The following is a 57671-nucleotide window of genomic DNA, read 5'->3' on the forward strand; positions in this document are numbered from 1 at the left end:
ACGGCAATCATCGAGACCCGGATGACGGTCTTGCGCAATTTGCGTGGCGCTATCGAGCGGGGGGAATTCACCCTCGTTTATCAGCCGCAAATCTCGCTTGGCGATGGTCGGATCGCGGGTGCCGAGGCGCTTCTGCGCTGGCACAACGGCACACAGGGTATCGTCATGCCGCGTGAATTTATTCCCATCGCCGAAGCCAACGGACTGGTATCGTCGATCGACAACTGGGCCATCCGGCGTGCCTGCGCGCAATCTCGTCAGTGGAGCGGGAGCGGAGCGGGCAGGGTGGTCACCGCGGTCAACGTATCCCTCGTCCATTGGCGGCGGCGAGATGCGTTTCCCGATCTTGAGCGGACGTTGACGATGTGCGATTGCGACTTATCGTCGATCGAGCTTGAGATCAGCGAGCGGGCGTTTCCGTTAACCGGGGAGGGGGAACTGGCCGATTGCATCCGCCGGATCCGCGCTCTCGGCGTTTCCATTTCAATCGACGACTTCGGCACCGGTTACCTTAATCTGGTACGCCTGCGCCAGCTCCCGGTCGACCGCATCAAGATTGATCGCTCTCTCATCGCCGGTGTGGGCAGCGACCTCAATGCCGACGCGATCGTGCGGGCGATCATCGTCCTCGGCCATAATCTCGGCCTGCAGGTGGTCGCCGAGGGCGTGGAAACCGAGGCACAGCTCGACCTTCTCCGCGCTGAAGGCTGCGACTTCGCTCAAGGGTTCCACCTGGCTCGACCGCTGTCGGCGGAGGCGCTTTGGGAGCGGATATCGGATGAAGCCACGAACGGCTGGGTGCGCACGGCGTCCTGACCACGCGCAAGAACGTGCGCGCCGGAGCCCGATTGGAAAGGGGGGGCTACTCACGGAGCTCTGCAGACCCGGACGCGATAAAAAAAACGGGCGCCACGAGGAGCGCCCGCTGGAGAAAGGGACCCAAATGCGTCAGAGGATGAAGTCGATCGCCAGATAGTCAGCGGCAGTGGTGGCGCCGTCGATGACATAAATCTCGACGTCGGCGACCTGGTCGCCATCGACATCGCCGAGAATGCGGGTATTGGCGCCGTCGTTGATCACGCGCAGCTGCCCGGCGCCGGTGAAGGCACCGACGGAGATGAAGGCGAACGCCTGATTGCCGGCGACGAGGGTATTGGCGTCGATGGTTGACAAATCGAAGCGATCGCCGCCGCCGGCGCCAATTCCGTCGACACCATCGACCGTGTCCCGCCCCCCGACGCGTGAATCGCTGACGGCATTGAAATCGAAGATGTCGCTGCCAAGACCGCCGACGAGCAGGTCGCGGGCTTCGCTGCCCACCAGGCGGTCGTCTCCGCTGCCGCCGAACAGCGTATCCAATCCGCCACCACCGAGCAGCGTGTCGTTATCAAGCCCGCCATTGAGCGAATCGTTCTGCGAATCGCCGACCAGCAGGTCATCGTCGTCCCCACCGAGCAGCGTATCATTGCCGCCGCCGCCGCGCAGGGTGTCGTTCTCCGTCGCCACGCCGCCGACGGCGACGTCGGGGTCGCCTTCCATGAAGTCGGCGCCGTTGTTGCCGAGCATCGAATCCGCGCCCTCTCCGCCGCGGATCGTATCGTTGCCGACGCCGCCGATCATGAAGTCGTCGCCGTCGTCACCCGTCATGCTGTCGTCCGCGGCGATGCCCGCGAGTGTGTCGTCGCCGTCGTTGCCGACGAGTGAATCGAAGCCGGCGCCGCCGTTCAGGCTGTCGGCTCCATCACCGCCGAGCAGCGAATCGTTGCCGCCGCCGGCGTCGAGGGTATCGTTGCCTTCATCGCCGGTGGCGGTATCGTTGCCGGTGCCGCCAACAAGCGTATCGTTGCCGCCGTCACCGTCGATGAAGTCATTGCCCCCGCCGCCGTCGATCGAATCGCCGGCATCGAGCGAACCCGCGACGGTGAAGAAGGTGAAGCCCTTCAGGTTATCGTCGCCGTCGCCGCCGAGGATGGTGTCGGCATCGCTGCCACCGCGGATTGAATCGTTGCCGGCGTCGCCAGAGATCGAATCGTTGTCGTCGTACCCCTGGATCGAATCGTTGCCGTCGCCGCCGAAGATGGTGTCGTTTTCCGACGTGGTCGACCCGATCGGGCTGTCGTTGCCATCGCCATCGATGTTATCGGCGCCAGCGCCGCCGACCAGCCAATCGGCGCCGGTGCCGCCGTCGAGGGTATCGTCACCGAGGTCACCGTTGACCGTATCATCGCCGGTGCCGCCGAGCAGCGTGTCGTTGCCGCCATCACCGTCGATGGTGTCGTTGCCGCTGCCGCCGTCGATCGAATCGCCGGCGTCAAGCGAGCCCGCGACGGTGAAGAAGGTGAAGCCCTTCAGGTTATCGTTGCCGTCGCCGCCGAAGATGGTATCGGCATCGCTGCCGCCGCGGATTGAATCGTTGCCGGCGTCGCCGAAGATCGAATCGTCGTCGTCGTACCCTTGGATCGAATCGTTGCCGCCACCGCCACGAATGGTGTCGTTCTCGGATGTGGTGAAGCCGACCGGGCTGTCGTTGACGTCGCCGTCGATGTTATCGGCGCCCCCGCCGCCGACGATCGAGTCCGCGCCCGCGCCGGCATCGACGGTATCGTTGGCGTTTGTCGTCCCCGGAAATGTGAACGGCGGAAACGGCAAAGGACTGGTCACTACGCCTGCGGACGTGGAACCGACCAGAATTGTATCGTTACCCGATGTCCCGGTAACAGTGCTCATAATCCTACTCCCCGTTAAATCCCAGTCAAAACGGCCATCCCGTGCACGCTAACCACCAGCTGTGAAAAGAAAACATCTGGGCGCCAGCGGTCCGTATGAGGATAAAATGCCTACCGTGTATTCGGCAAGACAGGGCAGGCGCTGGTCCGTTTTGATTGCCTCCATGGAATCTTAGATCAAATTGACTTCACCAATACGTCTATATTCGAATGAATATATTTCAATTGTTTCTATGTGTGTGCGCATCAAGCTTTCTGGCCGTATACGCGATAATCTTATGGCTGCGTTTCGATGGCCTGCTTAGGAAGCAACGAACATTCAATTGAAATGTCCGTGCAACCATCACCACTCCCATTGGACTGGCAGCTCTACGCGTCGACTGCGCGCAGGAGAGAACGGTGCTGCGCGAGGAACGCGTTTGCACCCGCATCGCCGCTGGCACCGCGATCCACCATCCGAGTAGCGGTGGGGCGGGAACCTGATATTGTCCCGGCGAAAATATCCCGCTAACATGCGCCGTCGTCGCGGGCACAACCCTAACACCGCGGACGGATAACGCGGAGGGGTGCCGGAGCGGTCGATCGGGGCGGTCTCGAAAACCGTTGTGCCCCTTATAAGGGCACCGTGGGTTCGAATCCCACCCCCTCCGCCAGTCGCACTCCCCGAAACGCTCTCCGAGGCGATCCGCCAGCCGGAAAAACGCGTTGTTTCAAAGGGGTTTGCCGCCGCCCCTGAGAACCACGCCGCCCAATCGAGGCCCCGACCGTTCTCTCTTCAGGCCCCTTTCTCTGAAAGCTGGGAACTGCGCCAATTTAGTACTCAGGTTGTGACTTCAATGCTCTCAATGACTTGCGGGACTGCTGGCCGGGTACCAGTTCGACATCGCAATCGCTATGCAGTACGTGTCCCGGGAACGTTTGGCTATGGCCAGGCGGCGGGAACCTGACTGCCTGAACTGGGCCGGCGGGAGCGACTACGATGGCGTGTCCCTTATCGGCAGATCCAACAGGACAACGCCGGCGGTACAGTTCAAGTGGAAAATAGAAACTGAATGAAGGCTCATTTCGTACCAACGAACTCGCCATCGCGCCTTAGCGTAACATGGCTATTATTTATCATCATTCCAGTTCGCGGCTACCAATGCCGACGACTCGCTGGGTTCCCCCTGCCTTTTGACTTATCCGCCATGCTTTTACGGTCTGGGATGATAACAAAAATGGACGGATTTCTTCCGTATGATCTTCTCGCATCAAGAGTACGCAACCGCGGCCGATGGCCGATGTCTCGGCTAGGTCGGTGACGACGCCCCCATCACGCCAGCGCAGCGTCTGAGCTACCACGTTACCTTCTGAGTCTCGGTACGTGAATGGATCATACGTTCCTGGACGCCAATTGAGTAAGCTGGCGATTACAGGACATAACATCACGACATTGTTGCCAGTAGATCCCGCTATGTCAGGTACCGCGTAAACCACCGCACCTTCAGCCGGACCTTCATAAAGGGGCAAGACGCTTCCAATGATGATGACACGTGGCAGCTGTCCAAGCAACGATGACAAATCCGTATCGGTACCGCCGTGATCTGGTCCTGTGTACTGTTCGATAATCCGCTCGTCCTGAAAGTGGCGTCGCTTGTGAACCGCTGTGGAGGCGAGCACGACGTAGCCTTGAACTGAAGGAGTCACCGCATCTTCCAGCGCGCGCTCAATCCAAGCGGAGCAGTCTTCCGATCGGTAAAAGTCAGGTATTGCTGCGCACGGGACACCCCTTGGCCTCGGTGAAGGCGGCATAGTGCTGATCGCGGGGGCGAAGTCGCCGGCAAGACGAAGAACGGAGCGGACAGGCCCGGGATCAATGGCCTCGGCTGCTTCCAACTCGCCCACGACTCGACGCATGGCATGGAACGCGGCCGTCACGCCGAGTTTGCGAAATGTCGATCTCAGGCCGAGGCGATCAAGCCGGCCGAGCTGCCGTTGTATGGCTTCCGGCCCGAACGCGTCCTTACCGCCCGTTTGCCGCATGAGCTGCGCGGCCCTGGCGCGAAGGTTGGCCAACTCTAGATCGCTCACACGGGCTGTCAGTCTGAGCGCGTCCTCAAGGGGCCAAGTCCAGGCGAATGGATCTTCAGTCCAAAGGCCTGAGGAGAACGTGGACGCGCCTGAAGGCGGTTCAAACCTACTTGACTGAGGATTCGGCGGAAGCATTAGGGTATAGCTGGGCGGCAGCGGCCGGCGCTTGGTCGTCGACCGTCGTCCCCACGCGCTCGCCAGAGAAATGGCGGTCCGACGTACGGCGCAATCCTCACTGTCGAACATTTCAGACAACCAGGGAACAACGGCGTCGCGCAAAGGGACGCTGTCTCGGCACTCCCACGCAATCTGGACCGCTTCGAGGGCGTGGTGACCGCCCGCTCGCCAGAGCCGTGGCAGCAGTGCTCCGACGATCGCCGCACCGCCCGGTGTTTGCGTCAATTCGAGCGCAGCCGCCCGAGCCATCCGCGCCAGATCGATGCTTGTGGTGTCGACCGCTCGGTACAGTACGTCGGCGAGGGTCTGCTCGTCCCCGTCCGGCACGTCGGAAACCAGTTCCGGTTCGCCGCCGAACCTGTACTCGCGAAACCGGCTCAGTTGGTTCTGAAGCACCAGCCAAGCGTTCGCCCAGGTCGGCTGCGGTGACAGGAGTTCAAGAACTTCACAAAGTTCCGGTAGTAGGAACTCGACGGACTCACGGCCGTGCACCAGGTCGTCGACAAAGGCATCGAATGCGGCACGCCGGGCAGTTTCACCACTAATCTTGACGCTCAGTCGGTGGAACCGTTTTTTGGCGTCACCCCGCAATATGGCGCTCCAGTCGCCTCGTTCGTCTGCGAGCTGCTTCAGTTGGGCGAGATAGCACATCGCATCCTGTCGTCGCCCTGCCGCCAGCGCCGCCGTAGCAACCGCGTCGACGCTCCGTTCGTTGTTGCGCAGCGAAGCTGTGCATTCGTAGAGCGCCTTCACAGCCTCGTAGTCGCTCTCCGGAGCGACACGCTCGAAGGCCCGTGCTGCACCCCAAGAACTCTTGTCGCCAACCCCAGCGAGAGCGGAGTCTAACTCCTCAAGCGTACCCACCGCTGCGAACGGGTCATCGGAATTGCTACTAGTCTCACGAGCCAGCAGTTCGACGCTCCAGCGCGCCACGGCAGCCGCGCCGTGGTTGACCCTGCGCTTCTTCGCTGCCGTGACGACCTCCTGAAGCATGTTGTTGCGTCTGAACGGATGACTGTCGGTTTCGAGGCTAGTCACAGCGTGGCGAACTACGCTTTCCACCTGAGCAGCGGGAGCTGTGCCGATCAGCTGCGGGTAGATGCTGCGATCGTGCTCGTTCGTCCATGGTAGAGCGAGGCGTCCGAAGATGACCCCTGCCGCAGCAGTCAGATCCGGACGGCCCTTTACCACGCCGCGGACCAGTGCCGAAACGAGGCCCGGCCAACGCGCCATGTCGATCTCCTCGATGAGATCGGTGGCGACTCGCGCCCAAGCCGCTCCAGCCTGGGCCGCTTGTGCAAGAAAATCCGGTGCGACGCGACCGCCGGCGCCATCACCCTCAGTCTTTGCCATTCCAGCAAGCAGGCGCCCCAAGAATCGCAGTCGGTCGGGCCTTCCGCTCGCGTCCTCCTCGCAGGCTCTTGTCAGAAGATCTCGCCAGAGGACGTACTGCGCGTCCTTCTTCGCCGGTCGGGAATAACCCAAGCCATCTGTGTGCATGTCGGCCAAAACCGCCCGGGCTCGCTCTTCCATACCGATAGTGAAGAGCACCGAGGCGGCACGCGCCGCTTCCGCCAGCTGTTCGGATGGTGTCTGCTCGATGCCCTGACGGTCATACGCGAGGCGGAGCTCCGCGCGGGCGGCGTCGTGGTCATAATCGAAAGTCACCAGTGCGTAAGACCGCCTCACTGCGGAGCGGCCAACGCGCCTCGGCGTGCCAGCAAGCCGCTTGTCTATGCCTTCCACAAAGCGAGCGAAAATGTCTTCGCCCAGCGCGGCGGCCGTGTTGACCATCTCTGCTACGACTTCGTGGATTACCTCATCCAAGCGCCAGCGCTCGGAGTCGTGGTCCCTCGTGCCCGTGGCGTGCTCCAGAAAATCAAGCGTTTGACGGAGCTCCTGGAGCGGCTCCACACAGGGGGCACTTCCTCTTCGAGCGTCACCAAGCAGCCGGCCCAGGGTTTCGAGGCGCGATTGGTACGACGCGAACAGTTGCGATGGCGGGCTTTGGCCGGCCTTGAACGGCATGCCCAGCCAAGCGGCAATCTGGGCGTGCATGATGATCTGCCGCGACGCGCGCCAGAAGTCATCGCCACTGTAGGAGACGTCTTGCCCGGCCAAGGTCGGTGACGGAACGCCCTCCAGGTATCGCAAAGCAAGGTCGAGTCGTCCTGATCGGGCTGCAATCAGGGCCGCCTCGCTGCGCCATGCGGGTTCAAGCTCGCCAACCACCTGTAAGGCCGATTCCAAGCGTTCGGTGACAAGGCCGGTGTCATCAGCTTGGAATGCCGACCGGACGGAAAGGAATAGAAGCAGACCGCGGTGCTCGGAGCCGATCTGTAGTTTGTCCAAAAACCCGTCGGGCGAGAGGTTGGGAGTCCGTTCCAGCTCACCCCGGGCGGCAATCAGCTTCAGTTGCGTCCGGTACGCATCGATATCGATCTCCGGGCCCGACCGGTCACGGGAGGCACGAAGCCGAGCCAGTGAGGCCAGGAACTGGTCGGATGTGCGGAAGACGAGTGCTCGCTCCGCCCAGTCGCTTAACCCGTTCTCCTCTGAGTGGCGATCAAGCGGTTTTGACCCGAAGAGCTTGTCGAGCGGCTCGATCTGATGAAACAGCTTGCGGCCTTCGGCTGCGTCTCCTTTGCTGAGGAAGGCATCCACCAGTTCGTACCCCTTGCCAGCCGACAAGGAGACTTCCTCCGCCTGAAGCAGACCGAGGGCACGGTGAAGTTCGCCCAGATTCACATAAGCGTCAAAGACCGCATCGCCGAGCGCCTCGGTTCGCATATAGATCTCGTGGAGGGATAGGATTAGCTCGACGAGCAGATCCGGCCGACGAAGTGCTCCGGCCGCTTTGAACGCAAACCGGATATCGTCGCGGATGTCGCCCGGGTTGCGTCCTTCGATAAACTGGGTGCGAAACCGCTCCGGCCGGGCCAAGCTTACGACGGCGCTTTGATCGCCGGCCCGCGCCCGGTAGCGGAGCTCCATCCATCGCTGGGGGTCCCCACTGCCTGCGCATCGTGCCATGTCGGCCAGCGCGCTATAGCGCCTTCGGACAGCGGCCTCATCGACGCGGCCATGGCGCAGGCCCGTGCGGTCTCGCAAGAACAGCCGGAAACTGTTGTGAAAGATCGCCCAGGCCCCCCGGTCACTCACCAGAAGGTGGCCTGCCGCGGTCCAGGCCACGTCGGTCGCGTGCGAGCCGACAAGGGCGTCAAGGCTGACCGGAGTTATCGCTCCTTCGGCGAGCGCGACATACGCCAGCGCCTGTTGGGCCTCGGGGCTCCTCTCTAGGTCATGCCAAACCCGCTCGTAAAACGCATCGACATCCCCGCCGTAGGCCGGCCCGTTGCGGAGCCATTCCTGCCGCTCCTCAGGCGTGACGGCGTTAAGCAAGCCCTCGACTAGGTAGCGGGTGGACAGGGGATGGCCATTGGAGCGGGCATACACGTCATCGCGGTCGACGTCGTCCGGTACGCCAGCCGCGTCCGCGAGGAGAGCGACCGCCTCCCGAGAAAGCGGCGAAACCTGGACGCAACGGTCGGCCCGTTGGGCCTCATCCGGGACCGATGGAGGAATTCCCTCCAAATCTAGCCTCTGAGTCCCGAGGACGAAGACGACGCCGTCCGGTACCGAATGCGGCAAAGGTAGCACTCGTAAGAAAGAGTGCTCTGGCCGTTCCTCCCGGGGGACGTGATCGAGGCCGTCGATCACAATCAGCGTCCGGATCTGTTCTTCCTGGAATCGCTGACTTCCCTCCCTCAGCAACGCCTCGAGTTGCCCCCGAAGCTCGGCCAGTTCTGTGCCCGGCATGATGTTGATGCCGAGGTCGTGCTGCTTCAGCTGCTTAATGACATCATTCAGAAAGTCGAACGCTTCGGCACGCCCTAGTCCCTGCCCTTCGTCCGGTACGAAGGCAAGATAGCGGATGACAATGGCTCTGGGAGTCGGCAGAAGCCCTGCCGCCAACAGCGTGGACTTGCCGCTACCGGGAGGTCCGATCAAGCTCACGTAACCCGAAATCGTTCGGGATAGCGCCCGCTGCAGAGCATCCTCGGTGGGAGCATTGGACTGGTACAAGGCATCGACTGGAAAGGCGTGCCCATGCCGAAGGTGGAACGGGTCCTGCCACCCCAAGCGCGTTAGGAGTTCCGCCGCTGACCAGCGGTCACGGTCAGCGCGGTCAGCAACCAGACGGGGTAACAAGGCGGCAAGTTCCGCGAGCCGCCGATTATCAAAGTTACTGCAGTTGCCCAGGCCCAGGGCGCGCCCTTGGCCGCCGACATGGAAACGCGTGTTGCGCCAAGCCGCCTCGAATGAAGGGGCATCAAGGCCGGATGCTGCCTGAACGTCATTTACGAAGAGTCCGAAGGGGGACGTCCGCCAGTCTGTTAGTGTCCAGACCGATCGGTGCGCTTCATGCGCCCGGATGAACGCCGCCGAGGATACCGAATCTCTGGCGCCTGCAAGATTGTCGTCGGTTCGCGGATAGTCGTCACAAGCGTAGATCGTCTCGACAAGCGCGTCGGGGTGATTGGCACTGAGCTTGCGCCGGGACTCCACCATTCGCCCCAGCAGATTCTCGCCGCCCAGCAAGATTGTCCGGATGCTGAACGGCTCCGGATCGCGGCTGGTCTTGACTTGATGAGCCGTGATGCGGTCGTGAAGGCCGAGAACCACGTCGTCGAACGCGCCGGCTCCACGATCGGCCAATCCTACCCATTGCAGGTCGCCAGAGGCGAGCGCTTGGTAGATTACGCGAGCGCCAAGGTCATACTGGGGGACATAGCCTCTTTGCGCCCGTCTTTCGCCTTCACCGGGCGGGATCTTTGGCCTCCTACCAGTTGTCCGATCGTTCATCGCAAGCCGGCCTCATGCACACGAAGGCTCGATGTCGAAAGGACATTGTCACATGTGTGCGGCCGATCTTGCCCGAGAATTAGGTCTCCAAGCGTTAGCGGCCACATGCGAAGACGCGAGACCGAGAGCGATGTCGCCAACCCACAAGCAACCGCGAATCCAGGGCAGCATGAATACAAAACCCTAGGCCCCGCCCCAGACGACGGATGCGGGGGCGCTGGTTGCGAAACTCATGGATGCGCGGTCGAGGAACTGTCGCATGCAGCTGTGGGACGATGCCGAGACCGAGGTGACGCTTCACCGCCACGCTACCGCAATCCGCCACGAAGGGCCCGGCCAAATCGCCTAAATTACCGGCGAACCGGCGATCTTCGGAGTGGCGACTCGGCGTGTTTCATGCGGAGTGGGCAATCGCAAGGCTCGCGCGCTGCTCGGCCCACCCGCTCGGCATCGCCCGCGTCAGGTCCTCCAGCTGCATCCCCTTCGGCTGTCGGCCGTCGAGGACGGCTTCGACGATGTCGGGACCGAGGAGTGTCAGACGGAGCAGGCGGTTGACGAAGCTGCGGGTGACACCCTCGGCTTCGGCCAGTTCGCCGGCCGATCGATACCGGCACTCTTCCAGCATCGCCTTCCAGCGGTGCGCCCGCGCCAGCGCGCGGATCAGCGTCTCGTCCGGCCGTGGCTTTGCCGGCGCCCAGGCGTCGCCGCCATCCGGGGCGATGATCACTTTGCGCCCACCGCGGCGCTTCCAGGTCATCGGGATGCGGACGGTGACGGTCTTGCCGTCGAACTCCCAGTTCTCGCCAGCGATCGTCCGTTTGAAGGTCATGCCGCTTTCGCCTTCCGAGATCGAAGTTCCTCGACCAGCGTCTGCAGCCCGTCGGTCCGTAGCCGGACCCGCATGTCCTCGGCCGACAGGTCGATTCGCTCGACCAGCAACCGGACGATGCGCGCCTGTTCCGCCGGGAACAGCTCGTCCCACAGCGGCGCCAGTGCGGTGATGCTCTCGACGACCTGGCGCTCGGCAATCGCCTCGTCACCGTCCCGCTTCGCCGCCGCGCACGTCCGCGCGATGATCTCCGGCGTGCGCAGCAGGTGCCGCACCTGCGCGACGACCGCTTCCTCCACTTCGGCTGCCGGCACGCTGCGCACCGGGCAGTCGGCGTAGCCCTGGCGCATGGCGTCGGTGGCGACGTAGTAGCGATAGAGCTTGCCGGCCTTTCTCGTGTGCGACGGCGTCATCGCGTGCCCGCCCGGAGCGAAGATCAGGCCGCGTAGCAGCGCCGGCGTCTGCGCGCGCGTGCCGTTCGCGCGCGCGACCCGATTGTCGGCGAGAACGGCATGAACCTTGTCCCAGCTCGCGCGGTCGATGATCGCCTGGTGCTCTCCAGGGTGGCTCGTCCGCTTATGTACGGCATCGCCGAGGTAGGTGCGATTGCCGAGGATCTTGTAGATCGCGCCCTTGTCGATCGGCTTGCCCGGCCGGTGCTTGCCGTCCTGCGTCGTCCAGCATTTGGTGGTGTGGCCGGCGCGCCGCAGCTCCTGCGCCAGCGTGGTCGCCGAGCCGACCCGCAGGAAGCGGGCGAAGACGAGCCGGACGAGTTCCGCCTCCGTCTCGTTGACCACCAGCTTGCGGTCGACGACGTCGTAGCCGAGCGGCGGGATGCCGCCCATCCACATGCCGCGCGCCCGCGAGGCGGCGAACTTGTCGCGGATGCGCTCGCCGATCACCTCGCGCTCGAACTGCGCGAACGACAGCAGGATGTTCAGTGTCAGCCGGCCCATCGACGTCGTCGTATTGAACTGCTGGGTGATGCTGACGAACGAGACGTTGTGCTTGTCGAAGACTTCGACAATGCGGGCGAAGTCGGTCAGCGAGCGTGACAGCCGATCGACCTTGTAGACGACGATGACGTCGACGGTGCCGGCCTCGACATCGCGCAGCAGGCGCTGCAGCGCTGGGCGCTCCATGCTGCCGCCGGAGTAGCCGCCGTCATCGTAGCGGTCGCCGACCAGGATCCAGCCCTCACTCTTCTGGCTGGTGATGTAGGCCAGCCCCGCCTCGCGCTGCGCGTCGAGCGAATTGAACTCCATCTCCAGCCCCTCTTCCGAGGACTTCCTGGTATAGATGGCGCAACGGATCTTGCGGACGGGTGTTTTCACTTCCCACTCCGGTGATTGCGCAGACCCCAGAAGAGGGGCCCACTCCAGCGCGTGCCGGTAATGGCGCGAGCGACGGCGGACAGCGACTTGTACTTCCGGCCCTGATACTCGAAGCCGTCGTCGAGGACCGTGGCGGTGTGCTCGACGCCCTGCCATTCACGGATCAAGCGCGTCCCGCTGATCGGCCGGTCACCCTTGCGCACCGACAGCTTGCCCTTCAGCCGCCGATCCTCTTCCTCGACCAGCGCCTTCAGCTTCGCCTCGGCACGCGCCGAGAGACCACCCAAGGCCAGTTCCTGGATGCGGTAGGCGAGCCGCTTGACCAGGAACGGCCGGTTGTAGGGTGGCGGCTCGCGATCGTAGAGCTCGCGCCACAGCTGCTTGAGCTCGGCCGTCGATTTCTCCGGCAGCGCCGCCACCTTGGCCAACGCACTGTCATGCATGGTGTTTTCTCCGTCCACGAAGGGTTCGGCCATGCACGCTCTGCCGGGCGGTGAAGTCCAGGGAAAGCTCTCCGGTATCTGCGACTCGCGGTTCGCGTCGTCGCGCGCGCAGCCGCAGCAACCCGGCCGCGAGGATCTCGCCGACCTCGCGCAGGCGCTCGTCGGTGCTCATCCGGTTGGGGTCGAGCGCGTTACGCATGGAAGCTCCTGAGGGGTCAGCGCGCGGGTCCATGCCATCGCGCCGATGCCCACGAGCGGCGTAACGGAGTGACCGGCTGCGACAGCACGATCCGAATGCTGTATATAGGACTTTATTCTTAATTGCAATCCCGCTATGCTACTGCCGCGGATCCCGGCGCTGCGCGCAGGCCCTTGTGCGCCTGCCGGAGCCAGGTCCGATCGCTTTGCCCCAGGGACCTTCCGCCATGCTCATTCGAACCGAGACGGCCGCCGCTCGGCGCCGCAGCCGCCGATGACCGGCGCGCAAGGCGGGCAACCCTCGTCGGCGCCGCTCGCCGAGCTCTGTCGGCAGCTCGACCAGCGCATCGACGAAATCGCCCGGCGGCTGTTGGGTGAACCCAACTGGGCGCTGTCGACACGCGCCCAGCTGCGCTTCGGGCGCAACGGCAGCCTGGCGGTGGAGATCGCCGGCGCGCGCCGCGGGCGATGGTACGATCACGAGCAGAAGCAGGGCGGGTCTGCGCTCGACCTCGTCGTCCGCTGCACCGGCCTGTCGCAACGCGAAGCCGCCGAGCGGGCGGCCGCCAAGCTGGGTCTCGCCGTCGAGCGGCGCTCGCCGCCGCCGCCGCGCCGGCGGATCGTCACCGCCTACGACTACCGGGACGAGACCGGCGCGGTGCTGTTCCAGGTGGTGCGCTATGCGCCGAAGACCTTCCGCCAGCGCTGCCCGGACGGCCACGGCGGCTGGAGCTGGCGGGTGCGCGGCATCCGCCAGGTGCCCTACCGGCTGCCGGAGCTGCTGGGCGCCGCCCTCGACGTCCCGGTGTTCGTCGTCGAGGGCGAGAAGGACGCCGACCGGCTGGCCAGCCTGGGTCTGGTCGCCACCTGCAACGCCGGCGGGGCCAACACCTGGCCGGAAGCACTCACGCCGGCTTTTGCGGGCCGCACGGTCTACATCTTGCCGGACAACGATGCTGCCGGCCGCAGCCATGCGCAGAAGGTCGCCGCCGCGCTCGAAGCCGTCGCCGCCAACATCCACATCGTCACCTTGCCGGACCTTACGACCGGCGGCGACGTCTCCGACTGGCTCGATGACGGTGGTGACGCCGCTGAACTGCTGCAGCTGTGCCGGGCGGCGCCGGCGTGGAAACGGAACGGTGCCGATTCGCAGCCGGAAGACCCGGTCCTGCTCCCCTACTGCGAAGAAGCGATCACGCTGGCGTTCTCCGAGCGTAACATCGACCACTTCCGCTACTGCGACGTGCTCGGCAAGTGGTTCGAGTGGGACGAGGGCCGCTGGCGCGAAGACGACAAGCGACGCGTCTTCACGCATGCCCGCAAGCTGTGCCGGGAGAAGTCCGGCCAGGCGCTCGCCGACGTCGAGCATGAGCGGGCGGCAATGCGCATCGCCAACACCGTCGCCGCTGCCCGAACGGTGGCGGCCGTCGTCAACCTGGCACGCGCAGATGGTCGGCACGCGACGGCGCCGGCGGATTGGGACGCTGACCCGTGGGTGCTGAACACGCCGGCGGGAATCGTCGATCTTCGATGCGGGGAATTGGGTCCGCACAGTCGCGCCGCTCTGTGCTCGAAGATGACGGCGGCCGCGCCTTCACAGTCCGCCTGCCCGCGCTGGCGGCGCTTCCTCGACGAGGTCACCGGCGGCGACGTCGAGCTGCAGGCGTTCCTCGCGCGCGTCGCCGGCTACGGCTTGACCGGCAGCACCCGCGAGCACGCGCTGTTCTTCCTCTACGGCACCGGCGCCAACGGCAAGGGCACCTTCCTCAACATGCTGACCGGCATCCTCGGCGACTACGCGCAGATCGCCGGCATGGACACCTTCACCGAGAGCCAGACCGACCGCCATCCGGCCGAGCTCGCCGTGCTGCGCGGCGCCCGCGTCGTCGCCGCCCAGGAGACCGACGAGGGTCGCCGCTGGGCGGAGAGCCGGATCAAGGCGTTGACCGGTGGCGATCCGATCACCGCGCGCTTCATGCGCCAGGACTTCTTCACCTACGCCCCGCAGTTCAAGCTGCTGATCGCCGGCAACCACAAGCCCGGCCTGCGCAACATCGACGAGGCGATCCGCCGCCGCTTCCACCTGCTGCCGTTCACCGTGCGCATCCCGCCGGAGCAGCGCGATCCAAAGTTGAGCGACAAGCTGCGCGAGGAGTGGTCGGCCATCCTCGGCTGGGCGATAGAGGGATGCCTGGAGTGGCAGGCAGGGGGACTGAACCCGCCTGTCGCCGTGGTCGATGCCACCGCCGAGTACTTCGACGACGAGGACAGCTTCGGCCAGTGGCTCGGCGAGTGCTGCATCCGCGATGCGCGGGCGCACGAGACGACCCGCGACCTCTACGCCGCCTGGAGCGCCTGGGCCGATCGTGCGGGAATGTTGGCCGGCAGCGAGCCCAAATTCCGCGGGGCTCTCAAAGCTCGAGGCTTCGTCGCCAAGCGCGAGGCAGGAACCGGCCGCAGCGGCTTCGTCGGCGTCGGGCTGCGGCGAAGGGATTACACCGATGACCGGAGATATGGAGACTGAGGTGCGACCAGCCGCTGCTGTGAGAGTACGTGAGAGTACTCTGGTTATCGACGCTATACGCGCGCACACACACGTATATACGTCTATATAGGGAACCGCCTCACGTACTCTCACAGCCACTTGCTTCGAGCCTCGGCCAAAGCCAGTTCGGCTTTGAGCCTCCCGAGCCGAGCGGTCGGCACGTGCACCCGGTTTGGATCCGACACCGCCGGCTGGCGACCGCCGGCTTTCGATGAACACACTCGGCAACGGAGGACGATGTGCGGACCCGATCTCGCGCAACCACGAACCCACGCCGACCCGACGCGGAAGATCATCCGATGAGCCACCGCCAGCACGCGTCGGCATCGTCCCCCGCGCATCCCATCGTCAGGCGACACGGTGATCTTCTCGTTCCGGTGTACGAAGCCGATCCGGATGGCCGGCCGGTGGTGCATCATCGCGTCGTCGATACGATCGGCCGGATGCTGCGCAACGGCAGCATCAGCCGCGAGATGCACGACGCCGCGCGCGACTTCGCGGCGACGTTCACCATCGCGCAGTTCGATACGATCACCTGCATGTCGCTCGATCGCGTATCCGGATCGCGCAACGCCGCCGATCCGACCGATGTCCAGCTCGACGCCCGACGCCGCGTCGCCGGCGCCATCGACGCGCTCGGCGGTTTCGGCAGCCCGGCCGGCGGCTGCGTCTGGCACGTCGTCGGCCTGCAGTGCTCGATCCGCGAGTGGGCGATGCGCCAGGGCTGGGGCGGTAAGCCGATCGGCGAGAAGCAGGCGCACGGCATCCTGGTCGCGGCGCTGGGCGTGCTGGTGCATCACTACGGTTACGGCGCGATGAACCTGGTGTGCCCACGATCCAGGTCCTGGGAGTAACGGCAGGTTTATCCCACAATCGCACGTTCGCCGAGCCGTGCGGATGCGTCGGTTCTGTACCCGGAACCGGCCATTGCCGCCGCCCACAGGCACCGTCGCGTATTCGTCTTTGGTGGTCAGGTCCGGATACTTACTGACTACGTGTTGGCATCGGCTCCGCCATCCCAACCAACACCGCGGCACGCTGGCGGCCTGACCGTGACGACACTACGTTCAACCCCGAACCCCTCGGTGGGGCTGACCAAAGGAATCAATGGAGGCGTGCGATGACGATCGAGGTGTATTGGGGCAGCGGCAGCCCCTTTGCCTGGTCGGTGCTTCTGGCACTCGAAGCCAAGCGAATTCCCTACGAGTCGCGGTTGCTGTCATTTTCCGCGGGCGACACGAAAAAGCCCGCGTTCCTGGCGATCAACCCGCGCGGCAAGGTGCCGGCAATCCGCGACGGCGCGTATACGCTTGCGGAGTCCATTGCCATCCTCGCCTACGTCGACGCCAAGTATCCCGAGCCGCCGCTGTTCGGCCGCGCGCCGGAGGAAACCGGTCGCATCTGGCAATGCATATCCGATGGCATGAGCTATCTGCAACCGGCGGCAGAGAAGGTCATCCACCCCCTGTTCAGGGGCGGCATCGCTGGCCGTGAGGATCAGGTGCGCGAGGGCGCCCGTGAAGTCGAGGAAGAGCTCGCCCGCCTTGCTGCCGTCCTGGGAGACCGTCCGTACCTGGCGGCGGACACGCTCAATGCGGCGGATTTGGTCATCTACCCGAAGCTGGCTCTCTTCTTCCGTATCGCGGCACGAGATGAACTGAAGGTCCTCGACCTTGGCTTCGACGGCTGGCGCCAGCGTTGGCCGGCGATTGCGGGCTGGTTTGACCGCATAGCAGCGCTTCCCGGCTTTGACCGGACCTACCCGCCCCACTGGCGTGAGGGCTGAGGCCCGGCCTGACGGTGATGCGGGCTCACCGGCGCGCAGAGGACCAACACGTCAGCGCCCAAAACAAACGCGGCCCCACCTCGCCGCAACAGCCGCAAAATCCCATGAACGTCGGATCGCGGTTCTCGAAAGCGGATGCTGGCGGTGCCGCTTTCGGAGATGAGCGGACACTGCATGGGGAGTCTCGTGCGAGCGGCATGCAGAGGATAGTGTAGAGTAAGAAGAGGTCACGTCTCCGTTTTCATACTTGAGCGGCCATGATGGAGATGCGCCACCGATGGGGGGATGGCTGTTCTTGATGTTCGTCCTGCTCTTGGCGGTACTTCCCGCCTCGGCGCAGGTTACGCAGCACACGACCGGCTGGTGCAGCCCTAACGTCGCCGGCACGGATGGTAACGTCACCATCGTCTGCCACGGCGTCGATCCGAAAGCGCTTGCCCGCCTGGAAGAGCTGCTGGACAAGAAGGATCTGGAACTCGCCGACAAGATCAAGGAAGCGAATGAATGGGTGTCTAAGTATCGCGAGCTTGAGGCGGGGCTCTCCTCGGTCGGCGACGACAGCAAGGAGTCGGGAGAAGCAGCCGAGCTGATCAAGCAGGGCAAGTTCGAGGAGGCAGGCGGCATTCTCCACCAGCTTATCGCGACGCAGGAGACCCAGGTTGCCGAGCTGGCGCGGAACCACTACAACTGGGCGGAACTCTACATGCTGCAGTTCGACCCGTTCTCAGCGCTGCCGCACTACCGCAAGGCACGCCAATATGCACCCGATAACGCCGAATACACGTTCGCGCTGGCGCACGCTTTACAAAGGAGAACGAATTCGGCGACGCCGAGGCGGCGTACAAGGAGGCCCTCGCCCTTTACCGCAAGCTGGCCGCCGCCAACCCCGCCACCTACGAGCCTCATGTCGCCGCTACCCTGAACAATCTGGCGAATCTGTACAGCGCCACGCAGCGGATGGGCGACGCCGAGGCGGCGTTGAAGGAGGCCCTCGCCCTTCGCCGCAAGCTGGCCGCCGCCAACCCCGCCACCTACGAGCCTCATGTCGCCGCCACCCTGAACGATCTGGCGAACCTCTACCGCGCCACGCAGCGGATGGGCGACGCCGAGGCGGCGTACAAGGAGGCGCTCGCCCTTTGTCGCAAGCTGGCCGCCGCCAACCCCGCCACCTACGAGCCCGATCTCGCCGGCATCCTCAACAATCTGGCGAATCTGTACAGCGACACGCAGCGGATGGGCGACGCCGAGGCGGCGTACAAGGAGGCATTCGCCCTTTACCGCAAGCTGGCCGCCGCCAACCCCGCCGCCTACGAGCCCGATCTTGCCGGCATCCTCAACAATCTCGCCGGCCTCTACCGCGACACGCAGCGGATGGGCGACGCCGAGGCGGCGGGGAAGGAGGCGCTCGCCCTTCGCCGCAAGCTGGCCGCCGCCAACCCCGCTGCCTACGAGCCCGATCTCGCCGAAACGCTGAACAATCTCGGGCACCTCTACGGCGACACGCAGCGGATGGGCGGCGCCGAGGCGGCGTTGAAGGAGGCCCTCACCCTTTACCGCAAGCTGGCCGCCGCCAACCCCGCTGCCTACGAGCCTTATGTCGCCACCACCCTGAACAATCTCGCCGGCCTGTACAGCGACACGCAGCGGATGGGCGGCGCCGAGGCGGCGTACAAGGAGGCGCTCGCCCTTCGCCGCAAGCTGGCCGCCGCCAACCCCGCCACCTACGAGCCCGATGTCGCCGGCACCCTCAACAATCTCGCCGGCCTGTACAGCGACACGCAGCGGATGGGCGACGCCGAGGCAGCGTTGAAGAAGGCCCTCGCCCTTCGCCGCAAGCTGGCCGCCGCCAACCCCGCCACCTACGAGCCTCATGTCGCCGCCACCCTGAACGATCTGGCGAACCTCTACCGCGACACGCAGCGGATGGGCGGCGCCGAGGCGGCGTACAAGGAGGCGCTCGCCTTTCGCCGCAAGCTGGCCGCCGCCAACCCCGCCACCTACGAGCCCGATGTCGCCACCACCCTGAACGATCTGGCGAACCTCTACCGCGACACGCGGCGGATGGGCGACGCCGAGGCAGCGTTGAAGAAGGCCCTCGCCCTTCGCCGCAAGCTGGCCGCCGCCAACCCCGCCACCTACGAGCCTCATGTCGCCACCACCCTGAACGATCTGGCGAACCTCTACGGCGACACGCGGCGGATGGGCGACGCCGAGGCGGCGTACAAGGAGGCGCTCGCCCTTTGTCGCAAGCTGGCCGCCGCCAACCCCGCCACCTACGAGCCCGACGTCGCCACCACCCTGAACAATCTCGGGTTCCTCTACCTCGACACGCGGCGGATGGGCGACGCCGAGGCAGCGTTGAAGGAGGCACTCGCCCTTCGCCGCAAGCTGGCCGCCGCCAACCCCGCCACCTACGAGTCCGATGTCGCCGGCACCCTCAACAATCTGGGAATCCTCTACCACGACACGCAGCGGATGGGCGACGCCGAGACGGCGCACAAGGAGGCACTCGCTCTTCGCCGCAAGCTGGCCGCCGCCAACCCCGCCGCCTACGAGCCCGACGTCGCCGGCACCCTGAACAATCTCGGGTTCCTCTACCTCGACACGCGGCGGATGGGCGACGCCGAGGCAGCGTTGAAGGAGGCACTTACCCTTTACCGCAAGCTGGCCGCCGCCAACCCCGCCGCCTACGAGCCTTATGTCGCCACTACCCTGAACAATCTGGCGAATCTGTACAGCGCCACGCAGCGGATGGGCGACGCCGAGGCGGCGGCGAAGGAGGCGCTCACCCTTTACCGCAAGCTGGCCGTCTATGAACCCAAAGTATTCGGCAACGATTTTGCCACGACCGTCCGCGGCTTGGTGCTGTCGTATCAGGAGTCCAAGGGACGCGAGCGGGTCGGCTGCCACGATCTGGAGCAGGCGTCGAAAGTCGCGAGCGCTCCCGATCTCCTCAAGTTTCTCTCCACCGTTCGCGCCCGGCAATGCGCCGCCGCCGTGGACGCAGGACGCTAAGCAATGCATCAATGGATCGATGTCGTGACTGATCCGCTCGGTCTCGCAGGATTCGCCCTATTCCTTCTGTTTTCAGTCCTAAGCCTGCAATCACGCGGACATAGTTCGCTGCGCGGGTTGTTCGCCGGGCTTTCCCTCGTAGCCGTTCTTGGCGGCTTGGCGCTTGCCTATGTTCAGCACGCCGACAATGGACGGGATACGGCCGGCGCGCCGGATACGACGGACATCCAACAAAAAACCAGCGGCCCGGCTTCACCCAACGTCGCTGGTACGAAGGGCGACGTGAAGTTAAACGTCAATATTGGTACCGAAACACCGCCGCGACCGTGATCGCTTGAAGGAACAAGGCTGTTCGGCATCGCGCATGGGCGTGCCCGCCAGAGGTCTATCCTCGTTCTTTCCCTAGGGTGTAGACTCAAATCAGGTACCAGAGCCGTATCGCGGTGATGGCGACGGCGGCGGCGAAGTTTCTGGCGAGTTTGTCGTAGCGTGTCGCGATCCGGCGGTAGTCTTTGAGGCGGTTTGAACCGCGCCGGGTTTGCCGGAGGCATGTTTGTTTGAGTTCTACGCAGCCATCGGGGTTGCCTCAAGCTGAGTGTAGTACGCGGCTTCCGCCTCGGCCGGCGGGATGTTGCCGATCGGCTCGAGGAGACGGCGGTTGTTGAACCAGTCGCTCCATTCGAGCGTGGCGAACTCGACGGCTTCCAGTGTGCGCCAGGGGCCGCGGCGCCAGATCACTTCGGCCTTGAACAAGCCGATCACACTCTCGGCGAGGGCGTTATCATAGCTGTCGCCGACGCTGCCGACCGAGGGCTCGATGCCGGCTTCGGCGAGGCGCTCGGTGTACTTGATCGAGAGGTACTGGCTCCCGCGGTCGCTGTGGTGCACGAGCCCGCCGGGCGCGAAAGGACGTCGGGCGTGAAGCGCCTGCTCCAGGGCGTCGAGAACGAAGCCCGCCGGCGCGCTGCGGCTGACGCGCCAGCCGACGATCCTGCGTGCATAGGCGTCGATGACGAAGGCGACATAGACGAAACCCATCCAGGTCGAGACGTAGGTGAAATCGGACACCCAGAGCCTGTTGGGCGCTGGCGCCTCGAAGTCTCGGTTCACCCGGTCGAGCGGACACGGGGTGGCCTTGTCGCTGACCGTCGTCCGCGTGGATTTGCCGCGGATTACGCCCTGCAGATCCATGGCCTTCATCAGCCGCACCACCGTGCAGCGCGCGACGTCGAAGCCTTCGCGCCGAAGCTGACGCCAGACCTTGCGAACACCGTAGACCTGAAAATTCTCGTCGAACACGCGCCGGATCTCGATCTTCAGGGCCGCGTCACTCCGGGCCCGTGCCGATCGCTTTGCCGGATCGGCCCGCCGGGTGACGTGGGCGTAGTACGTGGACGGGGCGACCGGCAGCACCTTGCAGATCGGCTCGAACCCGAAAGACCCACGGTGATCGTCGATAAACGCGATCATGGTTTCGACCGGCGGTCGAGCTCCGCCAGGGCAAAATAGGCGCTGGCCTTGCGCAGGATCTCATTGGCCTGGCGCAACTCGCGGTTCTCTCGCTCCAACGCTTTGATCCGCTCACGCTCTTCGCTCGTGGGGCCCGGCCGCAGGCCCTGGTTCCGTTCGGCACAGCGCACCCAGGTGAGCAGCGTCTGCCGCGTGCATCCGATCTTCGGCGCGATCGAACCGATCGTCGCCCACTGTGAGGGATATTCGTGACGGTGCTCGAATACCATCCGAACGGCGCGCTCGCGCACCTCAGGCGAAAACTTCGCAGCGGTCTCGGGCTTATCCATTGCTCCATCCTCTCAAGGTTCGGAGCCTCCGGCAAACCCGGCGCGGTTCAGTTGAAGGCGCGCTCGATGAGGTTGCGTTGGGCGTAGAGTGTGCGGTCGAGCGGCTGGGGCGCCTTGGCGGTACTGCGGAACGGGATGACGGCGCGCGACCCGCGTTCGGCCAGGGCCGACCGCAGCCTGCTGGCGTCATAGGCTTTGTCGGCGATGACCGTGGCCGCCGGCGCCGGGTGTTCGAGCAGCAGCGGATCGACCCCGGCCATGTCGTGTTCGTGGCCGCCGGTCAGGACGAAGCGCCGGATGCGGCCGAGTTCGTCGACGATGGCATGGAGCTTGGTGGTGCGGCCGCCGCGCGACCGGCCGATCGCCTCGGCATGCGCTCGCGCCTCGGTGCCGAGCCCCCTTTTTCCGCCCCGGCCGCCGCGCGATGCGCCTTGATCGCCGTGCTGTCGATCATCTCGACGCTCGCAGGGCGGCGTCGCGCCAACTCCTCGAACAAGCGCTGCCAGATGCCTTGCGCCGCCCACCGGTTGAAGCGGTTGTAGGCCGTGGTGTGCGGGCCGTAGCGCGCCGGCAGATCATCCCAGGGGATGCCGGTGCGCAGCACGTAGAAGATGCCGTCGAGCACCTGCCGATCGTCCCGACGTGCGCCGCCCTGCCGGACCGGCGGCAACACCGGCTCGATGAGCCGCCATTCCTCTTCCGTAAGATCAAACCGCATGAACCAGGCTCCCGGCCGTTTCAGAGCTTGAATCACGACCGCCCGCGCAGCACAACCGATTTGAGTTCAGAGCCTAACTCGCGTACGGCCCACAGGGACTTGCCGTAGGACGAGTCGGCGCAGCCGAAATCGGCACCACAGCGGACTTGGGTGGGAGCCGGCCCCAATTGACGCAATTGGCGAATAACGTCGTAACGGCCCAACTCTGCTCGGCGGTCCAGCGCGAGATGGTCGGGCTTCCGCGACGAGGCCCGCTGGGGCCCCACGTCCCGCCCATCGCCATGAAGCTGTATAGGCCAACAGTCCTATTTCGCTTGACACGCGGCCATAGACTTGGTATAACCACCGGAGATTAGGAACTGCGCCAGGACAGACCGCCATCGCGGAAGGTATCGAGCGCATCGTCGGCACCGCAAGATGTACGGGTCCCTTCCCGCGAAAGTGGTAAATGGGGGTGGCCAGCCCGATACCTCTCCAGCGACAGCCGCAAATTTTGGGAAGCCACCCCCCGGCCAGAAGCCACCCCCCGGCCAGAAGCCACCCTCAGCCAGAAAAACTTGATATAACAAAGAGTTAGCCTGGACTCCAGGGTGGCTTCCGAGTGGACTCCGGAGTCCGGCTTCCAGCCGGGGTCCAGGAAGCCACCCGGGAAGCCAGGAAGCCACCCTCAGCCAGAAAAACCTGATACTGCAGAGAGTTAGCCTGGACCCCAGGGTGGCTTCCAGGTGGACTCCGGAGTCCGGCTTCCAGGTGGACTCCAGGAAGCCACCCGGGAAGCCAGGAAGCCACCCTGGAGTCCACCCGGAAGCCAGCCGACCAGAGCCGCCAGCCTTTCGCTTCTCCCTTTCGGATGTAACGACGATGCTTCCATTCCTGCCCGAGCAGATCGAGCAATGGCCGATCGCGCGGCTGAAGCCGTATGCGCGCAACGCGCGGACACACTCGGACGATCAGATCGCCAAGATCGCCGCCTCGCTGGTCGAGTACGGCTGGACGGCGCCGGTGATGGTGGCGGACGACGACGAGATCGTCGCCGGTCACGGCCGGCTGCTGGCGGCACAGCAGCTCGGGCTGAAGCAGGTGCCGGTCATTCGCCTGGCGCACCTGACGCCCGAGCAGGTGCGTGCGTATCGGATTGCCGACAACCGGCTGTCCGAGCTGTCCGGCTGGGACGAAGAGTTGTTGGCGGCCGAGCTGCAGGCGCTCGACGCCGGCGGCTTCGACCTGGGCCTCACCGGCTTCGAGGGCGAGGACCTGGACCGGCTGTTGGCCGGTCTTGACGAGGATGATGGCCTGGCGAATGAGGACGTCGTTCCCGAGCCGCCGGCCAACCCGGTCTCGCGCAGCGGCGACCTGTGGCTGCTGGGCGAGCACCGGCTGCTGTGCGGCGACAGCACCAAGGCCGAAGACGTGATCCGGGTGATGGACGGTCGGAAGGCGATCCTGTTCGCCACCGACCCGCCGTATCTGGTCGACTACGACGGCACCAACCATCCGTCGAAGCAGGGTTGGCCGGACAAGAACAAAGATTGGGGCGACACCTACGGCGTCAGCTGGGACGACTCCAGCCAGGGTCCCGAGCTCTACGAAGGCTTCGTCCGCACGGCAGTGGAGCACGCGATCTCACCGAACGCGGCCTGGTACTGCTGGCACGCCGTATCTGCTCACCCCCCTGGCTATAAAGCTGCGGGCGTGGTCTGGAAGGTGCCGGCGAGGAGTTGGGCGATGGCTTGCCGGGCGGTTTGGCCGTGGAGCCCTGCGGTGCTGGTGACGGATCGGTATCCGGCGTGGATGTGTGCGCCCCATTCGGAGCGAAAGCCGCCGGTGACCTTGCGGAACACGACGGACGGACGGATTTCTCGCTCGCAGGCGTTGTTGGTGGCTGGCACGTCGGGGTCTTCGAGGAAGACGAAGAACTTCGTCCGCCACGCCTTGACTGCGGTTTGCAGCTCGCGGCCGGCGGGATGCGCCGCGGGTGTGGCCACGAGCGCATCGAGGCGGCGTTCGGCGCGGGCGTGATAGGTGGCGAGGGTCGCCGGCCGCAGGGCATCTCGCCGTCGGCCGATGCGGATCGCCCAGCGCAGCAGATCGCGCAGCCGGGGCGCGAAGACGGTGTCGCCGCAGTCGATGGCATACTGGACGTCACGCAGGAGGTGGGCGAGACAGACCTGATGCGCGGGCGCCAGATCCTGCTGGCCGGCGTAGCGGTCGGACACCCAGACCGCCGGCCGGTGCTCGCCCAGCACCTCTTCGGCGACCGCTTTCGCCCGGCGGGGTGCGATCTGGTGCAGCACCGCCTTGGTGGTGACGAACACCCAATGCCAGTGGGTGGCGCCGTCGATGCGGGCGGTGGTCTCGTCCGAGGCGATCACCCGGGCGGCCAGCAGCCTTTCCTTGATCGCGGCGCACGCCGCCGTCATCGCTGTTTCAGCGCGGCGGAAGGCGTTGGCGATGGCACCCTCGGAGATCACCAGCCCGAACAGCTCCGCCATCATCCGCGCCAGCCGCTCGAAACCGACATGATGGCTGTGGTGCAGATACAAAAGCAGCGCCTGGATTGACGCCCCAAAGGGTGTTCCCAGCGGCATGCCGTCCGGCGGGGCGGCGCGGAAGCGGCGGCCGCAGGCAGCACAGCGCCCGCCGAACAGCTCAACACGGGTCACCACCGGTGCGATTGGCGGGATGTCGATGTGATCGTAGCGATGGCGGCAGATCTGCCTCTGGCCCGAAACGTCGGCGGCACAATGCGGACACGTGGTGGCCAGCCGCTTGATCGTCTCGTCCGGCACCTCGCTCAGCGATCGCGCCGAGCCCGGACGCGAGGGCCGCAGCTTGCGCCGCTCGCCATGCTTCTTGTCCCCGCTTCCGCCCGGCTTGCGGTCCTGCGACGGCGGCGTGTGGCTGTTCCGTGACGTCTTCTTCGGCCGCGCCAGCAGCGCCTCGAGTTCCGTAATCCGCGCCGCCTGACGTTCGATCAGCGCTGCCTGCTCGGAAAGCAGTGCGTCCTTCTCATCGTCGCTCAAGCGGTATCGGAACGGCAGAGTCATCCATACCTTGACTCACATCCAGCCCGACCCCGCAACCCAAAAATCGCCAACCACCTGAGCAGATACGGCACGCCAGCCGCCGGCAGGCGATGGTCGAAGGGGTGTGGGAGAAGTTCGGCGCGTTCGTCCACCAGCAGATCGTCTGGGCCAAGGACCGCGGCATCCTGACCCGCTCGTACTACCTCTGGCAGCACGAACCGTGCTTCTTCGGCTGGCTGCGTGGCCACAAGCCGCCGCGCCTGTCCGACGATTATCCGAGCACCGTCTGGACCATCCCGACGGTCAAGGTCGGCGAGAAGACGGAGCATCCGACGTCGAAGCCGATCGAGGTGTTCGCGCTGCCGATGCGCCAGCATGCGCGGCCGGGCGAGATCTGCTTCGAGCCGTTCAGCGGCTCCGGCTCGCAGATCATCGCCGGCGAGCAGACGGCGCGGCGCGTCTACGCCATCGAGATCAGCCCGGTCTACGTCGATGTCGCCGTCAAACGCTGGCAGACGGCGACCGGCAAGCAGGCGGTCCTGGAGGGCAGCGGACGAAGCTTCGACGAGCTGGCCGCGGAGCGGCTTCGAGATGCGGCATGAGCAATACCGCCGGGCGGCGAGCCCGGCGATATCCTGCGTGAGCGGGGGTGGATCAGTCGGCGAGGTGGTACACCCGCTCGCCGCCATCCTTCTTCTCCGAGGTCACGATGAGGCCGCGCTTCTTCTTCAGAGCGCCGGCAAAGGCACCCCTCACGGTGTGTCCAAGCCAGCCAGTCGCTGCCATGATCTGGGCGATGGTCGCACCTTCGGGTCGGCGCAGCATGTCGATCAGCATCGCCTCCTTGGTGCCGTCACGATGCTTGCGAACCTTGGCGGGCTGCTCCGCGCTCGGTTCCGGCGCGGCTCCGGTGGCCAGGGGCGCGGCTTCGTCCACAACCGTGGTGGTCGCGTTCTCCGCCGAAGCCGGCTCACCTGCGGGCACCGGGGCGGCACACGCGGTCTCGATGTCGGTGGCATCGTCTTCGAGCGGCGCGATCAGTCCGGCCGCTTCGGCGGCATCGTCCTGCAGGCTGGTGCGGAACGACTCGGCACTCATCCGTCCGTCGAGAAAGCCGCCGGCGGCGGCGAGCAGGTCGTCGAGGCCGAGACCGAAGCGTTCGGCGTGCGCGCCGATGCGGCGCAGCGCCGCGTCCTTGCTGTTGGGATTGCGCGGCTGGCCGTCGAGTGCGCTGAGGATGGCATTGAGCTGCAACTTGCCGAGGTCGGTCATGGTGGCGTCCTTTCGGAACCAGTGCGCGGCGACGATCGCAGCGCTGCTACCACCCCCAGCCCCGGCGGCCGATGCCGCTGCGGGGCGGATCGTCGAAGGGTCCCGGGCGGGCCGCAACGACCAGCGCATCAGGGCGCAAGCGCACTCGGACCTCAAGTCTAATCCGCTGTCGTTTCATTGCTTTTTGACCCGGATCGGATTCGCTCGATGAGCGGCGAGCGTCTCGGCATGAGCGAGCGCGAGTACGCGCGGCACGCCGGCGTCTCGCGCGGCGCGGTACAGAAGGCGCGCAGCTCGGGTCGGCTGGTGCTGCATCCGGACGGCTCGGTCGATGTGGCGGCGTCGGACGCCCGCCGGGCGCAGGCGACCGATCCTTCGAAGCAGCGCAGCCATACGCCGTCATCACCACCGGGCTTCCGGCCGGTCCCGGAGGCCGCCGTTGCGGCGGTCGGCGAGACGCTGAAGGAGCAAGGGCTGACGGCGCCGGCAAGCGGCATGACCTTCCTGCAGGCGCGCACCGCCAACGAAGTGCTGAAGGCGCGGCTGCGGCGGATGGAGGTGCAGCAGAAGGAGGGCGAGCTGGTCGACCGAGCCCGCGCGGTGGCGCTGGTGTTCCGGCTGGCACGCCAGGAGCGCGACGTCTGGCTCGGCTGGCCGGCGCGCGTCGCGTCGCTGATGGCGGCTGAACTCGGCGTCGAGGCGCACACCCTGCAAACGGTGCTGGAGAGCCATGTACGAGAGCACCTCGCAAGCCTCGCCGAGGTCCGATGCGACTTGCGATAGCGGCCTCGGCACCGGCCCGGATCTCGATGCCGGCTACGACATCGACTTCAAGGGCGGACCGGAGCTGCTGCGCGGCTGGCGCGACGGCCGCAGGCCGGACCCGGCGCTCACCGTCTCGGCGTGGGCCGACAGCCACCGGCTGCTGAGCCCGCGCGGCGCCAACGAGGCCGGGCGCTGGCGCACCAGCCGCACGCCCTATCTGGGCGAGATCATGGACGCGCTGTCGCCCTCGCATCCGGCACAGCGGGTGGTGGTGATGAAAGGCGCGCAGATCGGCGCCACCGAGGCCGGCAACAACTGGATCGGCTACGTCATTCATCACGCGCCGGGGCCGATGCTGGCGGTGCAGCCGACGGTGGAGCTGGCGAAGCGGTTCTCGCAGCAGCGGGTCGACCCGCTGATCGACGAGAGCCCGGTGCTGCGCGACAAGGTCGCGCCGGCGCGCTCGCGCGATGCCGGCAATACCCAGCTGTCGAAGGAGTTCCCCGGCGGCATCCTGGTGATGACCGGGGCGAACAGCGCCGTCGGCCTGCGCTCGATGCCGGTGCGCTACCTGTTTCTCGACGAGGTCGACGCCTATCCGCTGTCGGCCGACGCCGAGGGCGAGCCGGTGGCGCTCGCCGAGGCGCGAACGCGGACCTACTCCTGGCGGCGCAAGGTGTTCCTGGCGTCGACGCCGACGGTGAAGGGGCTGAGCCGGATCGAGCGCGAGTTCGAGGCCTCGGACCAGCGGCGCTTCTTCCTGCCGTGCCCGCTGTGCGGGGCGCCGCAGTGGCTGAAGTTCGAGCGGCTGCGCTGGGACTGGGGGAATCCGGCGAGCGTTGCTTACGTCTGCGAGGTCTGCGACGGCAGTTTCGGCGAGCATCACAAGACGAGGATGCTGGCCGCCGGCCAGTGGCGGCCGACGGCGCGGTCGGCGGATCAGGGCACTATCGGCTTCCACCTCTCGGCGCTCTACTCGCCGCTCGGCTGGTACTCATGGGCGCAGATTGCGCGGGACTGGGAAGCGGCTCAGGGCAACGACGAGGCCAAGCGCAGCTTCAGGAACACCGTGCTCGGCGAGACCTGGTTCGAGGCCGGTGAAGCGCCGGACTGGCAGCGGCTTTATGACCGCCGCGAGGACTACCCTCTCGGCACCGTGCCGGCCGGCGGGTTGCTGCTGACCGCCGGCGCCGACGTGCAGAAGGACCGCATCGAGGTCTCGATCTGGGCCTGGGGCCGCGGCCTGGAAAGCTGGCTGGTCGATCACCTGATCATCGACGGCAGCCCGGCCGAGCCGGCGACCTGGGCGGCGCTGTGCGAGCTGCTCGGCCGCACCTGGCCGCACGCCGGCGGCGCCGAGCTGCGTCTCGCCCGCCTCGCGATCGATACCGGTGGCCAGTACACCACCGAGGTCTACGCCTGGACGCGCCGCCAGAGTGTCGGCCAGGTGATGGCGATCAAGGGCGTCGACGGCTTCGACCGGACGACGCCGGTGGCCGGGCCGACCAACGTCGATGCCACGGAAGGCGGGGTGAAGATCAAGCGCGGCGCCCGGCTGTGGACGGTGGCGGTGGCCACGTTCAAGAGCGAGACCTACCGCTTCCTGCGGTCGGCAGCGCCGACGGGCGAGGAGTCAACGGATTGGTATCCGGCAGGCTTTATCCATCTGCCGCGCGGCGTCGACGCCGAGTGGGTGAAGCAGCTGGTCGCCGAGCAGTTGGTCACCGTCAAGACCAGGCGCGGCTTCACCCGCCTCGAATGGCAGAAGTTGCGCGAACGCAACGAGGCGCTCGACTGCCGGGTCTATGCCCGGGCGGCCGCCTGGATCGCCGGCGCCGACCGCTGGCCGGAGCGCAAGTGGAGCGAACTGGAGGCGCAGGTGGCGCCCAAGGCTCGCGACGAAGAGACGAGCGTATCGACGCCCGAGGCCGACGAGCCGTTGCCGACGGCCGGCCGCCTGATGGCAGCGCCGCGCCGCGGCCGGCGCGTGTTCCGCTCCAGCTACGTGAGCTGACCGATGACCTTTGAGGAGATGACCGCGCAGCGCGACGCGCTGCTGGCGGCCCGTTACCGCGGCGTCCGCACCGTCGAATACGACGGCCGGCGAGTCACCTATGCCACCGACGTCGAGATGGCGGCAGCACTCGCCGATCTGGAAAAGCGCATCGCCCAGGCCGAGACCGGCACGCCGCGGCGCAGGATCTTCACCTCGGCCACGAAAGGTCTCTGATGCCCGGGGTGCTGACGCAATGGCGCCGTCGCGTCGGCGCCTTCATCGGCGGCTTCGAGGCGGGACTCGCCAACCGCCGGCTGAAAGGCTTTCAGCCGAGCCGTGCGCACCTCAACACGCTGATCGCCGCGGCCGGCGCCGACATCACCGCGCGCGCCCGCTGGTTGATCCGCAACAACGGCTACGCGGCCAACGCCATCGACAGCTGGGCCGGCAACGTGGTCGGCGCCGGCATCAAGCCGTCGTCGCTGATCGCCGATGCCCAACTGAAGGCAGCGGTGCAGAAGCTGTGGCTGGAGTGGACCGACGACGCCGATGCCGACGGAATGACTGACCTCTACGGGCTGCAGCGCCGCGCCGCCCGCGAAGTGTTCATCGCCGGCGAGGTGTTCTTCCGCTTCCGCCCGCGCCGGCCGGAGGACGGGCTGCAGGTTCCCTTGCAGCTGCAGATGCTGCCGGCGGAGATGCTGCCTATGGCGCGACAATCTGGATGAGGCGGCACCGTCATCCGCCAGGGCATCGAACTCGACCGCATCGGCCGCAGGGCAGCCTATCACTTCCTGCGCCGCCATTCCGGCGACGTCACGGATCCCGGTCTGGCTGGCGAGACGGTGCGCATTCCGGCGTCGGAGATCATCCACGTGATCGATCCAGTCGACGCGGGCCAACTGCGCGGCGTCTCGAAGTTCGCGCCGGCGATCGTCAAGCTGCTCCTGCTCGACCAGTACGACGATGCCGAGCTCGACCGGAAGAAGGTGGCGGCGATGCACGCGCTGTTCATCACCACTCCGGCGCCGGCCGAGCCGTTCGACGTCGCCGAGAGCACGAACGAGAATGGCGAGCGGTCGCTAGATCTGCAGCCGGGGCAGATCGTCATGCTGGAGCCGGGCGAGCAGGTACAGACCTCCGATCCCGCCGACTCCGGTCAGACCTACGAGCCGTTCCAATACCGCACGCTGCTGCAGGTCTCGGCAGCGCTTGGCATTCCCTACGCGTATCTCTCCAACGACATGATCAAGGCGAACTACTCCAACGCGCGGCTGGCGCTGCTGGAGTTCCGCCGCCGGACCGAGGCTTACCAGCACGCGGTGATGGTCTGGCAGCTGTGCCGGCAGGTGTGGGGGCGCTGGATGGACGCCGCCGTGCTGGCGGGCGTGCTGGCGCTTCCCGACTACGACCGGAACCGCCGGGCGTACCACGCCTGTTCGTGGTTGCCGCCGAAGTGGGACTGGGTCGATCCGCTGAAGGACGCCAAGGCCGAGATCGAGCAGATCGTCGCGGGGCTGAAGAGCCGCACCCAGGCGCTGGCCGAGCGCGGCTACGACGCCGAGCAGGTCGACGCGGAGATCGCCGCCGATCAGGCGCGCGAGCAGGCGCTGGGGTTGAGCTTCGGGGTACAGGCTTCCACGTCGGATATCTCGAACTGTATCGGTTCAGACCTGGTCGGACAGGTGTCAGATTTGGGAGTGCGTCCCCGAGCCTCTGACAGGTCCGATCAGCAGGCGACCTGATCGATCAACTTCTCTCTGGCCATTGGCAGGCTGTCAAGGAAGGTCTGCATCGGCGTTTTGCCGTAGCACCATCGGCCCTGGTGGGTGCGGACCTCGTTGTACTGGCGGAGCCACTGGTCCAGATCGGCTTGCAGCTCGGCGATGCTGCGATAGAGCTTTTTGCGGAAGGCGACCCGGTAGAACTCGTCCAGCATCGTCTTGTGGAAGCGCTCGCAGATCCCGTTGGTTTGCGGGCTCTTGGTCTTGGTCCGGCTGTGATCGATGTCCTCGATCGCCAGGTAGAGCTCGTACTCGTGGCGCTCCGGGTTGCCGCAGTATTCGCTGCCGCGATCGGTCAGCACCCGGCAGAGCGGGATGTCGTGCTCGTCGTAGAACGGCAGCACCCGGTCATTCAGCAGATCGGCCGCCGTGATCGCCGTCTTGACGTCGTAGAGCTTGGCGAAGCCACCTTGGCGTAGGTGTCGATGAAGGTCTGCTGGTAGATGCGACCGACCCCCTTCAGCGTGCCGACGTAGAAGGTGTCCTGGGCACCGCAGTAGCCGGGACAGGCGCTGTCGAACTCGCCATGCGCCTCCTTGTCCGCCTTCGTCTTCTCCAGCGCCGCCAATTGGTCCTCGGTCAGGATAAGGCCGTCCTGCGCCACCTTGGCTTCCAGTGCCTTCAGCCGTTTCGCCATGGTGTTGAGGTCGTGGCGGACCCAGGCGCCCCGCGGACCCCGGTGGGCGAGACCCGAATGCCCTCCTTGGCCAGCTCGTTGGCCATCCGGGTATGTCCCCAGGCCGGCTGGTCCAGGGCGAGTTCGAGGATGCGCCGCTCGACAGCCTCGACCACCCGGTTCTTCGGGTTCGGCACCCGGCGTGACATCTCGATCAGCGCCGCCTCGCCACCCTTCTGGTACAAGTCCTTGAACCGGTAGAAGCTGTCACGGGAAAATCCCATGATCCGGCAGGCGTGGCTGACGCTGCCCAGCTGCTTCGCCAACTCCAGCACGCCGACCTTGTTGCGGATGATCTTCTCGTCTCGCGTCATCGTGTCGTCTCCTCGCTTCGATACTCCAATGTCTACGCTCGGAGACGACACCCCCACCATCGCAACCTGTCAAATTTGATCTAAACGGATACATGTGACGCGCGCTGTCGTCACTTCGCGCAATCCCGCACTCGATCCGCGCCGCCAATCGCCTGCAGGCGAGCCTGCGCGGTGGCTTCGATCCAGGGCCCGAGCTTCTCGGAGGTCAACGTCAGCATTGTCGAGGCTCCGCTCCGGCTCGCCGTATGGCGGAAAATCGCGATCCGGAAATCTCCATTGGTGCCGGCGAGGTAGCTGTCCACCCTCTCTCCGAGCGCGCTGGTTCGCTTGCCCGTCGGCGGGAAGGCGCTGCCGCGCAGACCGGCGTGCACGGCCGTCGATGCCTCGTCGAGCGCCCCGCCGGTATCGCCCACAACGAACGCCACGGTCCGGCCGGAGTTGGCATCAAGAACGATCCCTGCGTCGCCCGGCGTCGCGTCCCAGGGCATTTTACGGAAGGCACCGGGAATGACGAAATAGGCTGTGCGCGCTGGGTCGAGCTGTGCCGCCTGCGAAGCGCTCCAGCCGGCAATCGGCGCGCCGGGGGGAGGTGCCACGCGAACTGACGTTTCGCTGACGAACCAGTCCTGCCTGGGAGGTGGCTGAAGCCTAACGGAAGGCGGGGAACAGCCGCCGCCGCCAAGGCCGATCGAGCACATGGAGTCGCCCAGCGTCTCCACCTGGGCGCCGTTGCGCGACCACGCGGCGAAGGCTGACTGGCAGGCCTTGAAGCAGGCTCCCCGATTGCGACCGCGACACTCGGGAGGGCGCAGCGGCGCCAGCCCGTTGCAAATGCCTTCCAACCCCTGATCGCGGACGCCATACGCCTCCGGCGAGCCGTCGTGATCGAGCTGCAGGTCGTGGCTTGCAAAAAACAGGGTGTCCTTCGCGATCACGATGCGCTTGTTCGCGATGCGTGGTAGTTCCTGACCGTCTGGGCACGAGGCGGCACGAGCGGCGCCGCAGGCGAGCAGAATTCCAAGGATAGCGGCAAGTGCAATACGCATCGTAGTCCCTCATCTTACCGGTGTATGCAAGCATCGGGGTGGTAGTGCGCGAAGACCTGCGCGAGCAGCAGCATGTTGTGATCTCCCTGCAGAGCCTCGACAAATCGCGCGCGGACATAGTCGCGCCAGCGATCGTCACGAAGCTTCGGATCGAACGAGGCGGAGGGATCGAGGCACTTGACTTCGGCGATGTCGCCGCGCGCGACCCGAGCGTGCTCGCTGATCCAAAGCGGCGGCTGTTCCAGAGCGGCTTTGGTCTGCTCGGACGTCGGCGATGCCTCGCTGCCGTTTGTCCAACCGTCGACTCTCGCGGTCAGGCCATCGCGGAACGCGTAGCCTTTCATCAGCCTGGCATCCATGTCCTCGAAGACGATCCCTGCGATCGGGAACTGGGCGCTGGACTGCTGCAGGATGCCGGCGGGTCCGGTCTGCAGGAAGGCAATGCAGCCGGCTAAGTCGGCCCCGCCAGCCCACAGGCAGCTGTCGATGATCCATCGCGCCATCCGCGCCGGGGTCGGAAAGATCACGTCGGCCGTCGCTTTCTTTACGCCGCGGATCTTCGCCTTCGGGCTAGTGGACTCAACGTGGTAGAGGCAGCGCATTGGCCGTTCCGGTCCGGCCGGGATGACTTCGTATCCTGGCGCGGCAATCTCGCTGCAATCCTGGCGCATGTAGGGAGGACGCTTAGCAAGAAACTTGGTGAGTTCGGCCACTTTTCCTTGCGGCAGGGATGTGGGTGGCGGCCCGAGGCGCGAGTTCAGCCCGCCGACCGAGTCAGGCATGGCATTTTGGCCGGAAGTCTCTAAGGGAGGCGCCGGCGGTGTCACGGTGGGCGATGATCCTTGCGAGAGCTGGTAGAGGTCGAGCGTCGACGACACGGAGTCGCCAGGCGACTGGTAGTTGTTGGCAATTCTAACCACTCGGCCGACATAGCTGGGATCGGGGTTGTAGCCGCCCTGTTGGATGCGCTGGACCCAGTGCTGTACCGCCTCGGGGACCTGCGTGCCAGCCGCTCGTTCGCGCGCATAGGCGAAGGTCGCGCTCGCGTACTGCTTGTGGGTAGCCTCAGTCCCGAGTCGTCTACCGACATAGTCGAGTGCCGCTGCCCAGTTCGGGAAACGGCGGTAGTGATTACCCGGATCGGAGGCCGGCTGGCAGGTTAGGACATAACTGGCCGTATCGGTCTGCGGCGCCTTCCAGCCGAACAGGTTGTTGGCGAACTGCGCCGTACGAGTGAAACCATAGCCGCTCTCCAGCATCGACATTGCCGCGAGCCCGGCTGCCGGGACTCCATGATGCTGCTCGGCGAGTCGCGCGGGTCCGGCGATTTTCTCGAAGAAGGCGATGCGTTCCGCGGCGCTAGGATGACCTGGTTCCGGGTCATAGCAGCCCCAATTCGCGGCGTCCGGATTAGGGGCGCTCGACGCTGGAACCGTGTGGGACAGCAGGATCGCCATTACCAGCGCGGAGCCGTATCTGATCCGAATTTTTCTGACGGGCATCTCCTTGCCTCCTACCGTCAATGTGGTTTGCGAGAGCGGCATGTTGCCCGGGCCGTCCCGCAAGGGGTTCAGGGGATCTCAGACGCCGCGCTGCCGGTGCCGTTGATGAAGGCGTCGAGCTTTTTGCGCGCCTCTCGCCGGACTCGCGCTTTGAAGTATGGCGTCCAGCTGATCAGCGCGTACGGTAGGCCGAACGCCTGCCACGTCCAGGTGAAGATGCTGCCGCGATCGTGCTGCTTCGCTATCCTGCCGTTCTCGATCGTGAATGTCGATCGAATGACATAGTCAACGGGCCGCATGTCTTCTTCGAAGGTGTAGGCAACGCGATACCGGGCGGTGACGGTATTGCCGGTCGTGTCCCTTGGTGTGGTGTAGGAGCTGTGGGTAAGTAGCCGGCCGCGGCGACCTTCACGAGTCAGGCGGCGGGCGGCTACTTATCCACAGCGGTGGTCATCGCGGAATCTCCGGTAAATTTTTGGTCGCCAAACCGATCAACCGTACCGAGTGTCAACGCCGGTTGAATTTTCCCGAGAAGTGCCGGGCGAAAAATCCCTGGTTGGCGGGGATCGGTGATCAGCCGGTGTGTTGATCGAGGCTCCTGTTTTTCGGTGGCCGGCCGCGGCGGCGTGGTGCTGGCGCGGCCGGCGTGGTGATGGGCGTTGTGCGGCGCAAGTGCTCCGGAACGAGGTCGGCGTGCTGGCGGAGCCGGTAGCTCGATCCCTCGATCTGGATGACGATCGCGTGGTGGAGGAGTCGGTCGAGCAGCGCGGTGGCGACGACCGGATCGCCGAACACCTCGCCCCATTCGGCGAAGCCGCGGTTGGAGGTGAGGATCATCGCGCCCTTCTCGTGAGCTCCGCGTTGACCAACTGGAAGAACAGGTTGCCGCCGCCGGGGATGACCGGCAGGTAGCCGATCTCGTCGACGATGAGCAGCGCGGAGCGGGCGAGCCAGCGGATGCGCTCGCGCAGGCATCCCTCGCGCTCGGCCTTGGCGAGCGAGGCGATGATGTCGGCGAGCGTCGAGAAGTAGACGCTGCGGCCGGCCTTCACCGCCTCGACGCCGAGTGCCACCGCCAAGTGCGACTTGCCGGTGCCGGGCTGGCCGAGGACGTGGACGACCTCGTTGCGGTCGATGAACTCGAGCCCTCGCGAGGGTCAGGATGCGGCTACGGTCGAGCGACGGCTGGAAGGAGAAGTCGAAGCCAGCGAGCGTCTTGACCGCGGTGAGCCGGGCCATCACCAGCGCCGTCTTGATGCGCCGGCTCTCGCGCAGGGTGAGTTCCTCGGCGAGCAGGGCATCGATCGGCACTGTCACGGGAACGTTGGCCTGCGCCACCGCCGCGGGTAGCCTGCGGGGATGCAGCCTGTCTCGTACGCCCGTCACCAATTCCCGCCGAGCGTGATTCAGCACGCGGTGTGGCTCTATCTTCGTTTCCAGCTCAGTCTCAGGGACGTCGAAGATTTGTTGGCCGAACGCGGCCTGGACGTCAGCTACGAAACGATCCGTCGCTGGGTGATGAAGTTCGGTACGGCTTACGCGAAGCGGCTCAAGGCGGGACGCCCGAAACCGGTCGGACGGTGGCATCTCGACGAAATGTTCGTCTCGATTGGTGGTCGACCAATGTATCTGTGGCGCGCTGTGGATGCCGAAGGGGAAGTGCTGGACATCCTGGTCCAACGCCGCCGCAATAAGCATGCTGCGCTTAAACTTCTTCGCAAGCTGTTGAAAACGCAGGGAATGAGTCCCGACGCCATCGTGACGGACAAGCCGAGATCCTATGGGGCAGCACTTCGCGCGCTCGGCATGCAGCGACGACACGTAACTGGTGGCCGTTCGAACAATCGCGCCGAGAATTCACACCAGCCCGTGCGACGACGAGAGCGGGCGTGGCTGAGGTTCAAGAACCCGGGGTCAACCCAGCGCTTTCTGTCCGCTCACGCTGCCGTCTACAACACGTTCAACGTTCAACGTCCAACGCCATCTGATCTCGCGCCGAACCCTGCTATCTTCCGTGCCACCGCCTTTGCTCAATGGAGCATCGATACGAGCGTCGCGTGAACACACGCGAGCAGCTTTCCCCAGTTCGAGCGTCTCGTGAAGATGTGACAATGCCCTGCGCCACACTCACGGCGGAGCGACACGAAAGCGCGCTCTCCTTGTTCGCCGGCTACTGCCGTACCCTGACTACCAATGACGTGATTGGCGAGCTTCGACGAGCGCCGCACGCGGGGCGCCGAGTAGCTCAATAAGCCTCTCTGTAGCGACGGCAGCGCTCGTCGCGCTCCACGTCGACCATCAGGTTCAGCTCGCAGCGCTTGTGGGCGAGATAGGCTGCGTACAGGGCCGGGGAAAACCAAGTCCGCGTCGCTTGGTCGGCCGCAAAGGCGTCCAGAGCTTCGTCCAGCGACTGCGGTAGCCGATAAATGCACTGCCTGGCTCTCTCCTGCTCGTCGAGGAGCTGAGGGTCTGCCGTTGTGAGTGGGGGGGCGGGCATCCGATTCAGAATGCCGTCGAGGCCTGCGTAGACCAGCGCGCCCAGCGCGAGATAGGGGCTCGCGGTCGCATCGGCGGCGCGAAACTCGATGTTGAATTGCGGGGCGATCGGTGTGCCTTTCGATTCCAGGACCGGACAGATGCGCACGCAGGCCTCACGATCACGAAAGCCGGCATTTGTCCAAGCGGCGCTCCAGCGGTGCGGGAGGAGCCGCAGGTAGGAGATGACGCTGGGTGCGGTCACGGCACATATTGCCGCCGCATGATGCAGGATGCCGGCGACGAAGCGGCCGCCGGTCTCGCTCAGGCCGTGGGGAGCGTCGGCATCGTACATCACCGGTCGCCCGGACAGATCGACCAGACTCATGTGAACATGGACGCCGTTGCCGACGATGTCCGGTGTCACCGCGGGCGAAAAGCTGATCCGATGCCCGAGGACCCTCGCCGCGGCCCGGGCCAGCTCGCGAACGATCACAGCACGGTCGGCCGAGGTCACGCCCGCGGCGGGCGCGTAGGTCACTTCGTACTGGCGGGGACCGTACTCGGGCAGATAGGATTCGGGCTCGATGCCGGCCTTGTGCAGAGCACTGACAAAGACCTCGCCGAAGATGGAATGCCGGCGCATGGCATCGAGGCTGTACGCGGAGCCAAGCCGTTCGTCGGCACCCTCGTAATAGAATTCCTGCTCGAACGCGCTGACGAGACGCAGCCCGGCTTGCTGCTCAAGGGCGGCAAGCGCGTCTTTCAGAAACGTCCGCGGGCAACAGTCCCAAGGCCGACCGTCCGTATGCACCACGTCACCAAGGAAGAAGTGCTCGCGGGGATGTTCCTCGCCGAAGTCCACGTCGACTTGCGTCGCCGGATCGGGCAGCAGCAGAAGATCGCCGAACGGCCCCCACGGACTTTCGGCAATGGGTCCGAAGGCTGTCAGCATGATGTTGGTCGGTGTCCAGCCGATGCCTGTCCGCAGGCGTTTCGCCAACTGCGAGACCGGAAAGCCTTTGCCGCGCACCTGTCCGGCGATGTCGCAGTAACAGAACATGACGAGATGCTCGCGCCGCATCGCATCCTCCGCTCGGCTTCAACAGGGCGACTCACGTCATTCCCACCCAAGGGAAGGGTGGCGCACCCATCGGCACTTTACGCAGACCACGCTAACACTGCCAAGGCTGTCGCGCGGAGCCTTCGGTTCAATTCAATGTCCCGCGAGCAGCAGAGAGCGCGGTTCCATCCGCGTATCAAGCAACAATTTGCCAGACATCGGCTTCCGTCCGCGTCGCGAGAAGGATGCGGGCGAGAACGGTCATGCCACGATTTGTCACCGCAGCCACGAACCGCTCCATCGTCTTCGTCGGTCCATGGCTGCTCGGGCAGGTTGTCATTCCGTCGGGAGTCTTGGACGTTCGGATCTTCCGGGTCCGCCGGCTGCCTCGGCCTGCCATCGGGCCTGCCGTCGCCATCGCCGCTCGTTTCGAAGCTCAATCGTTCCGCGTGAAACACCTGCCCGCTGCTGTGGCGGCGCTATTGAAGGAGGCCACCATGCCCGACGACGAGCCGGCAGCGCCGTCGCAGATTCTGGCAGACGTCGAGGAGGACGACGCGACCGCGGTGCAGGTCGACCCCACCGTCGAGCCGCCCGCGGCGGAAGCCGAAGCCGATGCTGCGCCGCCACTGCGCGCCTCGGCTCCGACGGTCGCTGCCGAGGCGCGCAGGGACGCCCAGGCGCACACGAGGTGAGCGAACTGTGCGTGCTCGCCGGCTTCGCCGATCGCGCCGCCAGGTTCATCACCGCCGAAACGTCCGTCGAGCTGGTTCGCGAAGCCCTGCTGGAAGCGCGCCCTGATCTTCCCCCGGGAAAGTGGACACCGGGTTATGCGGCCTGAAGCTCGGCTTGCTCGGGGGTGCGGTAGCCGAGGGTGGAGTGGAGCCGCTGACGGTTGTCGTAGGTTTCGCTGTAGGCGAACAGGTCGCGGCGCGCCTCGTGGCGACTGGTGTAGCGGGTGTGGTGGACGAGTTCGGTTTTCAGGGTGTGGAACCAGCTCTCCATCGGCGCATTGTCCCAGCAGTTTCCCTTGCGGCTCATTGACGGCACGATCCCGTTCGCGCCCAGCACCGCACGGTAGTCGCCAGCGACATATTGACCGCCGCGGATGCCCTTCTGTTTGTCAAGTGGCGATCTGCGCCTGATTGATCTCCTGCCTTCTTTGGCGGTTGAGGCGATGGCGCGTTGTCTTGCCGGAAGAGGCTGGGACCGGGCTCACGCCGCAGAGTGCAGCGAAGCTTGCTTCGGACTGCAGGCGCTCGGAGTTGTCGCCGGCGGTGAGGAGGAGCTGCGCGGCGGACGCGTGACCGATGGAATTCCGTGTCACCAGGGCGGGAGCAAGCTCGTCGACGATGGCGGCGATCATGGCATCGAGGTCGGCGATCTCGTCGTGAAGTTCGAGATATCGGCGAGCGAGAGACTTGAGCGCGATCCGATAGGCAGTTGCCACATTGCGGTAGTCAGTCATGTCCGGGCGCCAGGCCGCCAGCGTTCTGATGAGTTGCATGCGGGTCAGCTTGCGCAGCGTGTCCCGCAGCTCGTCGGGCGCACAGACGACCGTGTTGTGGATCATCTGCAGCGCGACGCGCCGGGCGGCAACCGCCGTCTTCCGGCAGGCTTTGAGGACACGCAGGGACTCGATCATGCCGTCACGGGTCTTGGGGGTGACGGTGCGCTTGCCGGCGAAGGCGGCAAGGGCGGCATTCTGCGCATCAAGATCGTCGTTCTTGCCGCGCTTCCGACGATCCCCGCTGTCTGGTGTCGTGACCTCCAGGACCTCGACGCCGGTGTTCTGCAGGTAGCGAAGAAGTCCCGCGCCGTAGGTGCCTGTTGCCTCGACGCCGACCCGCCGAAGCTGGCCGAAAGAACGCATCCAGGCGAGCATCTGCTTGTAGCCGTGCCGGGTCGTTGGGAAGCACTGGCCGCCGAGAACCCGGCTATGTTCGTCGACGACGGCGGCGACATGGAGATCCTTGTGTGTCTCGACGCCGCCGACGACGAAGCCGTTGGTGGCGCTTTGCTCGACATGCATGGCAGAACTCCGGAGGGAGAATGTAATGGCGATTCCGCCAACACCGAATGCCTGGACAGGACAGTAACGCGACAGAACGTCAGGCCCTTCTCGGGTCACATGCATCGGCAAGGCGAACCTCGCCGCCAGGTGTTCCCGAGCGGCCGACAGATCCGGGGAAAGACACGGATGGCGGTCGATCGGAGTGCGGGTCAGGCCGCACCGAGGCACCTTGCGGCACCAGCCATCCTAAACGGTCGATCGCTGTGAGGGTCAGGCCGCCCAGGAACAGCTCGCCGGTGCACACGTACTGTCGGAGTGGTGGATCAATCCACGACCGGGCCGCTGCCGCTGGATCGCCATCGTCAGCGCGGCGATCGCCAGCTCCTGGCGGAGGTGATCGCGCATCGCCCGGCCCAGCCACAGGCGGCGGGCGGCGCCATCGCGGTCGATGCCGCGCTGCTGCGCACCTCGGGCCAGGCGGGCCGACCACTGCCGGAGACGGTGCAGCGGCAGATGGAGCAGGCGTTCGGCGCCGATTTTTCCGCGGTGCACGTGCACGAAGGCCCGCAGGCCGAAAGCATCTGCGCCATCGCCTTTACCGTCGGCACCGATATCTACTTCGCGCCCGGCCGCTTCCAGCCACAGACACCGGCCGGCCAGCAGCTCCTCGGCCACGAACTCGCCCACGTCCTGCAGCAGCGCGCCGGCCGCGTCCGCAACCCGCTGGGCTCCGGCCTTGCCGTCGTCCAGGACCACGCGCTTGAAGCCGAAGCCGACCGTCTCGGCCACCGCGCGGCCGCGCATCGGCTCATCGCGCAGCCGAAAATGGCGCGGGACGCGGCGCAACCGACGGTGCCGGTGACAGGACCCCGTGCGATCGGCACGGCTCCCCGCTATGTCCAGCGCAGCGCCGGGAGAGCGTCAACCATTCAGCGGGCTCCTTGCCCTTACTGTGGCGTTGAGGCGCAGGCGGGACCGAGCCCTCTGGGCGGTTGGTCGAATGGCCACGCATTCGCGTGTCCGCTCTATCAAAGAACATTTGAGACTCAAGGGGATAGAGCCGCTAATCAGAATAGGCCGCTTCGACAGCGATCATACTCATACCGAAATTTACGGACGACGCTCGTTGATTCGGGCAATGGTCTTTACGTTCCTCGCGTTTACAAACAAAACGCAGCAAAATCGTTGAACAAAGCTGCTTTCTGGCTGATTCTAGTGACGTTCGCGATAGTCGGGTGGTGGCGATGTCAGATTTGGTTCGATCGACGCTGGCTGGGATCAGGACGGTCGATGACATGGTGCGAGCGTTCAGCGACGAGGAGCGCTGCCGCCGCCTGATGGAAAGCATGATCTGGCCGACCGGGCGGGTCTGTCCGGCGTGTGGATACCGACGTTCGATCGCGCTCGCCGGGCGGGATATGGGGAATTGGCGGGCGAGACCCGGTCTCTACCAGTGCTCGAACGGCAGTTGCCGGTTCCAGTTCACGGTGACGACACGAACGCCGCTGCACTCTACCAAGCTGCCGCTCGCCACTTGGTTGAAGGCGCTGTGGCTGACCCTGCAATCCGATAAGGGGCTGTCGTCGGTGCGCCTGGCCGAGGCCCTCGGCGTGAGCCAACCCACGGCTTGGCGCATGGGGCACGCCCTGCGGCTGATGATGGCGCGCGAGACCCAGCTGGAGGGAACGGTCGAGATCGACGAATTTTATCTTGGCGGCCGTCCGCGCAAACAGCGGGACACACCGCCGGTCGGCCGTGGCCGGAAAGGCCAGAAGCGGACGACCAAGGCGTGCGTCCTCGCGGTGGTCGAACGACCGCGTGACGCGGAGATCGGGACGGTCGCGGGTGGCGCACGGGCCTCGGTGGTGGTCGACCTCTCTGCCGTCGAGACCGAACGAGTCCTCGAGAAGGAGATCGACGTGGCCGCGACCCATCTGATGAGCGATGCGTGGAGCACCTTTGCCGCCGTCGGCCAGAGCTTCGCAGCGCACGATACGGTTCAGCATGCCAAGCGCGAATATGCGCGCGGCACGGTCCATGCCAATTCCGTCGAGGGGTTCAATTCCCGCGTCCGCCGTACCGTCGCCGGCGTGTTCCATCATATCAGTCCGGAGCACGCCGACCTCTACTTCCACGAGATGGGCTTCCGGTGGTCACAGCGCGTCGTCGCGGGCCAGACCACCCGCCGGTCACCCCGTGGACGGGAGCACGTTCGAACCCTCTGGGACCGCATCCCGCCTGCTATGCAACTCGTTGCGGTCCTCAGAACCGCCGTCGGCCGCCAACTCCGCCGAACCCGCAACGGCAGCATCTCGATCAAATCGCCAATCGCTGCGTTTTGCTTATAAACGCGACGTTCCTCAAACAACCGTGCATCGCGTGCACCATCACGACAATATAAACAGTGGACAAGATCCCTTTACGCACGAAATAGCCTGGAATAGGCTTTAGACGTTTTCTGATCGATGCTGGACCGATCCAGTTGGCCAGCGCTTTGGTGCTGTCTGTCCCGAAAGCCCGCCGCGGGCGGGACCGCTTACCGATTCCAACGGGATCATCTGTGGTTACGGCTCCATCGGCATTCGTATGCCAAAGGGCTGGAATTCAGCTGACGTAGACCGCTGCTCATCCCCGCCGCCCGGGCGCGGCGCGCCTGTTCGTGCGTGGATTTCGGGCATGATATGTTGGATAGGCGATTGTCCGAATTGGCTGATCTGGCTTCTCTTCGCCGGCGTGCTCGTCGCCGTCACCTGGGACGGCACCGGCGAGGACGACCGGCGACGAAAGCGGGCACGGGCGGATCTCGCCGCTCGCACCCGCGGGTTCGTCCGACGCTACATCCAGACGTCGTAGTCAACGCCGCCGACAGTCACCTCGCCCACGTTGTGCAACGGCGCCTGCACGTCGGCGAGGAAAACGATGCCGCCGTTGCCGTCGTCGAAGCGGACGCCGGTATAGGTCTGCGAGTAGTAGTCGCCAAAGGACACGTTCAGTTCCCCCACGGACTGGGTCAGGGACAGCCCGTGTTCGATCAGCAGGCGATCGCTGCCTTGCGTGAAGTCGAGGACGACGTCGTGGCCGTCGCCCTGCCGATACGCAATCCGGTCGTTGCCCGAACCGGTGCTCAGAACGTCGCCGCCGGCCAGGGCCGGCCCGCTGTAGTAGTCCGTGAGCCAGTGGCCATCGTCAGCGCCGCCGGAAAGAAAGTCGTCGCCGCTGCCGCCTTGCATCGAGTCGCCGCCGTCCTGGCCCAGCAGCCGGTCGTCACCACTGTCACCTGACAGGGTGTCGCGGCCGTCGCCGCCCCGCAACACATCGTTGTCCGACCCGCCGGAAAGCCCATCGTTGCCGGTTCCGCCGTCGAGCGTGTCACGGTCCCGCCCGGACGACAGAGAGTCGTCACCGCTCCCACCCTGGAGGAGGTCGTTACCGCTGTCGTCCATGATATTATCGTTGCCGGAACCGCCGTTCAGGTGGTCGTCACCCCGCCCACCGTCCAACCGGTCGTCGCCGGAACCGCCGAACAGCGTGTCCGACTGGGCGCCGCCCGACATCCAGTCGTCACCGCTGCCGCCGACCGCACTGTCCCGGCCGTCGCCCCCCTCCATCGTGTCGTCGCCGGAATCACCAAACAGCCGGTCGTCGCCAGCGTCTCCCTCCAGCGTATCGCTGTTGTCCCCGCCGCGGAGCAAGTCGTTGCCAGTGCCGCCCCCGATGGAGTCTTCGTCACCGCCTCCAAACAGGCTGTCGTCGCCAACCGAACCGTAAAGGGTGTCGTCGCCGGCAAAGCCGCGAACGACATCGCCCGCGCCCGACCCCGCGGCGGCGAGCAAGTCGTCACCCGCCGTTCCAATCATCGTGCTCATCTGATCCCCCACACCGCGCCGGCGACTGGAAATGCCCCCGACGAGTCGGCTAATTATTAGCACAACCCGCCGCTCTTCTCAATCTGAGAGAGAGAGTCGCAGGCCGAAATGCGCGCAAAGAGACCATCATTGCCTGCCCCACCCGCCCCGTCGCTCGACGTTGCCTTGGCGAGATCCCGCGGGCGTCTCTGGAAGGGCACGGGCGAGGCCGCTCGCGGTTGCCCGTCGGTACCGGCTCCGCAAGACCACGGACCGTGACACGGAACATTGTCTCGACGGATCCATGATCACCAGCCATGGTAAATTGGGGATGAGACAGGGGTGACTCGCCGCGCGGGGATGCCCACGCAACCATCACATGCCGGACGGTCCTTCCTCCCGGTCTCGGCGCGAGCCGCGCGCACGCGATGCCGACTCACCGTGCCGGCAACGGGGCGATCGGACCCCAGGGGAGAGGAGCAGGAGAGATGAACAACAGACTGCGTATAATCCTCGCCGCCACCCTGCTGGCGACAACGGCAACCACGGCCGCGGCGAGCGAGCCGGAGTGGATCAAACAATTCGGTGGGACGCGCGCTGGTGATTTGGATTCTGCTACCGGGGTCGCAATCGGCGCGAACGGCCGGGTGCATGTGGTGGGCTGCACCTCGGGTGCGCTCGGCGGCGCGTATAAGGGCCGGGGAGACTCCTTCGTAATCACTTTTGAGCACGACGGGACTGAGCTGTGGCGGCGCCAGCCGGGCACGTCAGCGCAGGATTGCGCCTACGCCGTCGCCACCGACGTGGACGGCGGCGTCACCGTGGTGGGCTTTACCTCGGGCGCGCTCGGCGGCACCTTCAAAGGGGGCTACTCCGACGCCTTCGTGATCAAGTACGACCGCGACGGCCGCACTCTGTGGACGCGCCAGCCGGGCACAACCGCCCTCGACATTGCCAATGGCGTGGCCACCGACTCGGACGGCAACATATTCGTGGTGGGCGAAACTGATGGTGCGCTCGGCGGCACGAACAAGGGTCACTCGGACGCCTTCGTGATCAAGTACGACCGCGACGGCCACACCCTATGGAAACGCCGGCCGGGCACGACCGCCCTCGACATTGCCACCGCCGTCGCCACCGACACTAACGGCAACGTCACCGTGGCGGGCTACACCTACAGCGCGCTCGGCGGCACCTTCAAAGGGGGCTACTCCGACGCCTTCGTGATCAAGTACGACCGCGACGGCCGCACCCTATGGACGCGCCAACCGGGCACGACCGCAATGGATCGTGCCAACGGTGTCGCCACCGATCCCGACGGCAATATCTACGTGGTGGGCGAAACCTGGGGTGCGCTGGGCGGCACCTTCAAAGGGGGCTACTCCGACGCCTTCGTGATCAAGTACGACCGCGATGGCCGCACCCTGTGGACGCGCCAGCCGGGCTCACCTGAGCGAGATTGGGCCAGCGGCGTTGCTACCGACGCCGCTGGCAACGTCCACGTAGTTGGCACAACGACCGGCTTGCTCGGCGGCCCCAAAAAGGGCGACTTCGGCGACTTTGATGCCTTCATCATCAAGTACGATCGTGACGGCCGCAACGTCTGGAGGGACCAGGCGGGCTCCGATCGTTCTGACTATCCTCAAGGCGTCGCCGTCGACGCTGACGGCGACGTCTACGTGGCGGGCGGGACCAATGGGTCGCTGTCGGGCAACGCCAATACCACCAACACTGACGCCTTCCTGATCAAGTACGGGCCCAATGGGCCGCAATAGCGGCCGGGCCATGAATGGGTGCGCACCGCTGCGCGGGATGCACCCAAGAGGGCACGCGATTTCCGCCGGCGCGATGCCCTGATAGCCCAAACTAAGCAGGATTCCCTTGGGCGATCCACATATGGCAGGCTCTGGTGGAGGGATCACTGGATTTTGGTGTTGTCATGGCGGGTCGTCCTCGGGTAGTGGCGACGGCGGAGCAGTGCGAGGAGTTGCGTGCGCTGGCCGGTTCGCCGGATCGGGCGGAAGCGGATCGGGCGCGGTCGATTTTGTTGTCGCTGCAGGGTTGGTCGAGCGCTCGGATTGCCGAAGCGTTTTCGGTCGAGCCGAACAGCGTGCGCCATTGGCGCTGGACGTTCGGTCGCGAGGGGTGGCGGGCCTGCGCGCCCGCAAGGCACCGGGGCCGGAGCCGGTGAAGGCGCGGGCGGCGCTGGCGGTGGTCTCGGCAGTGCTGACGGACGAGGTTGCCGATCGGCGGAACTGGACGCTGCCGCGGTTGCAGAACGAGATCGAGCGGCGCACCGGCGAGCGGATTTCCAAGTCGCGGCTGAGCGTGGTGATGCGCAAAAAGGGGGCTTTCGGCGACCCCGGCACACGCTGAAGGGGCGGCAGGACGCCCAGGCCGTCGATCGCTCCGGCCTGCGGCTTCGTCTGCTGAAGCAGCAGGCCCAGGCCGGCGACATCGTGCTGCTGTTCGAAGACGAGTCCGAGGCGCTCACCCATCCTTATCTCGCGCATGTGTGGGCTGGGCGCGGCGCCGACCTGCGCGTCGCAGCGCCCGGCCAGGCGCGCAAGGTGGCGATGATCGGCGCGCTCGACTTCGCGGCCGGCACGCTGGTCGTCGAGACCAGCCGGAGCAAGCGAAGCAGCGATTTCATCGCTCTGCTGACGCGGCTCGACGAGCTCCATGGCCCGCGCCCCGGCCGACCGACGAAGCCGGTCGTGCTCGTCATCGACAACGGTCCCATTCATACCAGCAAGGCGTCGCGTGCCGCCCTCGCCGCGCGGCCATGGCTGTGCGTCGAATGGCTGCCGAGGTACGCCCCCGAGTTGAACGACATCGAACATGCTTGGCGTGACTGCCGTCACTGACCTCAACAACGAACGCCAATCCAAAACGTGTGCAAACCTACGAATCGCTGCTTAGTCCATGTACCACAACGTCGTATCCAAGCCACCGCAAGACTCGCTCGGTGCGGGAGTTGCAGATCGGCGTGCCATCGTTACTGAGCCACGCGTACAGCTCCTGCACCCCGGACCGACTGAGGTTGTCTAGCTTGTACGCGGGGTCGAATATGCAGTCGTGCATTCTCTGAAATCTACCAAGTCGCACGTCGGTGAGATGCCGGAGCATGGCCCGAACCCGCTCTTTGGAGTTAATAAGGAAAGCCCTCCGAAAAGCCGGCTCTCCGCCGCGAAAGTAGCGCACCCTCGCATGAACTGAATTAACGTTCAACAGTACTGAAAAAAATTCGTCAACTGTTATCTCATCAATTAGGTCCGTCAAAAGGCCATTTCGAATATTTGTGTATTGCGACTGGGCAAGTGAAAGGTGTTTTTCAAACTGTGTTGGCTGTTTCCACTCATCAACAAGGGATGATACGCGCGCTTCGATCTCGTCCGCCTGCCGCTTGGCGGGGGGCATGGCATCCTCAGTCAAATGATTTTCCCGCACGTAACTCATAAAGGCCTGTACTTCGATGTCCAGTGGTATCGCATCACCGTCTGCTAATCTATTTCCAATCGCCCTTTCATAGAAACTGCTGACTTCATTGAACCCGTGTTCGAATGTTTGAAACGTTTTTTCATAGTCACTCCAGTCCATTGCTGCCTTGCTCTTGGCGCCGCTCGCTCGAATACCCTGCGCGTGAACGGCACCAAGCTGCTTCTCGATCTCCGCCGATAGGCGCAACTCCGAATCTGTCATGAGCCCCCTACCCAAGATTCCGGTGAAGATGGAGAGCTTACTGGAATCAAAGGGTGCCGCTTGCCTCCAATAAATCTCGAATATCTCCACAACACGGTTGAATGCGTCTTCATAAACTGAAGAGATCAGAACATTTACCTCCCGATTTGCCTGGAGGCCGCCGTCAGTTATATTTGAAGAGCCCACTATCGCGCTTTTATCTCCAAAAATATACAGCTTCGCATGGAATTTTTGATCCGTAAAATATCGAATCTGGATACGATTATCTTGCAATACAGCAGCGAGAGCAACTGGGCTCGTGGCAGAGTTGAGACAAATCAGCAGGCGAATTTGCAGTGTTGCGTTGATTTCTCGGATTTCCTGGAACAATTTATCGTATGTGAAGAATGGGGACGCAAAATGGGCCATAGAGATCCCATGTACTTCCTTGTATATTTCGCCAGATAGGAATGCTCTTCTCGTGTTGTCTATAATCTTGATGGCATTGTCCATAGTATTCTCACGCACTATCTAGCCGGATAGGGGGGGCCTACACGTCCGCACGGCCCTCGTGCCCGCGCATGGGTCGATCTTCTGCAGTCGCTTTAAGGACTATAGCGTGAAACTTCGCAAGAAAGCATGAAACGACGCTGCTGGGAGTGGCTGTGTGAAAACGCCCGTGCGTCCGACCGTGGCGCCGAGCGTCGACCTGTTACTCCGTCGGTCAGTGGCTTGTTGGGGGAATCGAGACGAGGGCTTCACGCCCCGATGGCAGCGATGAGCGGCTTTACGCCGATGATGGCGATCATGCGCTTCAGGTTGTAGGCGAGAACACCGAGGCTCATCTCCGTTCTCACCTTTTCGAGACCCTTGGTTAGGAAGGGCGTATGGCCCATCCACGCCTTGAGCGTGCCGAAGGGGTGCTCGACGGTCCGTCTGCGGATGGTCATGGCGTCGGGGGCGCGATCCAGACGATCGAGCATGGCATCGATGACTTCTTCATGTTCCCAGCGTCTCACCACGCGTTCCTTGGCCGGCGTGCACTTGGTTTTCAGAGCGCAGTCACCGCACGTTGTCGTCCAATATGCGTGGAGCGTGCGGCCCTCCGCGACAGTCGTGCAGCGATAGGTGAGCGTCTCGCCCGCCGGGCAGCGATAGGTGTTCTCGGCAGTATCGTATACGAAGTCATCCTTGCCGAAGCGGCCGGCTGCCTTGGCTCCCGAGGTGCAGGGTTTGGGCACGTAAGGGCTGACGTCGATGGCCTCGCAGGCCAGGATTTCCTCGCCGCTGAAATACCCCCGATCGGCGAGGACATCGATCGCCTCGGCGCCCATCGCCGCCTTGGCCTGGCCCGCCATGGGCGACAGCAGCGTTCTGTCGACGACGGTATTGGTGACCTCGTGAGCGACGACGAGGTGATGCTCGGTGTCCACCGCGATCTGCACATTGTAGCCGACGACGCCTGAACCGCGCATGCTGGTCGCCATCGCCCGCGCGTCCGGATCGGTCAGCGATATCTGCTGGTCCGGCGTCGCGAGAACCTTCGCTTCCGTTTCCTTCAGCTGCTCGAGCTTCGCCTACATGGCGGCAACCTTTTCCTTCAGGCGCTCCGCCTTGGCCTCGGCGACGTCGCCGTCCTGCAGGTCAGCGGCGTCCAGCGATTGAAGGTAGCGCTCGATGCTCTGTTCGACCTGGCCGATGCGGCGCTTGAGTTTGCCCTTGGTGAAGTTTCGGTCGCGGGCGTTGACCGCCTTGAACTTGGCGCCGTCGATGGCGGCCACGGCGCGGGCGAAGAGCCCCAGATCACGGCAGAGACCGATGAACCGGGCGCAGGCCGCGCGGATCGCCGGGCCATTGTCCTTCCGGAAGTCGGCGATCGTCTTGAAGTCTGGCGCCAGCCGGCCGGTCAACCACATCAGCTCGAGGTTGCGCCTCGCCTCGCGCTCCAGCCGGCGGCTCGACTGAATCCGGTTGAGGTAACCGTAGAGATAGATTTTGAGCAGCGTCGCCGGATGATATGCGGGACGGCCCGTCGCCGCCGGGCTCGCGCGGTGAAAGCGCAAAGCTGCCAGGTCGAGTTCGTCGACATAAGCCTCAATCACCCGGACAGGATTTTCCTCGCAAACGTAATCCTCAATGCAACTCGGAAGCAGCCACTGCTGCCGCCGGTCCTCACCTTCAACGAAGCGGCTCATGCGCATCCCCGGCTAACCCCCAGGGAATCATAGCGCAACGCACGTTTCCACACAGCCTCGGGATTTAGCCGCCGTTCATGCTGGCTTTCGTCGCTTGCGCGAGCTCAGCGGCGTAGCCGGATCGTCAGCCCCGCCGCCTTCATTGACCGTAGTATCGTGTCGCCAACAGCTTCGGCCTGCGCCGGCGAGAGGTACCAAAGTTGCAGTCGGATTGCGTCAGCGATGATACGCACAAGGTCGTCTCGGATCCGTGGCGGGGGAGAGCCCGCGCTGGGCATTCCCCACGGTAGCTCGGATGGAACAAATCGTGAACATTGGGGATTAAACGATCATGCGCCGGCCGCGCTTCAACCGGCCGACCGCGCGCCCTCGCTCGCTGCAAACGTTACTTTAACCGATGCTCGCTATCTTGGGACGCATGAGAATGTTCTTCGTCCGCCTCGTAGCTCGCTTCCGCCGTCCCGCGTCCAAGGCTGCGGCTCCGGAGATGCTCAGCATGGCCGAGTATGTTCAGCTCGACATGGACAACCCTGGATACCAGTCGAGCTACCCGGAGAGCTTCTTTCCGTAAGTGAGACGCGAGCCCGGCTGAACGGCAGCCGGGCACCCGGTGCTGGCTGACCCGGTCATGGTCGTGTTGCTCCGCCGCGGGGGTGCTCTTTCCGCCATTCCCAAGGCGGCTCAAAGGCGCCACGCCAGATGCCGCGACCGGCCACCCGGGCCTCATCCTCGGCGTCGACGTAGTCGAGGGAATACTTGCGGTAGGCAAGCGCCCAGCCCTGGAAGGTCATCCAGCGGTTGATGTCCTCGCCGCCGACGAAGCAGACCGCAACTGTGCGACCATACCGGTCGACGTCCTTCGCCGCACAGCGAACCGTTTTCTCGCCGAGCTTGTCGGCCAACGCGAGTGCGGCCTGCTGGCCGCAGCGGTACCGCTGACCATCCAGGTCGCAGAGCTGCGAACTCTCCGGCGTATCGATGCCGTATAAGCGGATCCGCTCGCCGCGGATTTCGATGGTATCGCCATCGATCACCGAGCCCCTGCCAGCGATTTCCGCCACGGCTTCATGGGCAGAGATGACAAACAGCACGACGAGGAGGAAAATCAGGCGGCGCATCGTCAACGGTCCAATCGTTTCGAGAAATGGTAGCCGACCCGAATGCTTACCTGCACCGCCCTGGTCATGATACGGCATCGCTGCAACAGGGAGCCTGTCGTCATGCCGCCGAACTCCCCGGTCTGATCAGCAGTAGTGGAACATTCTCGCGCTGGTGGATCACCCGGAGCAACCGAACGCGAGAACCTCGCAGGCCTCGTCGAGCGTGTCACCTTCCACAACGAGGACAGCGGCTTCAGCGTGCTGCGCGTCAAGGCGCGCGGCCATCGCGATCTGATCACCGTCATCGGCCACGCTGCGACCATCGGCGCCGGCGAGTTCGTGCAGGCGAGCGGGCGGTGGGTCAACGACCGCACGCACGGTGTACAGTTCCGCGCCGATTTCCTCCGTTCGGCGCCGCCGACTACGGCCGAGGGCATCGAGAAGTACCTCGCCTCCGGCATGATCAAGGGCATCGGCCCGATCTACGCCAAGAAACTGGCCCGGGCGTTCGGCGAGGCGGTGTTCGATGTCATCGAGCAGGAGCCCGAGCGCCTGCAGGAGGTCGACGGCATCGGCCCGAAGCGCGCCAAGAGCATCGTCGCCGCCTGGGCGGATCAGAAGGCGATCCGCGAGATCATGATCTTTTTGCACGCGAACGGTGTCAGCACCGCCCGAGCGGTGCGCATTTTCAAGACCTACGGTGCCGACGCGATTCGCGTCATTTCCGAGAACCCGTACCGGCTCGCTCGTGACATCCGCGGCATCGGGTTCAAGAGCGCGGATCTCATCGCCGAGAAGCTCGGCATCGAGAAGACGGCGATGATCCGCGCCCGTGCCGGTGTCAGCTACGCCCTGACCGAGGCGATGGATGATGGGCACTGCGGGCTGCCGACTGAGCAGTTGCTGACGATGGCCGCTACGCTGCTCGAGGTGCCAGCCACGATCATCGAGGGCGCGCTCGATCTGGAGCTTAATGAGGGTGAGGTCGTCGCCGATACCGTCGACGAGAGGCCCTGCATCTTTCTCGCCGGGCTGCATCGAGCCGAGCGAGCCATAGCCGGTCGCCTGGGAACGCTCGCGTCCGGTTCTCTGCCGTGGCCGACGATCGATGCCGACAAAGCCATTCCGTGGGTCGAGAGCAAAGCGACCATCGCCCTCGCCGAGAGCCAGCGCGAGGCGGTGCGGCTGGCACTACGGTCGAAAGTCCTCGTCATCACCGGCGGTCCCGGCGTCGGCAAGACGACGCTGGTCAACTCGATCCTGAAAATCCTGATGGCCAAGGCCGTCGACGTCGCGCTGGCCGCGCCGACCGGCCGGGCGGCGAAGCGGCTGTCGGACAGCACAGGCTGCGAGGCGAAGACGATCCATCGGCTCCTGGAAGCCGACCCCGTGCACGGCGGCTTTCGGCGCAAGGAGGATCACGCGCTGGAATGCGACCTGCTCGTCGTCGACGAGACCTCGATGATCGATGTCCCGCTGATGCACGCTCTGCTGAAAGCGGTGCCTGACCATGCGTCGTTGATCCTGGTCGGCGACGTCGACCAGCTGCCGTCCGTGGGCCCCGGCCAAGTGCTCGCCGACATCATCGCCTCTGGTGCCGTGCCGGTGGTGCGGCTGACGGAGGTGTTCCGCCAGGCGGCCGCGAGCCGGATCATCGTCAACGCCCATCGCATCAACCAGGGCCTGATGCCGGAGTGGGCGCAGGACCCGGCCAGCGACTTCCATTTCGTCGAATGCGCTGACGCCGAGGACGGCGCCGCCAAGATGCTGCAGATCGTCCGCGAGCGCATTCCGGCGCGCTACGGACTCGATCCCATCCGCGACATCCAGGTGCTATGCCCGATGAACCGCGGTGGCCTCGGTGCCAGGTCGCTCAATCTCGATCTGCAACAGGCACTGAATCCGCCGGGCGAACTGCGCGTCGAGCGCTTCGGCTCGACCTACGGCGTTGGCGACAAGGTGATGCAGGTCGAGAACGACTACGACAAGGAGGTCTACAACGGCGACCTCGGGGTCGTCCGGAGCATCGATCCCGAGACGTCGGAGATGGTGATCGAGTTCGACGGGCGGCCGGTGACGTACGGCTTCGGCGAGCTCGACGAGGTGGTTCTGGCGTACGCGACGACCATTCACAAGTCGCAGGGCTCCGAGTATCCGGCCGTGGTCATTCCGCTGACGACGCAGCATTACCCCATGCTGCAGCGGAACCTGCTCTACACCGCGGTCACCCGCGGCAAGCGGCTCGTCGTCATCGTAGGCCAGAAGAAAGCTATGGCGATCGCGGTGAAGGGGAAGCAGACAGGGCGGAGGTGGTCGAAGCTGAGAGAGTGGCTGAACTCAAGCCAACCTTGTGCCCATCGGACTGCCTAAACGCGCGGACCGCCGGCAGCAGGCGTCCCGCCGCCGGGTCAGCCGCACCTGCAACGCTTCGGCGAGGGCGATCATCCGCGCTGCCGCCCGCCCGTCCTCTCCCGTTGCGCCGCAACCGCAGCTTCCTTCGGCGACAGATCCTCCCGATGTCGACTGCTCATCCCATTGCCTTCTCCACATTTGGTAGAGAGCCAGGCAATGCGCTCGCCGGAATCCCCCGCAAGCCGGCAATCGGTAAATTTGGCATAAAACATTCTTGCTTGGTGACTTCGGCATTGTCTACGCGAAGCGCCGAATATAGCTGCTCCAAAGCCACTCCAGATGCGGCCATCCCCTCCGTTCGGTTTTCAGGAAAGCCGTCAATCCGTAAGCTGACTTTCAGGAGATCAGACCGGCCGATGTGCAACCTCTATTCGTTGACCAAGGGTCAGGACGCAATCCGCGCCTTCACCAAGGCCATGACCGACACGACGGGCAACATGCCGTCGCTACCGGGAATATTCCCCGACCAGCTCGCCCCGGTCGTCCACACCAGGAAGGACGGCAAGCGTGAGCTTTCGATGATCCGCTGGGGCTTGCCGCCGCCGCCCAATCTCGGCAATCGGCCGGTCACCAACATCCGCAACCTGAAGAGCTCCTACTGGCGCGGCTGGCTCAAACCCGAATGGCGCTGCCTCGTGCCGGCGACGGCTTTTTGCGAATACACCGACAGCCAGCCCAAGGTGCCGCACTGGTTCGCCCTGAACGAAGACCGCCCGCTCTATGCCTTTGCGGGAATCTGGCGGCCCTGGACGGGGGAGCGAAAGAAGGAGTGGGGCGAGCACCGCCTGTTCGCCTTCCTGACCTGCGACGCCAATGACGTCGTCCGTCCGATCCACGCCAAGGCCATGCCGGTAATGCTGACGACACCCGAAAGCTGCGACGCCTGGCTGACCGGAACGGTCGAAGAGGCGGTTGCAATGCAGAAGCCGCTGCCGGCCGAGCAGCTTTGCATCGTGGCCACGGGCGAGCGCAAGGATGAGGGTGCACCAGCTAAGATGGCCGCCAGCTGATCGCCGCCCTGGACCGTTCCCGCCCAACGAAAAAGAGTCGCGTTGACTCCGGCCACCTTCACTGAGAACATATAAGGAACATTATTGCTGCGGGCCGAGGAGGTCCATGATGCAATCCCGGCCTCAGGCCGTGATCGAGACGTTGCGCCTCCGCATCCGGGCGATCGAGTCGGGCGGGCGAACGTCACGCGGGGTGTTGCCGTTCGGCATCCACGTGCTCGACTCGGCGCTGCCCGAGGGTGGGCTGGCGCTCGGGGCTCTTCACGAAGTCGCCGGCGGCGGCGCAGGCGCGGTCGATGGCGCGGCCGCGGCGCTGTTCGCGGCCGGCATCGTCGCGCGGAGCCCGGGCCTGGTGCTTTGGTGCGTGACGCGACCCGATCTCTTCGCCCCGGCGCTCGACCAGGCTGGGCTCGATCCGGATCGGGTAATCTATGTCGAAGCCGGCGACGAGAAGACGGTCTTGGCCTGTTTCGAGGAGGGGCTGCGCCATGGGGGGCTCGGCGGGGTGGTTGCCGAGGTGGCGCGCTTGTCGGTGACCGCCTCGCGGCGGCTTCAACTCGCCGCCGAAAACTCCGGCACCATTGGGGTCGCGGTACGGCGCTGGCGGCGGGCGACGGAGGCGGCCGATTTCGGCCAGCCGACGGCCGCCGTGACGCGCTGGCGCATCTCCGCTCTGCCCTCGACGCCGCTGCCTGTGCCTGGAGTCGGCCGGGCCCGCTGGTTCGTCGAACTGATCCGATGCCGCGCCGGAGAATGCGCGGAGTTCGTAGTGGAAGCGTGCGATGAAGAGGGTCGTCTCGCTGTTCCTGCCGACCTGGCCGACCGATCGGCTGCGTCGGGCAATGGGCGCCACCGCGCTTCCGCCTGAGGTGCCGCTGGTTCTGATCGGGCGCGACGGACGCCGTCGCATCGTCTGGGCTGCCGACGCCGCTGCTCAGCGCCTCGGCCTGCGTCCCGGCATGGCTGCCACCCAGGCCCATGCCCTCGTTCCCGGCCTGCAAACCCACGACGCCCAGCCGGCTGCCGATGACGCCGCCCTCGACCGTCTGGCGGTATGGGCGTTGAAGCACTATTCGCCAGCGGTCGCCGCGGATCCACCCGACGGCCTCGTCATCGATGCCAGTGGTGCTGCGCATCTGAAGGGCGGCGAAGCGGCGATGCTCGTCGACCTCACCGAGCGTCTGATGACCGTCGGCGTTCGGGCACAGGCCGCCATGGCCGGATCTCACGGCGCCGCCCACGCGCTCGCCCGCTATCGCGCCTCCCCGACGCTCGTCGTCGCCGACGGCGCAACCGGGGCGGCGATCGCCGATCTGCCGATCGCGGCCTTGCGCCTCCCGCCGCATCTGGTCGCCGGCCTCAAGCGGATGGGGTTCGAGCGCATCGGCGAACTGGAGGCGCAGCCGCGCGCGCCGCTGGCGCTGCGGTTCGGACCCGAGGTTGGTCGACGGCTCGATCAGGCGTTCGGCCGGTGCTTCGAGCCGATCACGCCGATCGCAGCACCCGAACTGATTCAGGTCCGGCGCAATTTTGCCGAACCGATCGGCGCTGCGGAGACCATCGCTCGTTACGTCGGCCTGCTCGTCGTCGACCTCTGCACCGCGTTGGAGAACCGCAGCCTCGGTGCCCGGCGCCTGGATCTCCTTTGCCACCGTGTCGACAACCGCATCGAGGCGGTCCGCATCGGCACCGCCAGGCCGCTGCGCGACATCAAGCGGCTGACCCGGCTGCTCGGCGACCGGATCGAGACCATCGAGCCTGGGTTCGGCATCGAGCTGATGACCTTGTCGGCGCCGATCGCCGAGCCGCTCGACTACCGGCCGGCGGCGACGAGCCTGAGCGAGGTGGTCCTGCCGGACGTGGCCGGGCTGATCGACACGCTCGCCAATCGTGTCGGGGCCGACCGGCTCTACCGCTTCGCAGCCGTCGAAAGCGACGTGCCCGAACGGTCGATCCGCAAAGTTGCGCCGCTGGCCGGACCCACCGGAGACCGCTGGCCGCCGCACTGGCCGCGACCGACCCGGCTATTGTCGCCTCCCGAAGCGATCGAGACCATGGCGTTGCTCCCCGATCACCCGCCCGTGCATTTCACCTGGCGTGGGATGCGGCGCCGGGTGAAGCGGGCGGATGGGCCCGAACGGATTTATGGGGCGTGGGGCCGGCGCGGCGCCGGGCTGTCGGCGTTACGCGCCGAGGTCCAGGTCGAGGATGCGGCCGGCGAGCGCTTCTGGCTGTTCCGGACGGGCAACGGCGAGGATCCGGCTACCGGTCTGCATCGCTGGTTCCTGCATGGCGTCTTCGGATGAGATACGCCGAGCTCCAGTGCGCCTCGCACTTCTCCTTCCTGCGCGGCGCCAGCTCCTGCGAGGAGCTGTTCAGCCAGGCCGCCGCCGGCGCGATCGCGGCGCTGGCGATCACCGACCGCAACAGCCTGGCCGGTATCGTCCGAGCCCATGAAGCCGCCAAGGCGACCGGCGTCCGGCTGGTCGTCGGCTGCAGGCTCGATCTCACCGACGGCGCCTCGGTCCTGGTCTACCCGACCGACCGGCCCGCCTATGCCCGGCTCTGCCGGCTGCTGTCGCTCGGCAAGCGGCGCGGCGGCAAGGCCACCTGCATCCTCGGCTGGGAGGACGTCGTCTTTTACGCGGAAGGCCTGATCGGCGTGCTCGTCCCGGACATGGCAGACGCGGCTTGCGCCGCGCAGCTCCGGCGCATGGCGGAGGTCTTCGGCGACCGGGCGCATATGGCGATGACGATCCGCCGCCGGCCGCGCGACCAGCTTCGCCTGCATGAGCTTTCGAACCTCGCCGCCCAGGCGCGGGTCCGCACCGTCGTCACCAACGACGTGCTGTTCCACCATCCCTCCCGGCGCGTTCTACAGGACGTCGTCACCTGCGTCCGCGAAGGCTGTACCATCGACGACATCGGCTTTCGGCGCGAACGATCCGGCGACCGACATCTCAAGCCCGCGGCGGAGATGCACCGGCTG

At 65.3% G+C, this 57671-nt stretch carries 46 protein-coding genes, 1 tRNA gene, 8 pseudogenes and 1 other annotated feature (2 of these 56 cut by a window edge); of the genes and pseudogenes, 31 read left to right on the plus strand and 24 right to left on the minus strand.

All coding sequences use genetic code 11. The features are described 5' to 3' along the window. A protein-coding gene (locus tag IPK66_15290; GenBank protein MBK8176578.1) for an EAL domain-containing protein crosses the window boundary here: on the plus strand, positions 1–816 show its 3' portion. It extends 1581 nt beyond the left edge of the window; the window shows 816 of its 2397 coding nt (coding positions 1582–2397); the start codon falls outside the window, past its left edge; its stop codon occupies positions 814–816. 132 nt (positions 817–948) lie between these two features. Here IPK66_15290 and IPK66_15295 read toward each other — a convergent pair whose 3' ends face one another. Beyond that, positions 949–2727 (minus strand): calcium-binding protein, encoded by a 1779-nt coding sequence (locus IPK66_15295; protein MBK8176579.1) that lies wholly within the window; start codon positions 2725–2727, stop codon positions 949–951. 559 nt (positions 2728–3286) lie between these two features. On the opposite strand from IPK66_15295, the gene IPK66_15300 reads away from it, so the two are divergent. Next, positions 3287–3379, plus strand: a tRNA-Ser gene (locus IPK66_15300). Positions 3380–3845: 466 nt separating this feature from the next. Here the strand turns inward: IPK66_15300 and IPK66_15305 are convergent. Then, positions 3846–7916, minus strand: a complete 4071-nt coding sequence (locus IPK66_15305) for a hypothetical protein (GenBank protein ID MBK8176580.1) — start codon at positions 7914–7916, stop codon at positions 3846–3848. Between the two features lie 756 nt (positions 7917–8672). Between IPK66_15305 and IPK66_15310 the strand changes: the two genes are divergently transcribed. Further along, positions 8673–8870 carry a hypothetical protein gene (locus IPK66_15310; GenBank protein MBK8176581.1) on the plus strand — a complete coding sequence of 66 codons (198 nt, stop codon included), beginning with the start codon at positions 8673–8675 and terminating at the stop codon, positions 8868–8870. Between the two features lie 1363 nt (positions 8871–10233). Here IPK66_15310 and IPK66_15315 read toward each other — a convergent pair. The 4 genes from IPK66_15315 to IPK66_15330 form a co-directional block, all read right to left on the minus strand. Beyond that, on the minus strand, positions 10234–10668 hold the full coding sequence (locus IPK66_15315; protein ID MBK8176582.1) for a hypothetical protein: 435 nt from the start codon (positions 10666–10668) through the stop codon (positions 10234–10236). Beyond that, positions 10665–11933: a recombinase family protein gene (locus tag IPK66_15320; GenBank protein MBK8176583.1), complete on the minus strand. Its 1269-nt coding sequence runs from the start codon at positions 11931–11933 to the stop codon at positions 10665–10667. The genes IPK66_15315 and IPK66_15320 overlap by 4 nt, the downstream gene beginning before the upstream one ends. A 65-nt stretch (positions 11934–11998) precedes the next feature. Further along, entirely contained in the window at positions 11999–12445 is a 447-nt protein-coding gene (locus tag IPK66_15325) for a DUF2924 domain-containing protein (protein ID MBK8176584.1), read from the minus strand. Continuing rightward, positions 12438–12644, minus strand: coding sequence for a hypothetical protein (locus IPK66_15330; GenBank protein MBK8176585.1), 207 nt, complete (start codon positions 12642–12644; stop codon positions 12438–12440). Before IPK66_15330 ends, IPK66_15325 begins: the two co-directional genes overlap by 8 nt. Before the next feature lie 273 nt (positions 12645–12917). Between IPK66_15330 and IPK66_15335 the strand changes: the two genes are divergently transcribed. The 6 genes from IPK66_15335 to IPK66_15360 all read left to right on the plus strand — a co-directional run bounded on the left by IPK66_15335 (position 12918) and on the right by IPK66_15360 (position 20319). After that, on the plus strand, positions 12918–15167 hold the full coding sequence (locus IPK66_15335; GenBank protein MBK8176586.1) for a toprim domain-containing protein: 2250 nt from the start codon (positions 12918–12920) through the stop codon (positions 15165–15167). Positions 15168–15487: 320 nt separating this feature from the next. Continuing rightward, positions 15488–16042 carry a hypothetical protein gene (locus IPK66_15340; GenBank protein ID MBK8176587.1) on the plus strand — a complete coding sequence of 185 codons (555 nt, stop codon included), beginning with the start codon at positions 15488–15490 and terminating at the stop codon, positions 16040–16042. A gap of 266 nt (positions 16043–16308) precedes the next feature. Further along, entirely contained in the window at positions 16309–16974 is a 666-nt protein-coding gene (locus IPK66_15345; protein ID MBK8176588.1) for a glutathione S-transferase family protein, read from the plus strand. Positions 16975–17272: 298 nt separating this feature from the next. Further along, positions 17273–17896 carry a hypothetical protein gene (locus tag IPK66_15350; GenBank protein MBK8176589.1) on the plus strand — a complete coding sequence of 208 codons (624 nt, stop codon included), beginning with the start codon at positions 17273–17275 and terminating at the stop codon, positions 17894–17896. Between the two features lie 35 nt (positions 17897–17931). Beyond that, positions 17932–19989, plus strand: a complete 2058-nt coding sequence (locus IPK66_15355; GenBank protein MBK8176590.1) for a tetratricopeptide repeat protein — start codon at positions 17932–17934, stop codon at positions 19987–19989. Between the two features lie 24 nt (positions 19990–20013). Next, on the plus strand, positions 20014–20319 hold the full coding sequence (locus IPK66_15360; GenBank protein ID MBK8176591.1) for a hypothetical protein: 306 nt from the start codon (positions 20014–20016) through the stop codon (positions 20317–20319). A gap of 85 nt (positions 20320–20404) precedes the next feature. Here the strand turns inward: IPK66_15360 and IPK66_15365 are convergent. The 4 genes and pseudogenes from IPK66_15365 to IPK66_15380 all read right to left on the minus strand — a co-directional run bounded on the left by IPK66_15365 (position 20405) and on the right by IPK66_15380 (position 22506). After that, positions 20405–20509: pseudogene (locus tag IPK66_15365) on the minus strand (transposase). Positions 20510–20553: 44 nt separating this feature from the next. Beyond that, positions 20554–21788, minus strand: a protein-coding gene (locus IPK66_15370) for an IS3 family transposase (protein ID MBK8176592.1) whose coding sequence is annotated in 2 segments (ribosomal slippage) — positions 20554–21494 and positions 21494–21788 — 1236 coding nt in all. Because the reading frame shifts where the segments join, the coding sequence is not laid out codon by codon here. Next, positions 21385–21501 (minus strand) — a sequence feature (AL1L pseudoknot). It overlaps the preceding gene by 117 nt. Positions 21789–21835: 47 nt before the next feature. Next, positions 21836–22048 carry a transposase gene (locus IPK66_15375; GenBank protein ID MBK8176593.1) on the minus strand — a complete coding sequence of 71 codons (213 nt, stop codon included), beginning with the start codon at positions 22046–22048 and terminating at the stop codon, positions 21836–21838. 20 nt (positions 22049–22068) lie between these two features. After that, positions 22069–22506, minus strand: coding sequence for an IS5 family transposase (locus tag IPK66_15380; GenBank protein ID MBK8176594.1), 438 nt, complete (start codon positions 22504–22506; stop codon positions 22069–22071). Positions 22507–23367: 861 nt separating this feature from the next. Between IPK66_15380 and IPK66_15385 the strand changes: the two are divergent. Beyond that, a pseudogene (locus IPK66_15385) lies at positions 23368–24162 on the plus strand (site-specific DNA-methyltransferase). 20 nt (positions 24163–24182) lie between these two features. Here IPK66_15385 and IPK66_15390 read toward each other — a convergent pair. Then, positions 24183–25553 carry an IS66 family transposase gene (locus tag IPK66_15390; GenBank protein ID MBK8176595.1) on the minus strand — a complete coding sequence of 457 codons (1371 nt, stop codon included), beginning with the start codon at positions 25551–25553 and terminating at the stop codon, positions 24183–24185. An 89-nt stretch (positions 25554–25642) separates the two neighbouring features. Between IPK66_15390 and IPK66_15395 the strand changes: the two genes are divergently transcribed. Next, the gene (locus tag IPK66_15395) at positions 25643–26134 is read left to right on the plus strand and encodes a site-specific DNA-methyltransferase (GenBank protein ID MBK8176596.1); all 492 of its coding nucleotides are present in this window, start codon (positions 25643–25645) and stop codon (positions 26132–26134) included. Positions 26135–26186: 52 nt separating this feature from the next. Here the strand turns inward: IPK66_15395 and IPK66_15400 are convergent, their stop codons facing one another. Continuing rightward, positions 26187–26630 carry a DUF3489 domain-containing protein gene (locus tag IPK66_15400; protein ID MBK8176597.1) on the minus strand — a complete coding sequence of 148 codons (444 nt, stop codon included), beginning with the start codon at positions 26628–26630 and terminating at the stop codon, positions 26187–26189. A 381-nt stretch (positions 26631–27011) separates the two neighbouring features. Between IPK66_15400 and IPK66_15405 the strand changes: the two genes are divergently transcribed. From IPK66_15405 to IPK66_15420, 4 genes and pseudogenes are all read left to right on the plus strand, one after another. Beyond that, entirely contained in the window at positions 27012–27587 is a 576-nt protein-coding gene (locus IPK66_15405; protein MBK8176598.1) for a hypothetical protein, read from the plus strand. Further along, positions 27535–29583 carry a phage terminase large subunit family protein gene (locus IPK66_15410; protein ID MBK8176599.1) on the plus strand — a complete coding sequence of 683 codons (2049 nt, stop codon included), beginning with the start codon at positions 27535–27537 and terminating at the stop codon, positions 29581–29583. Before IPK66_15405 ends, IPK66_15410 begins: the two co-directional genes overlap by 53 nt. Positions 29584–29586: 3 nt before the next feature. Further along, entirely contained in the window at positions 29587–29799 is a 213-nt protein-coding gene (locus IPK66_15415; GenBank protein MBK8176600.1) for a hypothetical protein, read from the plus strand. Then, a pseudogene (locus tag IPK66_15420) lies at positions 29799–31310 on the plus strand (phage portal protein). Before IPK66_15415 ends, IPK66_15420 begins: the two are co-directional and overlap by 1 nt. On the opposite strand, the pseudogene IPK66_15425 reads toward IPK66_15420, so the two are convergent. From IPK66_15425 to IPK66_15445, 5 genes and pseudogenes are all read right to left on the minus strand, one after another. Next, positions 31295–32339 (minus strand): annotated as a pseudogene (locus IPK66_15425) (IS481 family transposase). The pseudogenes IPK66_15420 and IPK66_15425 overlap by 16 nt on opposite strands. A 110-nt stretch (positions 32340–32449) precedes the next feature. Then, the gene (locus IPK66_15430; protein ID MBK8176601.1) at positions 32450–33385 is read right to left on the minus strand and encodes a hypothetical protein; all 936 of its coding nucleotides are present in this window, start codon (positions 33383–33385) and stop codon (positions 32450–32452) included. A 14-nt stretch (positions 33386–33399) separates the two neighbouring features. Further along, positions 33400–34887 (minus strand): glucosaminidase domain-containing protein, encoded by a 1488-nt coding sequence (locus tag IPK66_15435; GenBank protein MBK8176602.1) that lies wholly within the window; start codon positions 34885–34887, stop codon positions 33400–33402. A gap of 68 nt (positions 34888–34955) precedes the next feature. Next, positions 34956–35186 (minus strand): hypothetical protein, encoded by a 231-nt coding sequence (locus IPK66_15440; GenBank protein MBK8176603.1) that lies wholly within the window; start codon positions 35184–35186, stop codon positions 34956–34958. Between the two features lie 274 nt (positions 35187–35460). Then, positions 35461–36126 (minus strand): annotated as a pseudogene (locus IPK66_15445) (ATP-binding protein). 120 nt (positions 36127–36246) lie between these two features. On the opposite strand from IPK66_15445, the pseudogene IPK66_15450 reads away from it, so the two are divergent. Next, positions 36247–36861: pseudogene (locus IPK66_15450) on the plus strand (IS6 family transposase). A gap of 271 nt (positions 36862–37132) precedes the next feature. On the opposite strand, the gene IPK66_15455 reads toward IPK66_15450, so the two are convergent. Next, positions 37133–38446: a glutamine synthetase gene (locus tag IPK66_15455; GenBank protein ID MBK8176604.1), complete on the minus strand. Its 1314-nt coding sequence runs from the start codon at positions 38444–38446 to the stop codon at positions 37133–37135. A gap of 242 nt (positions 38447–38688) precedes the next feature. Between IPK66_15455 and IPK66_15460 the strand changes: the two genes are divergently transcribed. Next, on the plus strand, positions 38689–39120 hold the full coding sequence (locus IPK66_15460; GenBank protein MBK8176605.1) for a hypothetical protein: 432 nt from the start codon (positions 38689–38691) through the stop codon (positions 39118–39120). Then, entirely contained in the window at positions 39117–39266 is a 150-nt protein-coding gene (locus IPK66_15465) for a hypothetical protein (protein ID MBK8176606.1), read from the plus strand. The genes IPK66_15460 and IPK66_15465 overlap by 4 nt, the downstream gene beginning before the upstream one ends. On the opposite strand, the gene IPK66_15470 is transcribed toward IPK66_15465, so the two are convergent. Both IPK66_15470 and IPK66_15475 read right to left on the minus strand, forming a co-directional pair. Then, entirely contained in the window at positions 39254–39496 is a 243-nt protein-coding gene (locus IPK66_15470) for a transposase (GenBank protein ID MBK8176607.1), read from the minus strand. The two genes, IPK66_15465 and IPK66_15470, sit on opposite strands and share 13 nt — an antisense overlap. Before the next feature lie 94 nt (positions 39497–39590). Next, positions 39591–40457 (minus strand): annotated as a pseudogene (locus IPK66_15475) (IS110 family transposase). A 300-nt stretch (positions 40458–40757) separates the two neighbouring features. Between IPK66_15475 and IPK66_15480 the strand changes: the two are divergent. The 3 genes from IPK66_15480 (at position 40758) to IPK66_15490 (ending at position 43292) form a co-directional block, all read left to right on the plus strand. Beyond that, entirely contained in the window at positions 40758–41777 is a 1020-nt protein-coding gene (locus IPK66_15480) for a DUF4157 domain-containing protein (protein MBK8176608.1), read from the plus strand. After that, entirely contained in the window at positions 41684–42787 is a 1104-nt protein-coding gene (locus tag IPK66_15485; protein ID MBK8176609.1) for an IS1595 family transposase, read from the plus strand. Before IPK66_15480 ends, IPK66_15485 begins: the two co-directional genes overlap by 94 nt. A gap of 328 nt (positions 42788–43115) precedes the next feature. Beyond that, complete coding sequence (locus IPK66_15490; protein MBK8176610.1) at positions 43116–43292, plus strand: hypothetical protein; 177 nt, start codon at positions 43116–43118, stop codon at positions 43290–43292. Here IPK66_15490 and IPK66_15495 read toward each other — a convergent pair. Then, entirely contained in the window at positions 43274–44305 is a 1032-nt protein-coding gene (locus IPK66_15495) for a hypothetical protein (protein MBK8176611.1), read from the minus strand. The two genes, IPK66_15490 and IPK66_15495, sit on opposite strands and share 19 nt — an antisense overlap. Positions 44306–44772: 467 nt before the next feature. On the opposite strand from IPK66_15495, the gene IPK66_15500 reads away from it, so the two are divergent. The 4 genes from IPK66_15500 to IPK66_15515 all read left to right on the plus strand — a co-directional run bounded on the left by IPK66_15500 (position 44773) and on the right by IPK66_15515 (position 47151). Beyond that, positions 44773–46059, plus strand: a complete 1287-nt coding sequence (locus tag IPK66_15500; GenBank protein MBK8176612.1) for an SBBP repeat-containing protein — start codon at positions 44773–44775, stop codon at positions 46057–46059. A 164-nt stretch (positions 46060–46223) separates the two neighbouring features. Further along, a complete protein-coding gene (locus IPK66_15505) occupies positions 46224–46475 on the plus strand; it encodes a helix-turn-helix domain-containing protein (protein MBK8176613.1) in 252 nt (83 codons plus the stop codon). Continuing rightward, a complete protein-coding gene (locus IPK66_15510) occupies positions 46472–46660 on the plus strand; it encodes a hypothetical protein (GenBank protein MBK8176614.1) in 189 nt (62 codons plus the stop codon). Before IPK66_15505 ends, IPK66_15510 begins: the two co-directional genes overlap by 4 nt. Before the next feature lie 83 nt (positions 46661–46743). Next, positions 46744–47151 (plus strand): transposase, encoded by a 408-nt coding sequence (locus IPK66_15515; GenBank protein ID MBK8176615.1) that lies wholly within the window; start codon positions 46744–46746, stop codon positions 47149–47151. Between the two features lie 37 nt (positions 47152–47188). On the opposite strand, the gene IPK66_15520 is transcribed toward IPK66_15515, so the two are convergent. After that, entirely contained in the window at positions 47189–48478 is a 1290-nt protein-coding gene (locus IPK66_15520; protein MBK8176616.1) for a hypothetical protein, read from the minus strand. Positions 48479–48723: 245 nt separating this feature from the next. Next, positions 48724–50160 (minus strand): annotated as a pseudogene (locus tag IPK66_15525) (IS1182 family transposase). A 424-nt stretch (positions 50161–50584) separates the two neighbouring features. On the opposite strand from IPK66_15525, the gene IPK66_15530 reads away from it, so the two are divergent. Continuing rightward, positions 50585–50731, plus strand: coding sequence for a hypothetical protein (locus tag IPK66_15530; GenBank protein ID MBK8176617.1), 147 nt, complete (start codon positions 50585–50587; stop codon positions 50729–50731). Positions 50732–50786: 55 nt separating this feature from the next. Here the strand turns inward: IPK66_15530 and IPK66_15535 are convergent, their stop codons facing one another. Beyond that, a complete protein-coding gene (locus IPK66_15535; protein ID MBK8176618.1) occupies positions 50787–51278 on the minus strand; it encodes a thermonuclease family protein in 492 nt (163 codons plus the stop codon). Between the two features lie 135 nt (positions 51279–51413). On the opposite strand from IPK66_15535, the gene IPK66_15540 reads away from it, so the two are divergent. The 5 genes from IPK66_15540 to IPK66_15560 all read left to right on the plus strand — a co-directional run. Beyond that, positions 51414–53630 carry an ATP-dependent RecD-like DNA helicase gene (locus IPK66_15540; GenBank protein MBK8176619.1) on the plus strand — a complete coding sequence of 739 codons (2217 nt, stop codon included), beginning with the start codon at positions 51414–51416 and terminating at the stop codon, positions 53628–53630. A gap of 398 nt (positions 53631–54028) precedes the next feature. Next, entirely contained in the window at positions 54029–54682 is a 654-nt protein-coding gene (locus IPK66_15545; GenBank protein MBK8176620.1) for an SOS response-associated peptidase, read from the plus strand. Positions 54683–54788: 106 nt separating this feature from the next. After that, positions 54789–55550, plus strand: a complete 762-nt coding sequence (locus IPK66_15550) for a damage-inducible protein (GenBank protein MBK8176621.1) — start codon at positions 54789–54791, stop codon at positions 55548–55550. Beyond that, on the plus strand, positions 55465–56988 hold the full coding sequence (locus IPK66_15555; protein ID MBK8176622.1) for a DNA polymerase Y family protein: 1524 nt from the start codon (positions 55465–55467) through the stop codon (positions 56986–56988). Before IPK66_15550 ends, IPK66_15555 begins: the two co-directional genes overlap by 86 nt. Then, on the plus strand, positions 56985–57671 hold the 5' end (the start) of the coding sequence (locus IPK66_15560; protein MBK8176623.1) for an error-prone DNA polymerase. Its footprint extends 2580 nt past the window's final position; only the first 687 of its 3267 coding nucleotides appear in the window; it begins with the start codon at positions 56985–56987; its stop codon lies off the right edge, out of view. The genes IPK66_15555 and IPK66_15560 overlap by 4 nt, the downstream gene beginning before the upstream one ends.

The sequence above is a fragment of the Rhodospirillales bacterium genome (assembly GCA_016712595.1).
Taxonomy (GTDB): domain Bacteria; phylum Pseudomonadota; class Alphaproteobacteria; order Rhodospirillales; family Defluviicoccaceae; genus Defluviicoccus.

Bases quoted from the DNA above. Each gene is read 5' to 3' on its own strand.
- IPK66_15350 (MBK8176589.1), top strand. From the start codon at position 17,273: ATGTTCGTCCTGCTCTTGGCGGTACTTCCCGCCTCGGCGCAGGTTACG.
- IPK66_15390 (MBK8176595.1), bottom strand. From the start codon at position 25,553: ATGACTCTGCCGTTCCGATACCGCTTGAGCGACGATGAGAAGGACGCA.
- IPK66_15330 (MBK8176585.1), bottom strand. From the start codon at position 12,644: ATGCGTAACGCGCTCGACCCCAACCGGATGAGCACCGACGAGCGCCTG.
- IPK66_15535 (MBK8176618.1), bottom strand. From the start codon at position 51,278: ATGCGCCGCCTGATTTTCCTCCTCGTCGTGCTGTTTGTCATCTCTGCC.
- IPK66_15405 (MBK8176598.1), top strand. From the start codon at position 27,012: ATGAGCGGCGAGCGTCTCGGCATGAGCGAGCGCGAGTACGCGCGGCAC.
- IPK66_15485 (MBK8176609.1), top strand. From the start codon at position 41,684: ATGTCAGATTTGGTTCGATCGACGCTGGCTGGGATCAGGACGGTCGAT.
- IPK66_15435 (MBK8176602.1), bottom strand. From the start codon at position 34,887: ATGCCCGTCAGAAAAATTCGGATCAGATACGGCTCCGCGCTGGTAATG.
- IPK66_15500 (MBK8176612.1), top strand. From the start codon at position 44,773: ATGAACAACAGACTGCGTATAATCCTCGCCGCCACCCTGCTGGCGACA.
- IPK66_15410 (MBK8176599.1), top strand. From the start codon at position 27,535: ATGTACGAGAGCACCTCGCAAGCCTCGCCGAGGTCCGATGCGACTTGC.
- IPK66_15335 (MBK8176586.1), top strand. From the start codon at position 12,918: ATGACCGGCGCGCAAGGCGGGCAACCCTCGTCGGCGCCGCTCGCCGAG.
- IPK66_15340 (MBK8176587.1), top strand. From the start codon at position 15,488: ATGAGCCACCGCCAGCACGCGTCGGCATCGTCCCCCGCGCATCCCATC.
- IPK66_15315 (MBK8176582.1), bottom strand. From the start codon at position 10,668: ATGACCTTCAAACGGACGATCGCTGGCGAGAACTGGGAGTTCGACGGC.
- IPK66_15455 (MBK8176604.1), bottom strand. From the start codon at position 38,446: ATGCGGCGCGAGCATCTCGTCATGTTCTGTTACTGCGACATCGCCGGA.
- IPK66_15295 (MBK8176579.1), bottom strand. From the start codon at position 2,727: ATGAGCACTGTTACCGGGACATCGGGTAACGATACAATTCTGGTCGGT.
- IPK66_15530 (MBK8176617.1), top strand. From the start codon at position 50,585: ATGTTCTTCGTCCGCCTCGTAGCTCGCTTCCGCCGTCCCGCGTCCAAG.
- IPK66_15460 (MBK8176605.1), top strand. From the start codon at position 38,689: ATGCCACGATTTGTCACCGCAGCCACGAACCGCTCCATCGTCTTCGTC.
- IPK66_15520 (MBK8176616.1), bottom strand. From the start codon at position 48,478: ATGGACAATGCCATCAAGATTATAGACAACACGAGAAGAGCATTCCTA.
- IPK66_15320 (MBK8176583.1), bottom strand. From the start codon at position 11,933: ATGGAGTTCAATTCGCTCGACGCGCAGCGCGAGGCGGGGCTGGCCTAC.
- IPK66_15440 (MBK8176603.1), bottom strand. From the start codon at position 35,186: ATGCGGCCCGTTGACTATGTCATTCGATCGACATTCACGATCGAGAAC.
- IPK66_15355 (MBK8176590.1), top strand. From the start codon at position 17,932: ATGGGCGACGCCGAGGCGGCGTTGAAGGAGGCCCTCGCCCTTCGCCGC.
- IPK66_15495 (MBK8176611.1), bottom strand. From the start codon at position 44,305: ATGAGCACGATGATTGGAACGGCGGGTGACGACTTGCTCGCCGCCGCG.
- IPK66_15345 (MBK8176588.1), top strand. From the start codon at position 16,309: ATGACGATCGAGGTGTATTGGGGCAGCGGCAGCCCCTTTGCCTGGTCG.
- IPK66_15505 (MBK8176613.1), top strand. From the start codon at position 46,224: ATGGCGGGTCGTCCTCGGGTAGTGGCGACGGCGGAGCAGTGCGAGGAG.
- IPK66_15375 (MBK8176593.1), bottom strand. From the start codon at position 22,048: ATGGCCGGGGTCGATCCGCTGCTGCTCGAACACCCGGCGCCGGCGGCC.
- IPK66_15545 (MBK8176620.1), top strand. From the start codon at position 54,029: ATGTGCAACCTCTATTCGTTGACCAAGGGTCAGGACGCAATCCGCGCC.
- IPK66_15490 (MBK8176610.1), top strand. From the start codon at position 43,116: ATGATATGTTGGATAGGCGATTGTCCGAATTGGCTGATCTGGCTTCTC.
- IPK66_15550 (MBK8176621.1), top strand. From the start codon at position 54,789: ATGATGCAATCCCGGCCTCAGGCCGTGATCGAGACGTTGCGCCTCCGC.
- IPK66_15555 (MBK8176622.1), top strand. From the start codon at position 55,465: ATGAAGAGGGTCGTCTCGCTGTTCCTGCCGACCTGGCCGACCGATCGG.
- IPK66_15325 (MBK8176584.1), bottom strand. From the start codon at position 12,445: ATGCATGACAGTGCGTTGGCCAAGGTGGCGGCGCTGCCGGAGAAATCG.
- IPK66_15400 (MBK8176597.1), bottom strand. From the start codon at position 26,630: ATGAGTGCCGAGTCGTTCCGCACCAGCCTGCAGGACGATGCCGCCGAA.
- IPK66_15430 (MBK8176601.1), bottom strand. From the start codon at position 33,385: ATGCGTATTGCACTTGCCGCTATCCTTGGAATTCTGCTCGCCTGCGGC.
- IPK66_15395 (MBK8176596.1), top strand. From the start codon at position 25,643: ATGGTCGAAGGGGTGTGGGAGAAGTTCGGCGCGTTCGTCCACCAGCAG.
- IPK66_15415 (MBK8176600.1), top strand. From the start codon at position 29,587: ATGACCTTTGAGGAGATGACCGCGCAGCGCGACGCGCTGCTGGCGGCC.
- IPK66_15380 (MBK8176594.1), bottom strand. From the start codon at position 22,506: ATGCGGTTTGATCTTACGGAAGAGGAATGGCGGCTCATCGAGCCGGTG.